The sequence below is a fragment of the Williamsia sp. MIQD14 genome (assembly GCF_051025635.1).
Classification (GTDB): domain Bacteria; phylum Actinomycetota; class Actinomycetes; order Mycobacteriales; family Mycobacteriaceae; genus Williamsia_A.
In genome coordinates this window covers 223,387-279,791 of sequence record NZ_JBPFDG010000004.1, presented here as the reverse complement: position 1 = coordinate 279,791, position 56,405 = coordinate 223,387, and the positions used below count along the sequence as shown (strand labels likewise).

Here is a 56,405-nt window from a genome sequence, read left to right as displayed (position 1 = left end):
CGATCGACAGGCGACCGGTGACCTTCGCGCGTGGGCCCCCGACACACCATCCGAAGATCTCGCCGTTGCCGAAGTGTGTCTCGCCCTGCCCCGGCATCCAGGGCGCGATCTCGTTGGCGAACTCGAGATCGATCACCACGTCGTCCTCCGCGAAATGCACGGTGTAGGTGGGTAACTCGTCATGGAAGGTCACATAGGCGAAGTTCTCGCCGACCGTGACGTCGCACTTCTCGACCGAGAAGCTGCATTCCCGCGCGGGGTAGCGTTGCGCGATCTGCCGACGGCTGCCTTCGGGCCCGTAGAGGATGATCTCCACCCAGGGACGGCTGCGGGGCAGGTCCTCGGGGCGACGCTTGGTGAGGAAGCCGACCACGGTGTAGCCGTTGTCGAGGGCGGCGTCGAAGTACCAGTGCTCGAAGGCGGTCAGCTTGGTCGACGCGTGCAGCGCATTGTGTTCCGGACGCACGTCGGTCAACGACCCGTCGGCGCGTCCGGGGCCGTTCCAGGCCTCGACCAGGTCGGTTCTGCTCACGATGGACTCCGTTCGTGGTGGTGTACATGGATGTCGGTCATATGACCCCCTCCCGGGCGAGGCCATCGAGGTCCTCGTCGGTCAGGTCGAGCAATGTGGTGTAGACCTCGGCGTTGTGCAGTCCCGGACATGCCGGGCCCGCCGTACGGACCGAGCCAGGGGTACCGGTCAGACGCGGGATCACCCCCGGCCCCAACACGGTTCGTCCGAGACGTTCGTCGTGGTGATTGACGAGCATGTCGCGTGATCGCAGTTGTGGATCGACGACGAGGTCGGCGACCGTGTTCACCCGGCCGGTCGGAACCCCTGCCGCGGAGAGCGTCTCGGTGAGCTCGTCGGCGTCGTGGTCGGCGACGATGTCGGCGATGGCCGCGTCGAGGACGTCCTGGTTGCGTCCACGGGCGAGGTGGTCGGCGAAGCGCGGGTCCGCCGCCCACTCGGGACGGCCCAGCGCGCCGGCGAGCCGCCCGAACACGGTGTCCTGGTTGGCCGCGATCACCAGCCAGACGTCGTCGCGGGAGCGGTAGAGGTTCGACGGGGCGATACCGTCGAGCCGGGTGCCCGACGGCTGCCGGACCACCCCGCCGACGTCGTAGTCGGGGATGGTGGACTCGAGAACCGCGAGGCAGGCCTCGGTGAGGGCGACGTCGACGACCTGACCGACGCCGGTGCGTGTGCGGGCGTGCAACGCCGCCAGGACCCCGTTCGCGGTGAAGACGCCGGCGAGGGTGTCCCCCAGCGACAGCGCGAGCCGTGGCGGCGGGCCGCCGGGGAACCCGTTGAGGTAGCGCAACCCGCTCACCGCCTCGGCCACCGAGGCGTATCCCGCGCGGTGGGCGTCGGGGCCGGTCTGCCCGTATCCGGAGACGCGGGCGACGACGATCCGCGGATTACGCTGTGCCAGCCTGTCGTATCCCAGGTCCCAGCGTTCGAGAGTCCCGGGGCGGAAGTTCTCGACAACGACGTCGGAGCGCTCGACCAGATCGAGGAACATCGACCGTCCCGTCTCGGTGCGCAGGTCGAGGGTGACCGCCCTCTTGTTGCGCGCGTGGACGGTCCAGAAGACATGCTCGCCGTCGACCTCCGCCTGTCCCCAGGTACGGAGCGGATCGGGTTGGCCCGGGGCCTCGATCTTGATGACGTCTGCGCCCATGTCGCCGAGGAGCCGGGCCGCGAACGGCCCTGCGATCAGCGAACCGAGCTCGAGTATGCGGACGCCGGCGAGTGCACCGGTGTCGTCTGTGGTGGTCGTCATCAGAAGGCGAGGTGGACGGTTTTCTCCTCGGTGTGTGCCGTGACCCCCGACAGACCGAGTTCGCGACCGAAACCGCTGGCTTCCCGTCCACCCCAGGGCAGATGCGGTTCGGGGACGCCCCAGCCGTTGACCCACACCGTCCCCACCCGTAGCCGTGGGATGACCGAGTGCGCGGTTGACAGGTCCGAGGTGTAGATCATCGCGTTGAGTCCGAAGCGGGTGTCGTTGGCGATCCGGATCGCCTCGTCGGTGTCGCGGAAGGTGATGACGGTGGCGACGGGCCCGAAGATCTCCTCACGCGCGATGGTGAGATCGTTGGTGCCACGGAAGACGGTGGGTTCGACGAAGAACCCCGGTCGGTCCACGCGCGCGCCGCCGGTGATGAGCTGCGCACCTTCGGATTTCCCGGTCTCGATGTAGCCGAGGATGCCGTCGAGCTGCTTGGCGTTGACGATGGTGCCCATCGTCGAGGCGGGGTCGCGCGGATCGCCGATCACCGAGCTCTCCGCGATGGCGGCCAGGCGCGCCACGACGTCGTCGGCGATGGACTCGTGCACGAGGACGCGGGTGCCGGCGGCACACACCTGCCCCTGGTGATAGAAGTTGCCCATCGCGATCCAGGGCATGGCGGCGTCGAGATCGGCGTCGGGGAAGACGATCTGGGGCGATTTGCCGCCGAGCTCCAGGGTCATCTTGCGGAACTTGTCGCCCGCGAGCGGGGTGATGCCGCGCCCGACGCGCGGGCTGCCGGTGAAGGTGATCTTGTCGAGGCCCGCGTGTCCGGCGAGCGCGGCGCCGGCGACCGGTCCGAGGCCGGTGACCACGTTCACGACGCCGTCGGGTAGACCCGCCTCGGTGAGCAGCTCGGCGAGTCGGATGGTCGACAGCGCCGCGTCCTCGGCCGGTTTCACCACCACGGTGCACCCCGCGGCGAGCGCCGGTGCCAGTTTCCATCCGGCGATGACCGCCGGGTTGTTCCACGGCGTGATCGCACCGACGACCCCGACCGGTTGGCGCATCGTGAACCCGAACCGATGCTGTCCGGCGAAGTCGGGCAGTGCGGTCGTCTGCCCGGTGATCTTGTCCGCCCACCCGGCGAAGTGTCGGAACGTCCCCGCCGTGACGGGCATGTCACCGGCGACGCTGTGCTGGTACAACTTTCCCATCTCGACGGCCTCGAGCGCGGCCAGGTTCTCGGCGTCGGCCTCGATGAGGTCGGCGGCGCGCGCGAGGATCCGGCCGCGCTCCGATCCCGGGAGGTCCGACCAGACACCGCTGTCGAACACCGCACGCGCCGCCGAGACGGCCCGGTCGACGTCGTCGGCCGTCGCTGCGGCGATCTCGACGACCGTCGACTCGTCGGCCGGGTTGATCGAGGTGTAGGTGCCTCCGTCGGAGGCCGCGACAGCGACACCGCCGATGCGCAGTGTCGGGTCCGGTAGTACCGGATCGACGACGGGGGCGAGAGCGGGTGCGGTCATCAGGTCCTCGGATCGGTGTCGGTGCGAGCGGTGGGATCGAAATGCGGTGTGAGACCCGACCAGACGGCGTCGTAGTCGGGTTGGCGGTGCGCGGCCGACATGGCCGTCGGGGTGGTGACGAGCGGGAAGCGTGTCTCGAACATGATCGCCATGGTGTTGGCGAGGTACTGCGGTTCGAGGTCGGCGTTCGTCCCCATCTCGAAGGTGGCGAGATCGGGGCCGTGCGCAGCGAACATGTTGTGCAGGCTCGCGCCGCCGGGCAGGAAGCCCTCCGCCTTGGAGTCGTGGACGCCGTAGATCAGCCCCATGAACTCGGTCATCACGTTGCGATGGAAGTGCGGCGGACGGAAGGTTCGTTCGGCCACCATCCAGCGGGGCGGGAAGGCGACGAAGTCGACGTTGGCCTGTCCGGGATGCCCCGACGGCGAGGTGAGGACGGTGAACACCGACGGATCGGGATGGTCGACGTTGCCGTTGGTGATGGAGCTGAACGCCTCGAGATCGTAGACGTGACAACCGTGGTTGCCGTGCCACGCCACCACGTCGAGTGGGGAGTGGTCGAGTTCGGTGGCCCACAGGTGCCCACCGAACTTCACGACGTGCTCGACGATGCGCGGTCGGTCCTCGAACGCCGCGACCGGGTGGCGGAAGTCGCGGGCGTGGGCGAGACCGTTGGCGCCGATGGGTCCGAGATCCGGCAGCACGAACGGTGCGCCGTAGTTCTCGCAGACATACCCGCGGATCGGTCCGTCGACGACGTCGACCGCGAACGTGATGGCGCGCGAGATCAGGACGATCTCGCCGGGCCGGGCCTCGATGACCCCGAGTTCGGTGCGGACCCGGATGCTGCCGCTCTCGGGGACGATGAGCAGTTCGCCGTCGTTGTCGGCGAGGTAGCGATCGGTCATCGACTCCGCCGCGGTGTACTGGTGCACACCGATACCGGTACGTCCCAGCACATCTCCGCTCGCGCCGATCGTGTAGAGACCGTCGAGGAAGTCCCCTGTGGAGGTCTCGTGGGGTAACGGGTTCCAGCGCAGTCGATTCGGGTCGGCGGGTCCGGCCACCGGTGCCGAGGCCAGGTTCCCGTCGTCGATCCGGTGATAGGCGCGACGTGCCGCGGTGGGCATGATCCGGTACATCCACGTGCGCCGGTTGATCCCGCGTGGCTCGGTGAACGCGGTCCCGGAGATCTGCTCGGCGTAGAGCCCCATCGGTGCGCGCTGCGGCGAGTTCTGTCCCCACACCAGTGCACCGGGCAGCGCCTCGGAGTGGTGTTCGTTGCCGAAGCCATGGAGGTAGTCGAGTGTCACGCGCGCCGGGGCCGAGGTGTCCGGCACCGGACGGTCGGTGATCTGGGTCATCGTGGTGGATCCCTTCGCAGGTGGATGGGGCGGCGGTGGGTGGGCCGGTCAGCGCCGCAGGGCACCCGAAGCATCGAATTGCGCTTCGCGGCCGTCCATCTGGGCGCGGTACCAGCTCTCGCGGTGCCACCGCATCCACTTCTCGTGCACGCGGCCGACCGGGGGGACGCGTCGGGCCAGTTCGACCGCGCTGACGAGGGGTACGCGTCCGAGGACCCACAACAGCCACGGGAACGCGGTCGGCATCTCGTAGCGGCGGTAGGTCTGCGGGAACATGAACAGCCGCGCGTAGGCGGCGTAGACGCCGCCGTTGTAGACCTCGCGGAGTCGTCGGATCCCGGTGTGACCGTCGCGGGCGGCGAAGGCCTTGGGGAACGAGGTGATGAGTTCGGCGCCGTGGTCCCCGGCGTCGTGGCTGCGTGCCACCGACACCAGCGCCAGCAGACGCAACGAGTCGGCGATGGTCTGCGGGTACCAGCGGCTGCGCACCCCCACGACGTGTCCGAGGTAGTGCTGGAAGGCGATGAGGTCGTAGATCTCCGAGCGCGTCGTCTGGATCCCGGTGGTCCACAGCGCCAGAGCGGGTGCGACGCTGCCGCCGAGCAGGGTCATCATCATGTAGGACTGGCTGATCGGGATGCCCCACCGGGAGGTGTCCCACTCGGGGTGTTCGGCGACCCGTCTGCGCACCGAGACGTGCATGACGCGGACCATCATGGCCGTCGCCCGACCGGTCGATCCCGGCGACAGCAACTCCCCCGGTTCGGAGACGTCGATCCAGAACCGTGCGGTCTCGAGGAATCGTCGCAATGCGTTGTCGCCGGCGTAGCCACCGGCCAACGACAGCGGGGTTGCCACGGCCGCCTCGGTGTACATCTCCAGGGTGATGCCCCCCGCGACGCTGAACAGCATGGTCCCCCACCGGCGCCAGATCCGGGCGCCGGCCTCGACCTGGGCGGGATCGACCCAGTCGGGCACCGATTCGAACTCCTCGAACAGGGCGATCATCGACGGCGGTGGGTCGTCGATCGACGAGAGGCCCTCGGCGAGAGCCTTCTTCAACATCGCGCGACCCTCGACCGGACCGATGTCGCCGTAGAACACCTCGTCGACGAATCGTTCGGCCACCGGGTCGGCGGTGAACATGTCGGCGCAGAAGTCGTCGATCTGCGACTGGGTCGGGAACAGGTCCTTGCCGGTGAGTCGGCGGGCGATGCTGCGCGCGCGCAGCATCCCCGGCGTGGACATCCCCTCGCGATACGGGAACGCCGTCGCGACGTCGGGGTGGACGAGGTCGTCGAAGCCCGACCGCTCGCCGGTGGCACCCGTGGGGGGCGCGGGGGGCACAGGCGGGTTGTCTGCGTGGGTGGTCATGCGATCTCCGCTGCGTGGTGGTCGGGACGGTGGACGGTGTACTCGCCGACGCCGAACCCCCGGGTGGGCAGCCAGTCGCCGATGGTCTGCGCGATCCGGCCGACACCGTCGGGTTGGTCGACGAGGTAGTGGTTGAGGTCGTCGAGCTCGACCGACGCGACGTCGGGATCGGCCGAGGCCGCCACCATGTCGCGAGACTCGCTGACGAAGGCCGCCTGATCGGCACGCAGGCACACGACCTGGGTCGGGGTGGTGACCGTGGTGAGGTTGCGCAGGGCATCGGCGTGGGTGTGGTCGAAACTCCAGGTGCTCAACCAACTCCGCGCCGTCGCGAAGCGGGCGAGCCCTCCGGCGGCGGAGTTGGCGGCCTGCGGGTCGCCGTACATGCTGCCGACCCGACGGTCACTGGGATCGAGGGTCACGTCGACGAAACGGGGATCGCCCACGGTGCGGTGGACCACGAACGCGCGATCGGACGCGCCCGTCCGTTCGAGGCGTTCGATCTGGTCGAGCGCCCAGGCGTCGATCCGACGGACACGGGCGAGCTGCGCGTCGCGGTAGGCCGCCACCCACTCACGGTCGAGCGGGACGGTGCGATCGGGTGCGTACAGATCGAGTCCGGGGTCGGTCGCATACGGATCGGCCTCGTCGGTCACGGCGGCGTCGATCCAGTGCCGGAGTACCCGCGCACGCCCGGGATGTGCACCGACCAGGACGAGTCCGTCGGCCGGTTCGCACTCCCCGAGATCCACCGGGTCGCCGGCCGGTGTCCGGGTGATCGTCGGTGAGAGTGCCTGCGACTGATAGAACGACGCGAGCGAGCCGCCTCCGGAGAACCCGAGCAGGATCACCTTCTCGAATCCCAGCTCCTCGCGCATCCACCGCACTCCCTGACCGAGGTCGTCGGCGGCCCGTTCCATGATCAGCGCCGGCTCGTTGGTGGTGTAGCGGGTGTTGACCGCCATCATCGGCAACCCGCGCTCGGCGAGCCCGCGAAGCAGGAAGTGGGTGATGAAGCTCGACGCCGGATGCGCCATGAGGATGCCGACCTCGCGCGAGTACGTCTCGCCGGCAACGAAGTTCGCCGCCAGGGTCGGATAGTGGCGGGTCAGGCCCGAATGACTCTCCACGCGACCGTCGTTCGCCGGGCGAAACGGTATGCGCTGGAACCGGTCGACGAGATCTGCGATCACCGGCGACGTACCTCCCTCTCGACGGGGTCGCGTTCTGCGACCTGAATCACACGCGGACTGTACCATACCGGATGGTACGTGATTCGACTTCGAGGAGACCTCCATGACCAGAGCCGGCGCCGCCGAGGCAACCAGCGACGAGACCACCGACGCCGAGGCGATCACCACCGTCGACGGCGGCGTCGACACAGTCGAGGAACCCACGCCCGGAAGGGCTTCGGTTCAGCGACTCCGTCGTGCGGTGGTGCCAGTGGTGGCCGCACTGCTCATGGCCGGTGCCGGTGTGACGACATGGTGGACGCACGCCGAGACCGTCGCCGACAACGAGCGGGTGGCACTCGACGGGCGCTACCTGTCGGCGGCACGTCAGATGGTGCTGAACCTGATCACGGTCGACCCCGCCGATGCCTCGGCGGTCACCGACCGCATCCTCGACGGGGGTACGGGTGACTTCCGGTCGGAGTTCGCGTCGCGCGCGGACAGTTTCGTGTCCGTGGTGCGTCAGGCCGCGGTGAGCACGAAGGGCTCGGTCACCGAAGCGGGAATCGAGCGTTCCGACTCCCGCACGGCGAGCGTGCTGATCGCAGCGACGTCGACGGTCACCAACGGCGCCGGCGCCGACAACGAGCCCCGCGTATGGCGTCTCCGACTCGCGCTCGCTCACGACGGCGGCCGCATCCTCACATCGAAGGTGGATTTCGCGGTATGACCACACACGACGACCTCGACACACCGGCCGTCGACACGGCCGACGAGCCCGACACGATCACGGACACCGACGGTGCGCCGGACAACCGGGACGAGCAGGTGGCGTCCGACGGCCCCGACCCGACCGACAGCCCCGAGCCGACCGACGGCCCTGAGCCGACCGGGAGAACCCGGCGGGGCCCGCGACGGCGTGCGGCCGTTCTCACCGGCGGGGTGGGCGCGGTGGTGCTCGCACTGGGTGCCACCTCGCTGTACTTCCATCTCGAGCACCGCGATTCGGCCGCGGTCGCGGCATCCCGCGCCGACGTGATGACCGCGGCGACCGACGGGACCCGTGCGGTACTGACCTACCGTGCGGGGAGTGTCGACGCCGATCTCGCCCGCGCGGCAACGTTTCTCACCGGCGACTTCCGCGACTACTACACCAAGCTGGGGACCGATGCCATCGCCCCGAACGCACGCACCCGCGGATTGTCGTCGGAGGCCGCCATCGCGGGGACCTCGACGATCCGCGTCGACAAGGGCTCGGCCGGGGCGCTGGTGTTCGTCAACCAGTCGGTGACGCCGGCGTCGGGGGCGGCGACGGTGACGTCGACCGCGATCCGGGTGCATCTCACCGAGGTCGACGGGCGGTGGCTGATCGACCGCTTCGAACCGATCTGACGCGGCCGCACCCGGACCTCAACCCGGCGGGACCAACAGGTCGCGGAGCGGGATCGGCCCGTGCGCCCGCACCCCGGTCACGCGGGTCACGCGGGCGTCGTCGCCGACGAACTCGCCGCGGCGCGGATCGTACTGGCGCGCCGCGACGACCGGCCGGGGCGCCGACACCGGCTCCGACGCCACGACGGGGGCCGCCGGGACTCGTAGCGCACGCCCGCCCGCGAGTTGACGACACAGTGTCACGGTCGCCGCACGATAGCCGGGATACTCGAGACAGGGGAGGTTGCGGGCACCGCGTACCGACCGCGGATCACTCGGGTCGACCTTGCAGTACAGGTTCTTCGGGGCCGGTGCCGGTGACAGGTCTGCCGGCGACCGACGTTGCGACGGGTCGAGGAAGCCTGTGATGCAGGGTGGCGGGTCGTTGAGGCCGGCGGCGGCGAAGAACGTGTTCTGGCCGGGATCGTCGGCGTTGACCAGTCCGGTTCCCTGGGTGGCGGCGATGAGCGGCGGATAGAGGACGAGTACCTGTTCCAGCGCCGGGTTGTACACGGCGAGAACCTGTTCGACGGTGGTCAGGTTGGCCAGGAGGATGCCCACGGTGGGGGCGACGTCGTCGAAGAGTGCGGTGGCCTCCGACGCCGCCCCCGGCGCCTTGGCCAGCACACCGCGCAGGGACGCGTCCGAACCGGCGAGTGATCCGGTCACCCGGGCCAGCGATGCCGCCCAGGCACCGATGGCGTCGGCGCTGTCGACCTGGCTGTCGAGGAGAGGACCCAATTCGTCGATCACCGTGGCTGTCGGCTCGATCGTGTCGGCGGCCTGCGCCATGATGTCGCTGACGGAGTCCACCAGCGACCGCAGCGCGGGCCCCTGTCCATCGAGGGCCGCGAAGCTCTCGTCGATGACCACACGGAGATTTGTCGCGTCGACCGATGCGAGCAGCGACTGCACCTGTGCCACGGCGTCGGAGACCGGTGTCGGCAGACGCACCCGGTCGACGCCGATCACCGCACCGTCGGTCAGGTCGCGGTGCGGGTCCGCCCCACTGCGCGGGTCGAGGGCCACGTACATCTCCCCCACCGCCGACATCGGCGCGATGGTCGCGTCGAGGTCGGCGGCGATGTGGGCATCGGACGAGATCGACAACCGGGCACGGGCACCGGTGTCGGTGGCGTCGACCGACGTGACCCGTCCGACGACGCTGCCGCGGTAGGTGACGTTGGCGTTGGGATAGAGGCCTCCCGCGGAGGTCATCTCGACGGTCACCGCATAGCGGCCGATCCCCGCCTGCTGCGGCAGTTGCGCGTACAGCACGGCGACGATCGCGACGGCGATCACCGAGATCGCAGCGAAGACGCCGAGTTTCCACCGGATCATCCGGGTCAGGTTCACGGTGCCCCCTCCCCGGACCGACCGACCGCCGGTCGGGGTGTCAGCAGGTCGGTCAGACCGGGCGCCGGGCGCGAGGAGGACGACGGGGCCGCGCGCCCGACGATGCCCTCGACGCCGGAGAGCATCCCCTGCAACGGGGTACCGAGGAGCAGCGCGTTGTCGAGGGTCTTGAGCCGGAGATCCAGGGTGACCTCGCCGTTGGCGTAGTCACCGCGGACGGCGTTGGCGTAGGTGTCGATGGGGAACGGGTAGGTCAGCAGGTACCGCGTCGACTCGGTCAACGACTTCCCCGAGTCGGCGAGAGAACCGAGAATCGGTGGCAGGGCGGCGAGGTCGGCACGCAACGCCGACCCCGACGCCGTGACGATCGACGTCGCCGTGCGGGAGAGATCACCGAGTGAGTCGAGGGCGCGGGTCAGATCGACGCGGCGCGTGGCCAACACCGACAGCGCCGGGCGCAGCGACTCGATCGCGTCGGCGAGCGTCTCCCGCTGGGCGGCGACCCGGGTCGTCAGGTCGTCGAGACCCTCGATGGCCCGGGTGATCTGGGCGCGTTGCCCGTCGAGATCACCGACGAGGGTGTCGAGGCGGGTGATCACCGACCGGGCCGCCGATTCGCGTCCGCCGAGTGCGGCGTTCACCTCGCGGGTGATGTCCTGGATCTGGTCGATCCCGCCTCCGCCGAGCACCATCGACACCGTCGCGAGGGTCTGCTCGGTGGTCGGGTACGCACCCGCGCGCGCCAAATCGATGGTGTCGCCGCTGCGCAGCGACCCGTGCGCCGTCTGTCCGGGTGGGACCCCGAGTTCGATGTGTGCCGATCCGAGCAGGGTGGTCTGTCCGATGGTGGCGGTCGCATTGGCCGGCACCCGGGTGTGTGCATCCAGCGACACCGTCACCAGCGCATGCGACCCCTGCACCCGCAGATCGGCGACGCGACCCACCTCGACGTCGTCGATGAGGACCTGCGAATTGCGTTGCAGAGTCACCACATCGGGCATCTGGATCTGCACCGTCCACGCACCGTCACCGCGGCCGTGTGTGCCCGGGAGCGCGATCGAATTGATCCCCTGCCAGCCGCACGCGGACACGGTGCACGCCAGGACCACCGCGAGGGCGGCGACGACGGGCGAGCGACGCCGGAGTCCGCGGGCCGCCATCATCGACCTCCCTGCGGAACCAGCATCGACGGCAGGTCGGGCGTGGACGGTGTGGCACCCTTTTTCGCCGAGGGCGTCGCCGGCCGCAGCGACGGTTCGCTGTAGACGAGTTGGTCGGGTAGCGCGCCGACGCCACGGGTGGGATTGAACGCGATCGGCGGGTACTCGGCGGTGAGCAGCGACAGCAGCGGACCGAGATACCGGACGCACAGCGACGCGCCGCGTTCGGCACTGCTCTGTTGGGCGGCCGCGATCGCCGAACACACGAACTGCACCGGGTTGGCGAAGTTGCTCAGCGCCAACGCCGAGGTGATCGAGTTGTGCGCGGGTTGGTAGATGTTGTTCAGATTCGCCAACGCGGTGGGCGTGACGTGCAGCACCTGGGCGAGATCGTCACGGTGTGAGGCCAGTTCGCCGGCCACCAGGTTCAGGTTCTTCAGCGCGTCGGAGAGGCCGGGCCGGTTGTCTTTCACGAAGGAACGCACCTCCCCCAGTGACACGTCGAGATCGCCCAGCGCCGAACCGATGTCGTCACGGTTGCGGTCGAGGATCGCGGCAACCGACGCCATCCGTCGGTTGAAGGAGACGATCTGCTGGTCGCTGTCGGACAGGGCCTCGACGAACACCGCGAGGTTCCGGACGACACCGAACAGGTCGGTGCGGCCGTCGGAGATCGTGCGCAGCGCGGCGGAGAGGGATCCGAGGGTCGAGTTCAGCGCGCCGCCCTGTCCGCGCAGGTTGGCGGCGGCGGAGTCGACGAGTGCACCGGCGGCACCCATGGTCTCGCCGTTGCGGGGTGCCAGCGCCTTCGACACGCGTTCGAGTTGCGCGGTGACCTCGTTCCACTCGACGGGGACCGCCGTGCGGGAGATGGGGACGACCGCGCCGTCGGTCATCCGCGCCCCACTCGTCCACGCCGGGGTGAACTGGACGAACCGACCGGACACCAGCGACTGGTTGAGCACTACGGCGGTCGCCTCGGCGGGGACGGGTCGTGCACGGTCGAGCCGCAGCACCACCTCGGCGTGATCGACCCGCGGGTGCACCTCGGACACCTCACCGATCCGAACACCCACCACGCGGACGTCGTCACCGACGTAGAGCCCGGTGGCCGAGGGGAGTTCGACCCGCACGGAGTAGGTCGTGAGTCGTGGGACCACGGCGTAGGACACCACGGCCGCCACGGCGACGATCGCCGCGAGAACGGCCCACGTACGACGTGCTCTCATCGTCCACCCTGTCGTTCGGGGGTCGGCAGACCCTGCCGTGCCATCGCGTCGCGGATGAACGGTTCGATGATCTGACCCGGGATGAGGTTGGTGATGTAGGAGCTGAAGAACGGCCCGCTCGCCACCGCCTCCCCGAGTTCGGTGACATACGGGCCGAGGTCGGCCAGCGCCCTGCCGATGTTGTCGCGGTTGTCCCGCAACACCCCCAGCACGGAATTGACCCGGGTCAGGGTCGGGGTGAGCTGGGCTCGGTTGTCCCGCACGAGATCGGTGAGGCTGCGCGCGAGCGCGGAGACGTTCGCGAACAGGGTCTCCACCGTCTGACGTCGGCGATCGAGTTCGCCGAGTATCTCGTCGGCGGCCAGGACGAGCTTGGTGATCTGCTCACTGCGCTGGGCCAGGACCCCGGTCACCCGCCGGGCCCGGTCGAGCAGGGACCGTAGATCGGCGTCACGGGCGGCGACGGTCTGCGACAGACGGCCGACACCGTCTATTGCGGAACGCAGTTCGTCCGGGGTCTGCGACAACGTGTCGTCGAGGGCGCGGAAGGAATCGGCGAGTTGATCGGTGTCGGTCGCGGCGGTGCTGCGCGCGAGGTCGCCGAGGATGGTCGACAGGTCATACGGCGACGTCGTCCGCGCCAGCGGGATCTCGCTCCCTGCCCGCAACGCGCCGCCACCCTCGCTGGTCAGTCGCAGGTTGCGGGTGCCCAGGACGGTCGCCGTCGCGATGGACGCGCGGGTGGCCGATCCCAGGCGCGGGTCGCCGGAGACGGTGAACGTGACCTCGACGTGGGTGCCGTCGAGATCGATCGACCGCACCGTTCCGCTGTCGACGCCCGCGACCTCCACGCCCGCCCCCACCTGCAACCCGCCGGCGTCGGCGAACTCTGCGGTGTACTCGCGTTCCGACGACAGGAACGGCAGTGTGCCGACGTTGCCTGCGGCGACGGCGACCAGAACGGTCACGATCAGCCCGACCGCACCGGTGCGCACGGTGTCGACGCGGTCGTATCGGTTCATCATCGCGGCGCGCACCTCCCATGGTCCTGGCCGATGAGCGGCGTCGTGAGGTCCTTCCCGTCAGGGCCGGTGAGCTTCAGTCGGATACCGCACAGGTAATAGTTGAAGAAGTTCCCGTAGGCGCCCAGCCGAGTGAGTGCGGTGTAGGTATCGGGCAGTCGTCCCAGCACGCTGTTCACCGTGTCGCGTCCGGCGTCGAGTTGGGTTGCGGTGCGTCGTAGTTCGCCGATGGTGTCCCGGACGGGGTCGCGGGTGTCGCCCAGGAGGTCGGCGAGTGAGCCCGCAGCCGTGTCGACGCGGGTCAGTGCCGTCCCGACGGTCGAGGAGTCCGCGGCGAGGCCGGCGGCGAGCTGCGAGGCCGACGACAAGGCCTGCGAGAAGTCGTCTCGATGATCGTCGAGGGTCCCCAGGACCGCGTTGAGATTGGTGATGAGACCACCGATCACCTCGTCGCGGTCGGCGAGGGACGAGGTGAGCGACGCGGTACGCGCGAGCAGTGAGGCGACGGTGCCGCCCTGGCCCTGCAGGACCGCCAACACCTCCGAGGACAGTTGGTTGACCTGGTCGGGGGCGACGGCACGCAGCAGCGGACGGAAACTGCCGAGGAGCAGGTCGAGATCGAGGGCGGGCGTCGTCTGCTGCAGCGGGATCGTGCCGCCCGCCGGCAGGGGTGTGGGAGCACCGGGACCGTCGAGCAGCTCGAGGTACCGGTCGCCGGTGAGATTGAGGTAGCGGACCATGGCGCGGGTTCCGCGGGTGGGTCGGTAGGAGTCGTCGACCCCGAGATCGACACGCACACGGTTCTTCCCGGTGATCCGCACACCCGAGACCGAGCCGACCTCGACCCCGGCGACGGTCACCCGGTCGCCCGATCGCAGCCCCGACACGTCGGAGAACTCGGCGTGGAATCCGCGGGTGCTGGTGAACCGGACGTCACCGAACACCACGAACAGACCGCCGAGGACGAGGGTGGCGACCGTCACGAAGACACCGAGCCGCAGCCACCGCCACCGCGTCATCACCGCTGCCCCGCCCAATCACTGCCCAGGAGCAGCTGCAGGATCGGACCGTTGACCAGGCGCGGGGACGTCGGCCGGTCGGCGTACGGGTTCGCGCCGGTGTCGGCCACGACGTACGGCGCGGGGATGTCGCCGGCACCGAGCCGCGGCAGGGCCCCACAGCGTGGTCCTCCCCCGGCCGACACCTTCGGCAGGTTGCCGGGATAGGTGTACGGCGCGGCACCCAGGACGATGGTGGAGTTGAGCAACATGGTCGAACCGTTTCCGCCACTGACCTTCTCGGCGTTCTCCGAGGCGAGGTCGGCGCCCTTCAGGAAGCAGCTGAACTCCGGCGAATACCGCGCCAGGAGTTCCGCGGTGGGTTGCAGCAACTGGATGGCCGAGACCAGCGCACCCGAGTTCGGTGAGAGCACGCGGTTGCCGCTGTCGCCGAGGCCGATCGCCGACATCAGCACCGCGTCGAGATCGCCGGATCGCTCGTCGAGGGTGCGGGCGGTCGGTGTGAGGTTGCGCAGCGACGCCATGAGGTCGTCGGCCGAGCCGGCGTAGATCTGCGCGGTCGTCGCCCCCGACCGCAGGTCCCGGTTCAGCGCGGGCAGTCGCGCGTTCACCGACCGGACCACCGCGTCGGTGTCGTCGATCGCGGCACCGATGCGTGCGCCGTTGCCCCGCAACGCCCCGGCCAGCGCGCCGAGCACGGAGTTCAGCTTGGCGGGCTCCACCGCGCCGAGAACCCGCGTGAGCGACTCGAAGACGGTGTCGACCTCGACGCTCACGGAATCGGCGTCGATCGTCTGGCCACGGGTCAGTCCCCGGGCCCGGGTGACGGGAGGATCGGTCAGCGCAACGGCTTTCGCGCCGAAGACCGTCGGCGAGGAGATGTCGACCCCGGTGTCGACGGGGACCGAGCGCGCGGCGTCGGCGGCCACCGCGATCCACACGACGGCGCCGTCACCGGTGTCGTCGACGGAGGTGACGCGACCGACGGTCACCCCGTGGCGCGTGACGAGCGAACCCGGACTCATCGCGAGGCCCGCTCGCGGGGTGTGGACCGACACGGTGACGGTGTCGGCGAGATCGCCGCGGAACGCGGCGACGGTGACGTAGCCGACGGCTGCGAGCAGACATGCCGCGGCGAGTGCGCAGGCCCTGGTGATCAGGGTGTCGGAGACCCTGGTTCTCGAGGTCGTGGCGGTGGTCATGGCGTCATCCGGCGAGACGCAGTTGACGTGCACTGCCGTACAGGGCGAGCGCGATGACGAGGGTGACCGTGACGACCGCCAGCAGCGACAGCCGCACCGCACGCCCGGTGGCCATGCCGACCCCCTCGGGTCCGCCGGTGGCGTGGAACCCGTAGTAGGTGTGGATGATCATGACGACCGCGGCCATCACCAGTGCCTGCAGGAACGACCACATCACGTCGGTCGGGATGAGGAACGTCGCGAAGTAGTGGTCGTAGACGCCGGGCGACTGGCCCATCACGACGACGGTCACGACCCGGCTGGCGAGAAACGACGTGATGAGGCCCAGTGCGTACAGCGGGATGATCGTCACCATCCCGGCGACGATGCGGGTGCCCACGAGGTAGGGCACCGACGAGATGGCCATCACCTCCAGGGCGTCGATCTCCTCGCTGATCCGCATCGCACCGAGTTGGGCGGTGGTGCCGGCGCCGATGGTCGCGGCGAGACCCACGCCCGCGGTGACCGGGACGACGACACGGACGTTGACGTAGGCGGCGAGGAACCCCGTGAGCGCGTCGACCCCGACGTCGCCGAGTGTGCTGAACCCCTGCACGGCGACCGTCGCGCCGGCGAAGAGGGTGAGGAACCCGATGATGACGACGGTGCCGCCGATCATCGCGAGAACCCCTGTCCCGAGGCTCAGTTCGGAGATGATGCGCAGGGTCTCGACGCGGTGGCGGCGGACGGCGCGCCCGGTCGAGGCGACCGACACCACGGTGAACCGCGCGAGCGCGCCGAACCGGTCGATCGAATCCCCGACGCGCCGTAGCTGTGTGGTGGTCATGCGTGCGGACGGCCGCTGTGCGAGCGTCACAGCACCGTCCCGCCGAGGGCGACGCCGATTGCGGTGAGGACGAGATTGAGGACGAACAGGGCGGCGAAGGCGAACACCACGGTCTCGTTGACCGCGTTGCCGACGCCCTTGGGGCCACCCGACACCGAGAGTCCGCGGTAGCAGGCGATGAGCGCCGCCACCAGACCGAACAGAGCGGCCTTCACCTCCGACAGCACCAGCTCGGGGAGCCCGACCAGCAGCGTGACCCCCGACGCATAGGCGCCGGCCCCCACGTGCTGGACGAAGACGGAGAAGACGAACCCGCCGACGATGCCGATCGCGCAGACGGTTCCGTTGAGCAGCACCGCGACCACCGTCGAGGCGAGCACGCGAGGCACCACGAGGCGGGCGACGGGATCGATGCCGAGCACCTCCATCGCGTCGATCTCCTCGCGGATAGTCCGTGACCCGAGGTCTGCGGTCATCGCGGTCGCCCCGGCACCGGCGACGACGAGAACGGTGACGAGCGGGCCGATCTGGGTGATCGCGCCGAACCCGGCTCCCGCACCGGCGAGGTCCTTCGCACCGATCTCGCCCAGCAGCGAGTTGAGGGTGAAGACCACGAGGACGGTGAACGGGATGGACATGAGGATGGTGGGGATCAGCGACACCCGCACGAGGAACAGCGCCTGCGCACCGAACTCGTCGACCTGCACCGGTCGCCGGAAGATCGCCCTCGCGGTGTCGGCGGACAGGGCGTAGAACTCCCCGATCGCACCGAAGGCGCCCCGTGTCGTCGCCACGACCGACGTCGAGGATGACGCCATCAGGCCCTCACGCGGTAGCGCAGCATCATGTCGTGGTCCTCGTGGTCGAGGATGTGGCAGTGCCACACGTAGCCCTGCAGGGTGGTCGGGTGCATGTGGGGTCCCGCGGCGTGGTGCATCCCGTCGTGCATGGAGTGGTCGGGTGCGGGGTGCGTCGCGGCGGGGTCGTCCCGGGTGGGAGCCGATGGCGCGCTCGGGGTCTCGGTGGTGGCCGGGGGCGCCGAGGGTGCACGTGATCCGGTGGTGTCGAGGGTGCCCGCGAGTGGGTCGGCCGGGAAGGTGGCGTCGGGGTCGAAGCCGAGTTCCTCGGCGGTCGGGAACCGGACGACGACCTGGGTGACGGTCCCACCGTCGGTGCGCACGGTGTCCTTCCACCCGGCCTCCCACGGGGCGGGGCCACGGCTGCGCCCACCGTAGAAGCGGTCGGGCGCCGGGGCCCAGCGCACGCCGATCGCCGGTTGGGGGTGTGCCGCCTGGTACTCCACGGTGCGCAGCGGTCGTCGACCGAGGATGCGGAAGGTGACGAGGTGGATGTGGATCGGATGCGGATCCGGGGTGATGTTGATGATGTTCCAGATCTCGGTGGTCCCCTGCCGGGGCATCTCGAGTTGCGGGTCGGAGTAGCGCAGGTTGTTGAGCGACATGATCGCCGGCGGTAACCGGAGTGCGTAGGGCTGACTGACGGTCACATTGCGCACGGAACCGGCTCGGGCGATGGGCGGCAACGCATCCGGGAGACCGGGGCGGCCGCGGAGCCTGCTCGGTACAGGGCCGCGGAATCCGCTGCGTGCCGATGCCACGAAGCGACCGAACACCGGCATCCGGACCTCGCCGAGCATCGCGGCCTGCAACGGCGGGTCCTCGCTGTTGCAGAGGTCGACGGTGTCGCCGGGACGCAGTCGCGAGAAGTCGACGAGGACGTCGTACCGCTCTCCGGGCGCGATGCGGAACGACCGGACCTCGACCGGCGCGTCGAGCAGTCCCCCCTCGTTCCCGATCACCCACATCGGGGTGGCATCGGACAGGTGCAGGGTCCACACGCTGTAGGAGCCGGCGTTGAGGATCCGGAACCGGTAGAGCCCGCGATCGACGGTGATCTTCGGCCACACGGTCCCGTTGATCATCCCCACGTCCCCGACGGCGCCTCCCTCCCACCGACCTTGCGGGACCACCGGTGTCGAGCGGATGCTCATGTGTCCGGCGGCGGTGAAGATCTTCTCCTGCAAAATGAGCGGGATCTCGTGGTCGCCGTACGGCAGTCCGACCCGGTTCGAGGCGTCGCCGGTGTCGTGGTCGTCGCGCAGGAGGAAGTTGCCCGCCAGTCCGGCGTAGACGTTGGAGCGCGTGATCCCCATCGCGTGGTCGTGGTACCAGAGGTGTCCTGCCTCCTGCCGGTTCGGATAGTGGTGCACCGCGGTGCCGACCCGCGGCAGGAGGAGTCGTTCGGGGTTGCCGTCGCTGTCCGGGGCGGTCACCGCGCCGTGCAGGTGCAGGCTGTTGGGCGGGCGGTCGCGATAGGACTCGCTCACGCCGTGCAGCGTGGTGTCGATGTCGGCGGCGAACGGGTGTCGGAGCAGCTCGTTGCGGTAGCGGAACGTGGTCGGCTCGCCCACGCGACCGTCGATGGTCGCTCCGAGGTAGGGCATGTCGGAGTAGCCGAAGGAGGGCACCGACGGCAGGTCACGATGCATCCGCGCACGCCCGGAGCGGGCCGTGATCGACAGTTCGCCGACGCCGGAACGCACCGGCGGACGGATCATCTCGTCGACGAACTTCGCCAGCGGTGGCGAATGGAAGATCGTGGGCACCGGGAACGGGTACGCGGGTGGGTAATCCGGGCGGGCGGCCGCTCGCGGCGCGAGACCACCGACCGCGGCGAGGCCGCCGATGGCCGCCGTCGTCCGCAACAGCTTCCGCCGATTGATCTCGTGTGACACCGAACCCTCGTCTCGTCGATCCGAACTCCGGCGACAGTACCATTCGGTATGGTGTGGTTTGTGACTTCCCGAGAACCGACCCACCGACTCCGACGGCTGCGCACGCGTCGGCACCTGCGAGGGCTCACGACAGCGGCGGCCGCGGCCACCGTCGTCGCATCGACGGTGCTGATGTCCGGTCCGGCCACCGCCCGACCGGTGTCGTGCGATCGACCCGTACTCCTCGTCGGCGAGGTCGCCTCCGACACCGCGAGCATGGCGGGCCTACGCCGGGACCTCGAGAGATCCGGGGCCTGCGTCACCACCGTCGACTACGGGATCACCCCGGCCGCAACGGCTCTCGCCCGCGCCGGAGGGCCGCGCCTGAACGGCCTCACGTCACTCGAGGACTCCGGGAGCGAAGTGGCGCGCTACCTGCGATCGACCGCGTCCCCCGCGGGACCGCTGACCGTCGTCGCCCACGGGGGCGGTGCACTCGCCGTGCAGTACGCGCTGCAGCACGGTGTCGCCGCCGCCCGGATCGCCCGGCTCGTCACGATCGGGCCACTCTGGAACGGGACCGATGTCGCCGGCATCGCCGACGTCGAACAGGTCAGCCGGCGGCTGGGGACCTACGACACCGTGCTGCGACTCGAGCGACCGATCGTCGACCCGATCTGCGCGAGTTGCCGACAACTCGTCACCGGATCGGATTTCCTCGTCGCGATGCGACGGGCCGTCTTCCCCACCCCCGGCGTCGCCTACGTCGACATCGCCTCCCGCACCGACGGTCTCGCCGGCGACCCCCGCACCTCCGCGGCACCCGGAGCACGGCTCATCGTTCTGCAGACGGTCGACCCGCGGGCGAACGTCGATCATTTCCGGCTTCCGGCCGATACGCTGGTCCGATCGCTCGTCGTCGCCACCACGCGCGGGTGATCCACCGACTCCGACCGCGATCGAAGGCGAGAGACGTGACCACCGTTCCGTCGACAGGGCGAAAGACCCCACGGCTGCGCGCCGACGACTGGATCGCCGCCGCGTTCGACCTGCTGACCGCCGAGGGTGTCGCCGCGGTCAAGGTCGTCACCCTCTGTCAACGGTTGAACGTGACCAAGGGCAGCTTCTACTGGCATTTCGCCGACATCAACGGGCTGTTCGAGGCGATGTCGGCGGCATGGACCGCCGAGTCCGACGCCTACCTCCGCGGTCTCACCGAACTCGGCGCGGCACCACCCGCCGAGCGCATCGAACAGATGACGCGACGCCTCGTCGACCACCAGACCTGGGCGCGGGAATCGGCCGTCCGCGAATGGGCTCGCACCCACCCCGTCGTCGCCGACGCTGTCGCGCAACTCGACAACCGGATCTTCGAGGTGGTGCAACAGACCCTCACCGAACTCGGACTGGCTCCCGAGGACGCCCGCATCCGTGCGGGACTCCTGGTCTACGCCGGTATCGGATTCGTCGAGAGCAGAGGCAGTCTTCCCACGCCCAACCCCGAACAGATCCACAAGATGATCGAGGTCATCTTCACCTGACCCGGACTCCGGAGACGACCACTACGCCAGTCGGGTGATCTCCACTGCGTCAACCTTTTCGGTGGAGATCACCGCCGTACCCGACCACTACGCCAGCCGGGTGATCTCCACCACGACATCGAGGTCGGTGGCACCGCCGCCGGTGTAGATCCCCTTGAGCGGCGGCACATCCGAGTAGTCGCGACCGATACCCACCGAGACGTGCTGCTCGTTGATCGGCACGTCGTTGGTCGGGTCGTACCCCCACCACGCACCGGTCCACGCCTCGATCCAGGCGTGGCTCTGACCCTCGACGACCTCGTCGATCGTCGCATCGCGATTCGGGTGCAGATACCCCGAGACGTAGCGGGCCGGGATCCCCAGACTGCGCAGCATCAACAGGGTCAGATGCGCGTAGTCCTGGCACACACCCTTGCGCTCGCTCCACGCGTCGACCGCGCTGGTGTGCACACCGGTGGTGCCGGGGACGTACTGCATCTCGGCGTTCACCCAACTGCAGATCGCCACCACCGCGGCCTCGGGATCGAGTCCCTTGGCGAGCTTGCGCGCCGTCGCGGCGAGGGGGCGGTTGCGCGGCACATAATCGGTCTTGCCCAACACCTCGTCGAAGCGGTCGATCACGTACTCCGACTTGAGGTCGTCCCAGTCGGTCTGCTCGGTCTCGTTCGGACGCTGCCCGGCCTCGGTCTCGACCACCGACGACCCCGACACCTCCAACTCCTCGTGCGGCGCATGGAGATCGAACGCCGTCACCGCGGTGCCCCAGTAGTCGGTGTAGCGATACGACCGGGTGGCCGGGACGGTCTCGACGCGGTTGACGATGACGTTCTGCCGATTGTCGCTGCGCGGGGTCAACCGCGCCTCGTTGTACGACGACGTCACCGGTGCGTTGTAGGCGAATCCGGTGGAATGCACGACCCGCAGGCGCCAGCTCACAGTTCACTCTCCTCGATGAAGTGCTCCTCGGCGGAGCTCGCGCGCACGTCGGCCCACGCCACATAGGGCGAGACGTGGAAATACTGCAGCGTGACAGCCTCGTTCAGGTCGCGGCACGCCTCCTGCAGGGCGAGCAGTCGGTCCTGCAGATCGTCGAGCAACAGGCCCGGCTGCATGAACTCCAGTGAGCTACGGGCGCGTCCGAGAACGCGCTGGGCCTCGGCCCGCGCACCGACGCGACTGTTGGGACGGTTGTCGAGCTCCATCAGCGACTGCTCGGCAAGGGTGATCGCGTGGAACACCGATCGCGGGAAGAGCCTGTCCAGCAACATGAACTCGACCACGCGGCTCGCGTCGAGCGCGCCGCGGTAGGTGCGCAGGTACGTGTCGTGCGCTCCGGCGGACCGCAGGACGGTGACCCACGCCGGCGAACCCGACCGGTCGCCGGCGCGCGACAGCAACATCCGCACGGTCATGTCGACCCGCTCCACCGATCGACCGAGGAGCAGGTAGCGGTAACCGTCGTCGCGACTCAGCGTCGCGTCGGCGAGTCCGGCGAACATGGCCGCACGGTTCTTCACGTACGAGAGGAACTCGTAGGGGCCGAGTTTGCGCGCCGACCGCTCGGCCTCCGACAGCCCGTTGTAGGTGGTGTTGAGGCACTCCCACATCTCGCTGGAGGTGACCTCGCGTGCGCCACGGGCGTTCTCGCGTCCGGCGGCGATGCAGTCGACGATCGAACCGTGGCCCTTCTTGTCGTAGGCGACACGCTCGGTCAGCGACCACACGTCGAGTTCGACGTCGTCGTCGGGTGCCTCCATGCCCAGCACCTGCAGCACGAGACGACAGGTGCGGTCGGGGTTGACGGTGGCGTCCTCGAGCAACTGGTGGACGGCGACGTCGAGGATGCGCGCCGTGTCATCGGCCCGCTCCACGTATCGACCGATCCAGTACAACGATTCGGCGTTGCGCGCCAACATCATCCGAGAACCCCCTGCGACTGGAACCGAGTGTCGACACGGCCCTGTTGCTGCTGCTGTTGCTGTTGTTGCTGCTGCTGCTGACTGCTCGCCATCGCTTCCGGACCCTGTTCGGTCTGGGTCGCCGGCGGCAGATCCTTGCCGCTCACCAGTTCCTCACCGCCGAGCTCGCGTTCGGATTCCGACGCCCGCGACGCGAGCACCCAGGTGTCCTTAGACCCACCACCCTGGCTCGAGTTGACCACGAGGGACCCCTCCGGCAGCGCCACACGGGTCAGACCGCCGGGCAGCACCCACACCGACTCGCCGTCGTTCACCGCGAACGGCCGCAGGTCCACGTGGCGCGGCTGCAACCGGTCCCCGATCTTGGTCGGCACCGTCGACAGCTGCACCACCGGCTGCGCGATCCAGCCGCGCGGATCGGCACGCACCTTGCGGGCCAGCACGTCGAGTTCGTCGCGGGTGGCGTCGGGCCCGAAGACGATGCCGTAACCACCCGAACCCTCAACGGGTTTCACGACGAGCTCGTCGATGCGGTCGAGAACCTCGTCGCGTTCGTCGTCGAGCCAGCATCGCAGGGTGTCGACGTTGCCCAGGCTCGGCTTCTCGCCCAGGTAGTACTCGATGATCTCCGGCACGTAGGTGTAGACGAGCTTGTCGTCACCGACACCGTTGCCCACCGCGCTCGAGATCACCACGTTGCCCGCGCGTGCGGCGTTGAGCAGGCCCGCCACCCCGAGCATCGAGTCGGGGCGGAACTGCATGGGGTCGAGGAAGTCGTCGTCGATACGGCGGTAGATGACGTCGACGCGCTGTTCGCCCTGGGTGGTGCGCATGTAGACGACGTTGTCGCGGCAGAACAGGTCGCGACCCTCGACGAGTTCGACACCCATCTGCCGGGCGAGCAGGGAGTGCTCGAAGTAGGCGGAGTTCGCGACACCCGGTGTCAGGACCACGACGTTCGGATCGGCCTCGTTGAACGCCGCCGAGGCGCGCAGGGCCTTGAGCAACTGACTCGAGTAGTCCGCGACGGCGCGCACCCTGTGACTCGAGAACAGGTCGGGGAACACCCGCGCCATGGTGCGGCGGTTCTCCATCACGTACGAGACGCCCGACGGCGACCGCAGATTGTCCTCCAGCACACGGAAATCGCCCTGCTCGTCGCGGATCAGGTCGATCCCGGCGACGTGGATCCGGACACCGTTGGGGGGCTTGATGCCGACGGCCTGTCGGTGGAAGTGCTCACACGAGGTGACCAGTCGCTTGGGGACGACGCCGTCGCGCAGGATCTCCTGCTCGCCGTAGATGTCGTCGAGGAACATCTCCAGCGCCTTCACGCGCTGGGTGATGCCCCGCTCCAACTTGGCCCACTCGGCGGCCGAGATGACCCGTGGCACAACGTCCAACGGGAACGGCCGCTCCTGGCCGGACAGGGAGAAGGTGATGCCCTGGTCGACGAACGCACGTCCGAGGGCGTCGACGCGGTTGTTCAGATCGGCGCGGTCCGACGGCGCGAGCGCCTTGTGGATCCCCCGGTAGGGCGTGCGCACCTCGCTGTTCGCGTCGAACATCTCGTCGAAGGCGTTCTCGTAGGGGCCCTTGGAGTAGCCCGAGAAGATACCGGTCGCACCACCGGCGGTCTTCGAACTCGACTTCTCGATCCGACCGTTCTTCGGACCCACCGACCGACGCGCCGCCGGGGCGCTGCTCGGCTTACGGTCGGGTGCGGCGATCTTGCCGGCCCTGGCGGTCGGCGACGCCTTCTTCGCGCCGCCGGACGCCGATGCCTTGGTGGGACGCTGTCGTCCGTCCGAGGACCGTGTGTCGGTGTTCTCGGAGGAGGTTCCGGGGCTCATAACCAACCATGTTGCCCCACATGGGCCGAGTCGGCAGGAGGTTGCCGCGAGCGCGGGGTCGCGTCGCAGGTGGACACGCTGTTCGCGGCTCGGTCACCGGGCGCGGCGGCGCAGCGCGAGCGCCGCGGCACGACGACGACCACCGCGGACGACGGCCCCCACGCGGGACCGCACTCCGCGATGCCGCGCGGGCATCGGCATCGTCGCGAGGATCCGCGCCAGCGCGGCGACCGCGACCTCGAGGGTCTCCTCCGGTGTCGGTTCACCCGTCGCGTCGACATCGTCGTCCGTCCCGGTGACCGAGTCGACCCGCAGATCGTCGGTGTCACCGACGATGTCGAACCCGGCGTCGACGACGGCGGCGATCATGGCGTCGGAACGCTCCGCGGCCCACCACGACTGGTCGACGGTCAGCGACCGACCGTGGCGGTCGACGGTGTCGAACAGGATGTCGCCGATGAGGTGTCGCTTGACCGCCCACTCGTAGCGGTCCCAGGCGACGGTGTCGGGTTGCAGGTGGGTGTTGAGAGCCCTCAGTAGTTCCACCTGCGGCGGGGTGAGTGCGGCGTTGCTCGGCGGCACCGGGACGTCGAGCTCCGCGCCGTCCACCCCGAGGACGGAGGTGAAGCGGTCCCACAACGACGCCGACGGGCCCGAACCGGATCGCGGCACGGTGACGAGATGGATCCGGTCGGACGGTAGGCCGTCGCCCCAGGTGCGCAGGATGCGCACGAAATCCTGGAACTCCCAGAACGGTTCCTGGCGCTCGATCGGATCGCGCCGCAGGGATTCGATGAACTCGTCGAGGGTGCTCGTGTGCTGGTTCTTGACGTTCTCCTGCCACACCGACGGCAGCTGGCGAGCGAGGTCACGGACCGTCGCGACGACGTGGACGTCGGCGAAGTCCAGGTCGGCGACCACCCGACGGGCCTGCTCGGCGGTGGCGGTGGAGAACAACTCGTGCGACACCAACGAGGTTCCCGGCCAGCCCCGCATCTGGGCGACCATCCGACCCCAGGCGTCGGCATGCGCCGGGTCGACCCAGTCGAGGTAGCGGTCCGGTTGCAGGTGCACCGCGGCGTGGAAGTGATCGCTCATCTCCACCCCGGGGTACAGCAGACCTCCGACCCGCAGCGCCGTGTCGCGGTTGCGCCACAACCGATCCTGCAGGTAGGTCGTCCCGGTCTTGGGCAGGCCCACGTGGATGACGACGGTGGGACGGCTCATCGATTCACGATCGGAGGGGTCCGCACGGCGACGGCGGGCGGCACGGCGAAAGCGGTCGAACCCGGGGAAAGGGACATCGTCGACGACTGTATCGGACACATCGGGCCCGGCCCGGGGGCTGTACGGGCACCTCGCGGATTTGGGTGGTCACCGCAGCGTGCGGTAAAGTCCATCGCTGGTGCTCACGACGTGTCCGACTCGTTCGGAGAGGTCGGCGAGAGCAGGTGAGGGATCACCACATTCTTCGCAGTACGACACAGTGAATTCCGCAACTGATGTGCGCCCCACGGGGGTGTCGCATCGAAGATCAAGAGGTAGTGACGCGTGGCAAACATCAAGTCGCAGGTGAAGCGCAACAAGACCAACGAGGTCGCCCGTCGGCGTAACCAGTCGGTCCGGTCGGCGCTGCGTACCGCGCTCCGCAACTTCCGCACGGCCGTCGACGCCGGTGAGAAGGAGAAGGCGACCGAGCTGCTCGCCGCCACCGGGCGCCAGCTCGACAAGGCCGCCAGCAAGGGCGTCATCCACGCCAACCAGGCCGCCAACAAGAAGTCTGCCATGGCGCTTTCTCTCAACAAGCTCTGATCCGTCCGCGACGCACCCCACCCGGGTGCGTCGACGGCGGGTACGACCCCGGATGGTGCTGCATCGACCATCCGGGGTTTTTCGTGTCCTGACGTCGGGCTGCCGAAAGATCGGCGCTACCTCGAGCGGGGGGCGACCGAGGGTTTGAGCTCGGCCACCTCGGCGACCGCACGCTGCAGTGCGTAATCGGCGTTGGCGGCCTGGCCCTTCACGTCACCGTTGAGCGTCGCGACGACGGACATGGCCCGCGCGATCGACGGCGCATCCCAAGCCTGGGCCTGCGACTGCACCTTCCGCACCCGCCACGGCGGCATGCCCAGTTCGGCGGCGGCGGAATTCGGGTCGCGACCGCCGACGCTCTTCACCCGGGCGATGCCGTGCACGGCCTCCGCCAGCGCGTCGGCGAGCAGCACGTGGGGCACGCCGTGATGGCCGGCCCACGCCAGCGCCTCGAGAGCGCCCGCACGATCGCCGGTGACAGCGCAGTCGGCGATCTCGAAACCCGTGACCTCCGGACGTCCCGAGTAGTAGGTGGCGACCGCGGCCGCGTCGACCTTGCCGCCGGTGTCGGACACCAGCTGACTGCACGCGGCGGCGAGCTCACGCAGGTCGGCGCGGACGGCCTCGACGACCTGCGTGACCACATCGTTGGTGACCCGCACCCCGTGGGACGCGAACTCCTTCTTCACGAAGTCGATGCGGTCACCGACGCGGGTCGAGCCCACACAGTCATGGGTGCGGGCACCGGCCTTGCGCAGCGCGGCGACCATCGACTTCGCCCGGCCGCCACCGGAATGGACCACGACCAGGGTGATGCCCTCGGGGAGTTCCTCGGCCGCCGAGGTGATCGCCGCGGCGGGTTCCTTGCCTGCCTCGCCGGCCGCCTCGACCACGACCATCCGTTCGTCGGCGAACAGCGACGGGCTCAGCAGCTCGGCGAGCTCGTGTTCGCTCACGTCACCGGCGCGTACGCGGGTCACCGGCAGATCGGCGCCCCCGGCCGCGGCGATCGCCTCGGCGCGGACGGCGGCCGTTGCGCGTTCCACCAGGAAGTCGTCGTCGCCCAGCAGCAGATGGAGTCGGTCGGTCACGCCGGTAATGCTGCCAGACCGGTGTGACGACAGAGGACCAGCGGACGACGTAGGACCAGCGGACACGTGCCCACCGGAGTCGCTCCCCCGCCGGCGAACCACGGGTCGCGTGCGACGTCGCCCGGGTGATGGCACGCACCGTCACCACGACACCCACGACGACCGCGGCCGCCACGACCGCACCGACGACGCCGTCGGGCACCGCGACCTTCGCCCCGGGGGCGCGTGCGGCCACGTCAGCGACGTGGATCATCCACCACAGCGACGGCTCGCACAGCCGGATCATCACCGCCGCGGCCACGGTCGACACACCGGCCACCGCGGCGGCGAGGGTGCCCAGGACGGTGATCACCGGGACGGCCGGGGCGACCGCGATGTTCGCGACAACCCCGACGGGCCCGACCGACCCCGAGATCATCACCACCAGAGGGATGGTGACGAGCTGCGCGGCCACCGCCACCGCCAGGAGCTCGGCGAGGACGCGCGGACACCCTCGCTCGCACAACCAGGTTCGGATCGGCGGCGAGAGGGCGATGAGACCCGCCGTGGCCGCCACCGACAACGCGAAGCCCGGGTCGACGGCCATCGCTGGCCAGATGATCAGGACGCCGAGGACCGCCACCGCGAGCGCAGGTATCGCGGCGGTCCGGCGGTCGGCGATGAGCGCGATCAGGCCGACGAGACCCATCAACGCGGCGCGCACGACACTCGGCGACGGTCGCACCACGAGGACGAAACAGCCGAGCACCACCATCGTGAGCAGTGCTGCGGGCGTGCGCGGGGTGCCGCACATCCGCAGCACGAGCAGCACCGCACCGGCGATGATCGCGAAATTCGCTCCCGACACCGCGACGAGATGGGTCAGACCGGCGGTGCGGAACTCGTCGACGACGTCGTCGGGAAGGCCCTCGGTGTCCCCCACCGCCAGTCCGGGCAGCAGCCCCGATTCGGCGGCGGGCAACTGTCGTCGGGCGAGGGTCGCCAGTCGCGTGCGGACCGCGGTGGCCCAGATCTGGTGTCGCGGCGGCGGGGCGACCGCCTGCGGCGGCATGGTGGTGCGCAGCGCGGCGGCCGTGAGGTCGGAGCGGTAGGGACGGTCGACCGCGACGACGGCCACCGCCCGCTGGCCCGGCACCAGGTCGGCCCACCCGTCCTGCGGCGCGGTCAAGGTCGCGGCGACAGGGGCGCGACCCGACCGCACCGGCGCCGCTCGCACCGCGATCCTCACGCGGGGTGGCCCCGGCCCGCGCAGGGTCCGGGCGTCGTCGACGACGGTCATCGCGGCGGTCACCTTGTGGCCGACGAGTTCGGTTGCGGCCATGGGACTGTCCGCGATGTATGCCGCGCGGATCGTGATGGCCGTGCCGAATCCCGCACTGATGCCGGCGGTGGCGACGAGGACCACCATCACCTCCACCGTCGCCGGGCGGTGACCACCACGCCGCACGACCATCGCGGCCAGGCCCGCGACGACTCCACACATCGCGGCGACAGATCCGGTGACGACGGGTGGAGCGATCACCCCGATCACGGTGACGGCCCAGCAGGCCGACGCCGGCGCGATCAATCGGAGGTCGGTGACCGACCCCGCCGGGGGTGCGGGGGCAGCATCCGGCAGCGGCGCGGGCCGGGATCCCCCGCTCACCCCGCCCCGACGGAGACACGGTCGCGGAGTTTGGCGAGCCGCCCCGGCCCGATCCCGTCGACCTCGGCGAGCTGATCGACCGACGTGAACCGGCCGTTGCGCGTGCGCCATTCGACGATCGCGGCCGCCGTGACCGGCCCGACGCCGGGCAGGGTGTCCAGTGCCGCCTCGTCGGCGGTGTTCAGGTCCACGGTCCCCGCCGACCCCGACGCCCCTCCCGACCCCGACGCGGCCGAAGACGGCGCCGACCCGCTCGGCCCACGATCGCCGGGTGTCGTGGCGACCGCCGCGCCACCCCCGGACACGACCGCACTGCGCAACCGCGGGCCGCCGGACGGATCGGCGAAGCCGACGAGGATCTGATCGCCGTCGCGCACCGGTTGCGCCATGTTCAGGCTCAGCAGATCGGCTCCCGGCCGACCGCCACCGGCGGCGGCGATGGCATCGGCGATCCGCGCGGTCGTCGACAGATGGACCAGTCCCGGCGTCTTCACGAGACCGACGACACTCACCACCATGGCCGACCCCTCGGCCGGTGCCCCGGAGGGCGAGGGCCGCGGCGCGGACGAGGAGTTCTCGGAGGTGGCCGCGACGGTGTCACGATCCGACGGCGCGGCCGCACCCGCACTCGAGGGGAACGCGACGACGGTCGGCGCCTCGTCCGACGAGCCGGACACGACGGTGTAGACGGTGACCACGCACGCGAGCAGGCCGATCACCACGAGCGCGATCGCCGCGGGCGGCGCCATCAGCAGTTCGCGCCGACGACGATCCCGGGTGCGCGGTCGCGAGGGCGCCTCGCCGGTGTCGGCGTCCTCGGCCGGGTCGAGCCACCGTGGCGCGGCGGGTCGGTCCCATCCCGGTGACTGCGGGAGGTCGGGACCGTCGTCCTCGTCGGGAAGCCAGGCCGGGTCCTCGAATCGCGGATGACGCCGGTCGGGGTCGGCCAGGTCGAGATCGGGTCCGGACACGACATCGTCGCCCAGTCGCGCCCACGGCGCGGTGCCCGACTGCAGACGCGCCGCGGGATCGGAGGGCTGCAGGCGCGCGAGACCATCGCCGCGACGCGGAGACCGAGAGCTGAGTGCCATGCCGCGACGCTAGGACCCCCGGGGCGGCCCGCAGAGGGCGCGACGCGGTGTGATCACCACAGATGTGGATGGCGGTGCAGCTGTGGAGCGATCGGTCAGGCCGGGGTCTCGTACCCCTCGACCGGCTCGAGTTCGGTACTGATCACGACACCCACGGCGCCGCTGCCGACGTGGCTGCTGAGCACCGGACCCATGTCGGAGGTGATGACCGACACTGTGCGCACCCGGTCACTGATCCGGGCCACGATGTCGGCGGCGGCCTCGGGTGCCTCGCAGTGCAGGACGCCGATCGTGGCGGGGCGACGGTGGGTCGCGGCGACGGCGGCGTCGACGAGTTTGGTGACCGCCTTGCTGAGGGTGCGTTGCCGTTCGGCGACCACGAGCGTGCCGTCGACCACCCGCAGCACCGGCTTGATCGACAGCGCTGACCCGAAGAGCTTTGTCGCCGCACCGATCCGACCGCTCGCGCGCAGGTTGTCGAGGTGCGCGACACACAGCAGGGTCTCGCTGGTCGACCCGGCGCGGATGGCTGCCTCGTACACGCGATCGAGGTCGGCACCCGCTGCGGCGGCCTGCGCGGCGGCGATGGCCGCGAACCCGACGGCGAGACCCACCGACCGCGAGTCGACCACACGCACCCGTCCGGGGAACTTCTCCGCGGCGACACGCGCCGAACCCCACGTCCCGCTCAGACGCCGGCTCATCAACACCGCCACGACACCGTCGTCACCGCTGTCGGCCACCGCCTGCTCGAACGCGGCGGCCAGATCGGCGGGTACGGCACCGGAGGTGGTCGTCGTGGGGTCGTTGTAGATCTCGGGACCGATGTCGTCGACGTCCTCGGACAGATTCAGGTCGCCGTTCATCACGTGCAGCGGGACCTGACGGATGTCGTAGTGCTGACGGATCGGCGCGGGTAACCGCGCCGAGGAATCGGTCACCACCACCACGGTCACGCCGCCCAGAGTAGGGGGCGCGCCTCAGCGCGGTGTCGGCGGTGCCGCGACCGTCCGATCGTCACCGGTCGCCGCCCGCACGGCGTCGGTCACCAGGGCACCGATGGCGGTGTGGCACGCGAAGCCCCAGTGGATCCCGTCGGGATTGTGGTCGGCGGCGATCATCGCCGGCGGGCCCGCCTCGCGGTCCTCGGCGGCGAAATGCGCCGCCGTCACCGGATAGAAGTCGACCGTCGGCACCGCGTGGTCGGCGGCCCACCGTCGCATCGCACTGGTGTGGCGGGCGCGGGCGGTGTGCACGAACCCGTAGTACGGACTGCTGTGCGTCGAGGGCAGACACAGGATGACCGGCAGGTCGGGCCGCACCATCGCCAACGCCGCACGGATCTTCTCGAGGTACTCCACGGTCACCGGCGCCGGCAACGCCACCGGCCACCCCACCGGCGACAACAGCGGTTGCAGCCGCCCGTAGGAGGTACGCGCCGCCTGCCGGAGCCACGACGGGCGCAGGTAGCGGATCTGCTCGCGCACCGCGGTCGGCAGCGGCGACGGCAGGGTGTCCATGCCGCCGATCGCGATCACCACCACCCGGGCCGTGGGGATCGCCGCCCAGATCCGCGGATCCTGGGTGATGGCCCACCACACGTCACGGGTCGTCCACCCGATCCGACCGAAGAGCTCCGACCGCATGCCCACACCGTCGGCTGCGATGGACGGCCAGATACGCGGGTCGTCGGCGGGCAACCCGCCCTCGGGCCCGTAGTAGGCGAGCGAATCCGACAACACCAGCACGCTGTCGGGCCGACGGTCCGATGCCGTCACTGAACTGCTGTCGTCCGATGCCGTCACTGCACGGCGGCGTCGGCGATCTCCGCCGAGGCGTTCCACACGTCCAGGCGCCACACCGGGGCGTCGCCGTGCCCGCTGAGCTGCACCCAACTGGTGTTGGCCAGGCCACCGAAGACCGGCCACGACCGCTGCGGGAGGCCCAGAAGTCCCGCGGTCATCGCCGCGATGACGCCACCGTGGGCGACGAGCACCACGGGGTTGTCCGCGTCGGGACCGCTGCCCCAGTCGGGGAGGCTCTCGACGAGTTCGGTGACGACGGGGATCGAGCGTTCGGCGACGTCGACCCGGCTCTCGCCCTGCGGCGGACGCCACGTCGAGTCGTCCCGCCAGTCGCGGCGCGCGCCCGGCATCTGGTCGTCGACCTCGTGATGGGTCAGGCCCTGCCAGTCGCCCAGATGGGTTTCGCGCAGCCGTCGGTCGGTGGTGATCGGTAGACCGACGACGTCGGCGAGGGCCTTCGCGGTGTCGAACGCACGCCGCAGATCCGAGGAGATGATCTGGCGCGGGGACCGTCGGGCGAGCACCCTGGCCGCCGCGCGCGCCTGGGCGACGCCGACCTCGGACAGATCGGTGTCGAGCTGACCCTGCATCCGGCTCGCCGCGTTGTAGTCGGTCTGCCCGTGCCGCAGCAGGATCAACCGACGGACCACCGGGGTCATCCGCTCGACAGAACTGTCCCCGGTGTCGGGTCCACTCACGCGAGGGTCTCGGGGTCGACCACGGGGCAGTCCTTCCACAGGCTGTCGAGGGCGTAGAACTCGCGCTCCTCGCTGTGCTGGATGTGGACGACGATCTCGGAGTAGTCGAGCAGCGTCCATCGGCCCTCGCGGGCGCCCTCGCGGCGCAGCGGCTTGTGCCCCACCTCGCGGAGCTTCTCCTCGACGGCGTCGACGATGGCGCCCACCTGACGTTCGTTGCCCGCAGAGGCGATCACGAACAGGTCGGTGATGACCAACTGCTCGGAGACGTCGATGATCGTGACGTTCTCGGCGAGCTTGTCGGAGGCGGCGTCGGCGGCGACCTTCGCCATCGCGAGCGCCTCGGGGGTGGCTGTCACAGGTGTCCTCTCGAAGACATGGTCTCGGCGTCTGCCGGGGTGGGTGTGGCCGGGGAGGTGTCCCCGGGCCGGGAGGAATCGGTGGCGTCTGCGGTCGCGGGGTGCACCGCGCCGTCGGGGTCGACCGACGGCCCCGACACCCCGCGCGACTCGGGTCGCGGCACACGGTAGAGCCGCCGCTTGGTGATGTACTGCACGACACCGTCGGGCACGAGGTACCAGACGGGTCGTCCCTGACCGGCACGGTCGCGACAGTCGGTCGAGGAGATCGCCAGCGCCGGCACCTCGATGAGGTGCAGCGCGTCGGACGGCAACGTCGCGAGGTGGGTTCCGAGGTGGGCGGCACCGAGTTCGTAACCGGGTCGGCTGACCCCGACGAAACGCGCGAGCGCGAACAGTTCCTCCCAGTCGTGCCAGGTCAGGATCGAGCTGAGCGCGTCGGCGCCGGTGATGAAGTAGAGGTCGGAGTCGGGGTGCATCCGACTCAGGTCGCGCAGCGTGTCGACGGTGTAGGTGTCGCCCTGACGCTCGATGTCGACGCGGCTCACCGAGAACCGCGGGTTCGCCGCGGTCGCGATCACGGTCATCAGGTAACGGTCCTCGGCCGGGCTGACCGCCGGGACCACCGTCGCCTCGCCGCGCGGAGATCCCTGCTCGTCGGACAACTTCTGCCAGGGACGACCGGTGGGCACGAAGATGACCTCGTCGAGATCGAACCGGTCGGCCACCTCGTTCGCGGCGACGAGGTGCCCGTTGTGGATGGGGTCGAAGGTGCCACCCATCACGCCGACCCGTCGGCGTCCGCGCGTGCCGACCGATGCGGTCGACTCGACCGGCGCGGTCGGACGGATCTCGGGCATGTCTGCGGAGTCTACGGGGCCGCCCACCGGGGGAACCGACACGCTCAGACCGGCAGCAGGTCGGCGATGACCTGCGCCAACTGGCGTGCGTTGCGGCATTCGTGCATCTCGATGATCGTCGAGTAGTCCTGCGCGACCGAATCACCGGTGTCCCACAGCGACTCGGATTCGGGGTTCAGCCAGTAGGCGTGGCGGGCACGGTCGACCAGTGCGCGCAGAGCCCCGAACCGGGGGGCGTGATAGTTGTTGCGGCCGTCGCCGAGGACGAGGAGCGCGCCGCGGTGGGTGAGCGACTCGATGTGGTCGTCGACGAAGCCCGCGAGGGCGTGACCGTAGTCGGAGTGACCGTCGCGGGTGATCAGCCGCGCGTTGTGCAGCATCTCGGTGACGGCGGTGGAGATGTCGATGTCGTCGGGACGCCTGCTGAAGTAGTCGGTCACCTCGTCGACGGTGTCGACGAACGCGAACACCCGCACCGCGGAGAAATGCTGTCGCAGCGCGTGGACGAGCTGCAGCGTGAACTGCGAGAACCCCGACACCGAGCCCGACACGTCGCACAGGATGACCAGTTCCGGTCGGCCCGGTCGCGGGCGGCGATAGGTGAGATCGATGGGGACACCGCCGGTCGACATCGAGGCCCGCAGGGTCTTGCGGATGTCGACGACACCCCGTCGGGCCCGTCGGCGCCGCACCTCCAGCTTCGCGGCGAGCAGACGCGCGAGCGGGTCGACGGTACGACGCAGTTCGATCATCTCGGCACGACCGGCCGAGAGGAACGCGATGTTCTCCGGCAGCGTGGGGACGGCGTACTCCCCCACGCGCTCGCGTCCCGACCGTTCGGTCATCCGGCGCCGCGTCTCCTCCGACACCAGGTCGCCGAAACGACTCACCCGGTCGGCGGCCGACCGTCGATAGCGCGGTCCCACACCGCCGTCCGCGTCGTCGTCCGACGCGGCCGCCATGGCCGCGGCGATCCGGGCGATGAGGGTCTGCGGACGGATGGTCGACATCGCCTGATACGTCGAGAATGCGTCGCCGCGGGTCGAGCGGTAGCCGCCGATCTGATCGACGATCAACGAGATCAACTGGGCCAGACGCCCGTCGTTCTCCGCGTCGCCGTCGGCGAGCATCTCGGCGACCATCTCGCGGACCGCGTCGATGTCGACCGCACCGGTGTCGTCGGTGGGCAGTTCGAGTTCGGTCGTGCGGGTACCGGTCCCGAGCGGGAACCACAGGTCGAACACCGCGTCGAACACCGGTCGCTGGGTGTGATCGGTGACGAGCGTGCACGCCAGACCCTCACGGAGCCCGGTGCGGTCGAGCAGATCGAGGACCTCGGTGGCGCAGGCGGCGTCGATCAACGACGCCGGACCCACCACGATCCCGCGGTCGCGCAGGTCGTCGACGAACCCGGTGAGGTGATCGACGAGATGGGCCCCCACATCGCCGCGGCGGGACCCCCGACGCGGGCGACCGACGAGGGGTGACGTCATCGGTCGAGCTTCAACTCCACCGCCGCGGCCTTGAGGTCGGGGCGATGCTTGAGGACGACGCCCAGGGTGCGCGTGAGGATCTCGTCGTCGAGCCGACCACGCGGCTTCTCCCCGATCCCCAACGCGAGCAGGGTGTTGCCCCAGTCGATGGTCTCGGCCACCGACGGCTTCTTGCGCAGATCCAACGACCGCAGCACCCCGATCACCCGGATCATCTCGCGAGCGATCGCGTCCGACAGCGCGGGCACCCGCGAGGCCAGGATCTCACGCTCGCGCGCCGGATCGGGGAAGTCGATGTAGAGGTACAGACACCGGCGCTTGAGCGCCTCGGACAGCTCGCGCGTCGCGTTCGAGGTGAGCAGCACGATCGGACGGCGCACCGCGGCGACGGTTCCCATCTCGGGGATCGTGACGGCGAAATCGCTGAGCACCTCGAGGAGCAGACCCTCGACGTCGACGTCGGCCTTGTCGACCTCGTCGATCAGCAGCACGGTCGGGTCGGTGCGCGAGATGGCCCGCAGCAACGGCCGGGGCAGCAGGAACTCCGCGGAGAAGATGTCGGCCTTCGTCTCGTCCCACCCGCGCTGCCCGGTCGACTGGATGTGCAGGATCTGCTTGGCGTGGTTCCACTCATACAGCGCACGGGCCTCGTCGATGCCCTCGTAACACTGCAGGCGGACGAGCTCGGCCGCCGACGTCTGCGAGATCGCCCGCGCCAGTTCGGTCTTGCCGACACCCGCGGGACCTTCCACGAGCAAGGGCTTACCGAGCCGGTCGGCAAGGAAGACCGCCGTCGCGGTCGCGGTGTCGGCGAGGTAGCCCGTCGCGGCGAGTCGGGTGCGGACGTCGTCGGTGTCGGTGAAGACCGGCGAGACGGCCGGACCGCCGAGCCCGGGCGGGGTCGTGGTGGCTGCGGTGTCGGTCACGGGCGCGTCTGTCCCTGGCCCCACACGATCCACTTGGTGGAGGTGAGTTCGGGCAGACCCATCGGGCCGCGCGCGTGCAGTTTCTGGGTGGAGATGCCGATCTCGGCACCGAATCCGAACTGCTCGCCGTCAGTAAACGCCGTCGACGCGTTGACCATGACCGCCGCGGCGTCGACCCGGTCGGTGAACTCGGTCGCCACCGCGAGATCGGTGGTGACGACGGCCTCGGTGTGGCCCGTGCCGTAACGGTCGATGTGGGCGATCGCCTCGTCGATCCCGGCCACCACCTTCACGGCGATGTCGAGGGAGAGGTACTCGTCGGACCAGTCGGCGTCGCCGGCGGGTTCCATGCCCGGTTCGTCGCCGTGGATCACCACACCGTGTGCCTGCAGCGCCGAGACGAGCCGCGGCAGGGCGACATCGGCGACGGCGGCGTCGATCAGGACGGTCTCGGCGGTGTTGCAGACACTGGGCCTGCGGGTCTTGGAGTTGACGACGATGCTCTCGGCGACATCGAGATCCGCCGACGCCGCGACGTAGACGTGACAGTTGCCGGTGCCGGTCTCGATCGTCGGCACGGTCGCATCGCGGACGACGGCGTCGATGAGACCTGCTCCGCCACGGGGGATCACGACGTCGACGAGCCCGCGCGCCCGGATCAGGGCGGTCACGCTCGCGCGGTCGTCGCTGGGCAGCAGCGACACGATGTCGGCGGGAAGGCCGGCGCGGGTGAGCACCTCGCGCAGGATGGTCACCAGCGCGGCATTGGACCGCGCGGCCGATGACGATCCGCGCAGCACCACCGCGTTCCCCGATTTCAGGGCGATGCCGAAGGCGTCGACGGTCACGTTCGGGCGCGCCTCGTAGACCATGCCGATCACGCCGAGCGGCACCCGGACCTGGCGGAGCATGAGCCCGTTCGGCAGGGTCTTGCCCGTCACGACGTCGCCGACGGGATCGGGCAGTGTCGCGACCTGACGCAGACCGTCGGCGATGGCCTCCACCCGCGCCTCGGTCAATCGGAGCCGGTCGAGCAGGCTGTCGGCGGTCCCGTTCGCACGGGCACGGTCGATGTCGGTGGCGTTCGCGTCGAGGATCTCGGCGGTCCGGGCGAGCAGTTCGTCGGCCGCGGCGAGCAGCACGCCGTTCTTGGTGGTCGTCGTCTGGCGCGCCAGCACTCGTGCGGCGGTCTTCGCGGCGCGGGCCGCGGTGTGGACCGCGTCGGTGATGGAGTCTCCGGCCTCGGCCCGCGACGGTGTTCCCGCGGACGGGCCGGCTGGGCGGGCGACCGCGGCGTCGGCGGTGGGTGCGCTCATCGACCCAGCCTAACGCGGGGGCATCACCGCCGGTCAGCAGCGGTCGAGTGACCGACGCAGCACCGGGACCGACCCCGCGTCGACCGAGAGCCGGTAGGTGACGAGGACGGTCACGAACTGCACCGCGTACTGACAGGCGAACGAGGTCCGTCGCGGCATCCACGCCGACGGCGGTGAGTCGCTCTTGTCCTGGTTCGAGTCCCCGTCGACCGCGACGAGGTTGGCGGGGTCGTTCGCGAAACGCAGGCGGGTGGCGGCCTCCCATCCGGCCGCACCCATGTCCCAGGCGTAGGACAGCGGGACGATGTGGTCGATCTGGACGTCGGCACCGCTGCCACGCCCGCGGCGGAAGTCGATCCACTCGCCGGTGTAGGGACTGCGCAGTTCGCCGCTGCCGACCGCCCGCGGACACGACGCGACCTCGACATAGGTCTTGTCGCGCAGGTCGCGATCGAGGATGTCGTTGCGGGTGTCGCAGCCGTTGCCGGCGTCCTGGGCGTCGGAGCCGTCGGCCCAGGCCGTCCCGAACGCCGCGCGGTCGTAGTGCTCGGGGCGGGCCCGTTGTGCCACGACAGGCACCGCGGACAGCGCGGTGCGCACCGCAGCGACATCGCGGTGCGGCATGTGCGGTTGCGACGGCCACACCGCGACGACGGCGACGGTCACCGTGATCGTGACCCACGCCAGCAACGACAGCCACGCCCGCGGCGACAGCGCCACCCGGCCGGTCATCGCATCACCGCCGACGGACGGGCGGCGGGGCGCCGGGGGGAGCGGTCAGGGTTTGGCGAGGAACGCCGCGCGGGACGGTCCGAGGACCGATTCGACGAGCAATGCCAGGGGACGGTGACGGGCCAGCGTGATGTCACCGGGCACGATCTCCGCGGCCAACACCCGGGCGTCGGCGATGACGTCGACGTCGTCGATGAGCGAGAGGAATCGCAGCGACGACGATTCTCCGGACTGCAGGGCACCGAGGACGTCTCCTTCCCTGCGGGCGATCAGATCGATCCGAGCGAGTTCGAATCCGTCATTGGACGCCTCGACGGCCCGTAACCGTTCCATCGCCGGCGAACCGTCTTTCGTGGCGGTCCGCAGGAAGCACCGACCGGGCAGCCCACCACGGCCCACGCGACCGCGGAGCTGGTGGAGTTGACTCACCCCGAATCGCTCGGCGTCGACGATGACCATGGTGGTCGCGTTCGCGACGTCGACGCCGACCTCGACGACCGTGGTCGAGACCATGATGTCGATCTCGCCGCGGGTGAACGCGTCCATCACCCCGGTCTTCTCCTCGGCCGGGAGTCGACCGTGCAGGAGCTCGACGCGGTGGCGGCCCAGGGGTCCGGAGGTGATCTCGGCGAACATCTCCACCGCCGACCGGGTGGGCAGCCCCTGCCCGCGCTGTTCGCGCTCCTCGGATTTCGCGCCCGCCGCGGTGCCGTCGTCGCCGATGCGCGAGCAGACGACGTAGACCTGTCGGCCCGCGGTGACCTCCTCGTCGACGACCTCCCACAGTCGGTTCTCGTACTTCGGCTTGTACTGGGGCACCACGTTGGTGGTGATGGCACGTCGCCCCGCGGGCAGCTCGCGCAGCGTGGACGTGTCGAGATCGCCGTAGACGGTCATCGCGACCGTGCGTGGGATCGGTGTCGCGGTCATCACGAGCATGTGCGGGACCAGGTCGTCGCGACGACGCGAGCGCAGGGTGTCGCGTTGTTCCACGCCGAAGCGATGCTGTTCGTCGACCACCACGAGTCCGAGGTTGACGAAGTCCACGCGGTCCTCGAGCAGTGCGTGGGTGCCGATGACGATGCCTGCGGTGCCGGTCACGGCCTCGAGCAGCGCCGCCCGCTTGCCCGCGGTCTTCATCGAGCCGGTCAGCAGGGTGACGCGGGTCGCGGGATCCTCGGCGTCGAGCTCGCCGGCGCGCGCGAGCCCCCCGAGCATCGTCGTCAGTGTCCGATGGTGTTGCGCGGCCAGTACTTCGGTCGGTGCCAGCAGCGCGCACTGATAGTCGTTGTCGATCATCCGGAGCATGCACAGCAGGGCGACGAGGGTCTTGCCCGACCCCACCTCGCCCTGCAGCAACCGGCTCATCGGTTCCCCCGACCCGAGCTGGTCGCAGATCTCGCCGATGACGGACTGCTGACCGTCGGTGAGCGTGAACGGCAACCGCGCCCGCAGCGCGTCCTCGAGCCCGCCGTCGACGTGTCCGCAGGTGGGGCCGGTGCGTCCGGAGTCGGCGAATCGCCGGCGCGCCAACGCCACCTGCAGCGCCAGCGCCTCGTCGAAGGTCAGACGCGTTCGCGCGGCGTCGATCTCGTCGGAGGTCTCGGGCAGGTGGATGGCGCGCAACGCCGCATCGGCGGCGATGAGGCCGCGGGCGTCGCGTTCGGCGTCGGAGAGCGGGTCCTCGACGGTCTCGACGGCGTCGAGTGCGGTACGGACCGCGCGCCAGATGTCCCACGTCTGCAGGGCTTTGGTGGCCGGGTAGACCGGTATGAACGGGCGGTCGAACTCGCCGAGATCGGCCGGGTCGGCGGACTCCGACGGCGTCGACCGCGCCGCGTCGCCCGCCATCGACAGCATCATCGCCGACCCCACCGAGTCGACACCGCCGCCCTCGTCGGGCAGCACCATCCAGTTCGGATGGGTGAGCTGCATGGTGTTGTTGAAGTAGCCGACCGTGCCGGCGACCATCATCCGTACCCCGGGGGTCAACGCACGGGCGATCGCGTAGGGGTTGAAGAACGTGACACTGAACGACTGCGATCCGTCGGTGGCCTTGACCACCAACATCTTTCCCTTGCGGGACTTCATCGACCGCATGTCGGCGCGTTCGACACGCGCCACCAACGTCACCCACTCGCCGGCCTCGGGCCGCGACTGCGCGGAGAGTTGGCCCTGTTTGACGTAGCGATGCGGGATGTAGCGGATCAGCTCTCCGACGGTGTGCACGCCGATCTCCTCGGCGAAGGTCGCCGCCGTCGCGTCGCCGAGCAGACCGCCCAGCGGATCGTCGGTGCGCACGCTCATTCGACCCCCACCTGCAGCACCTCACCGGCCTGTCCCGAGGCGTAGGAGACGAACTCGACACCCGGATGCGCCGTGGTGACGTGGCGCTCTAGACCGACGAGCACGTCGGTCCCGATGTCGGCGCCGGCCAACACGGTGACGAGTTCGCCACCCGTACCGAGCATGAGGTCGACCAGCGCGGTCGCCGCCGCGAGCTGATCGGGTCCGATCACCAACACATCGACCCCGATGAGCCCCAACAGATCTCCCGGCTCACACGTCCCCGCCAGCGTCAATGCTGACTCGGTGGCGGTGACCACCGAACCCCGTCGGGTCGAGGCCGCCGCCTCGGCCATCGCGTAGGCGTCGGCGTCGGCGTCGGCCGACAGGTCGTGGACGGCCAGCGCCGAGAGACACTGCACCATCGACAGGGTCGGCAGGAACACCACCGCCCGATGCGCCGACCGCGCATCGGCGGCGACGGTCACGAGGTCCTGGGCCGGGATGGCGCCGTTGGCCATCACCACCACATGCGCGGCGTCGAGGTCGACGATCGCCTGCGCGAGCATCGCCGCGTCGAGACCGTCGTCGGCACGCACCACACGAGCACCGGCGTCGGCGAACAACTCCGCGGCCCCGTCGCCGGTGACCACCGCGACGACGCCGCGATGGCGACTCGGCAGCCGGTCGTCGGGACCGGTGGCCGCGCGGTGGGCGTCGAGCACGAAACAGCTGATCCGGATGTCGGCGACGTCGCCGGCGGCGAGACCGGCCTCGACGGCGCCGCCGGGATCGTCGGTGTGGACGTGCACGGAGAACCGCTCGCCCGTCGACTGCGAGCTGTCCCCGACGATGACGACCGCGTCGCCGAGCGACTCCAGCGTCGACCGGAGTACGGGTATCCGGTCGGTGACGGCGCCGCCGAGGACGTACATGACCTCGTAGTCCATGTCGGATCCGACGGCGTCGCATCCGTCGCCCGACGGGGCGTGGCCGATCGGATCGCCGCCCCCGGCGAGAACGCCCTGGTAGCGCCGACGTTGGGCCGACACCCCGGTCAGCACCTTCACCATCGAGTCGAACAGGACGAGCAGGCCGCGGCCGCCGGCGTCGACGACCCCGGCGCGCGCGAGTTCGGGCAGTTGCTCGGTGGTCCGTTCCAGATCGTCGGCGCAGGTGTCGGCGACGGCGCGCGCGAGGTCGGCGGGGGTCGCGTCGGCCACCGCGACGGCGGCCGCGGCGGCCGTGCGCAGCAGCGTGAGGACCGTGCCCTCGCGGGGTTCGCTCACCGCACGCGTCGCCGCCAACGCGGCGAGCCCGAGCCCCGAGGTCCACAGCCGGTTGAAGGACACGTGACCGTCCACGGCATCGATGCCGGCGGCGTCGGCAAGGCCCAGCAGCACCTGCGACAGGATGATCCCGGAGTTGCCGCGGGCCTGACCGACCGCGCCGTCGGCCGCCCGACGCAGGATCGCGGGTGCGTCGGCGTCGTTCGGGGCGTCCGCGCAGGCCGCCGCGGCCGCGGTCATGGTGTGCAGCATGTTGCTGCCGGTGTCGGAGTCGGGGATCGGGAACACGTTGAGGTCGTTGATCTCGCCGCGGACCGCGGTCAGTCCGCGGACGCATTCGGCGGTCCAGTCGCGCAGCAGCCTGGGGTCCATCGGGGTCGACCGCGCACCCGTCGGCGCCGGACCACGCGATTCGCGCGCCTCGGCGTCATTTGGCCCCATCGGGTTCATGCCGCTATCCTTGCAGGGTTGTCGTGAGGCCGTTTCGACGCATGTCGCCGCGCACCGACACCACGCTTTGTTCCCACACCTGAGGAGTTCGACGATGGCTGCCGTCTGTGACGTCTGCGCCAAGGGCCCCGGCTTCGGCAAGTCGGTCTCCCACTCGCACCGCCGTACCAACCGACGCTGGAATCCCAACATCCAGACCGTCCGCGCACAGGTCGCCCCGGGTAACCGGAAGCGTCTGAACGTGTGCACCTCGTGCCTGAAGGCCGGCAAGGTCGTGCGCGGCTGACCGAGGTCATCGCGATGACCTCCCCGGACACAGACCCCGTCGACCGCGACCTCGTGCGCGTCGTCGACGGGGTTCTGCATGTCCGGATCTCCACCGAACGCGGCGGCAACGCCCTCGATCCCGACGGGCTCGACCAGGGCACCACCGCACTGCGGCAAGTCGCCGCCGGATCCCTCGACGTCGGCGCCGTCCTGCTCTACGGGCCGGGCGCCAACTTCTGCGCAGGCGGTGACGTGCGGTCGTTCGCCGCGGCGCCCGACCGCTCCGCGTTCATCGCGGCGCTCGCCGACCGTTTCCACGGTTTCCTCCTCGCACTCGCCGATGCCGACACCCCGGTGGTCGCCGCCGTCCGCGGCTGGGCGGCCGGTGCGGGTATGAGCATCGTCTGCCACTCCGACATCGCGATCGGCGGTCCGGGGACCTCGCTCCGCGCGGCCTACCCCGGCATCGGCCTCTCGCCCGACGGCGGGATGACGTGGGCCCTGCCGCGCATCGTCGGTGCCGCTCGCGCCCGGCGACTGATTCTCACCGACGCCGTCGTCACCGCACCCGACGCCCTCGAGATGGGCCTGCTGTCGCAGATCGTCGACTCCGACGACAACGTCATGCCGACCGCGGTCGAGGTGGCGACCCGTCTCGCCGCCGGTCCCCGATCGGCGTTGCGTGCAGCGCGTCGACTCCTCGCCGACGGTGCCACCGCGCAGCTCGCCGATCAGCTCGCGGCCGAGGCGACCTCGATCGCCGCCCTCGCCGGCGGCCGCGAGGGAGTCGAAGGCGTCGACGCGTTCGTCGAGAAGCGTCGTCCGGACTTCACCGCTCGCTGACCCGTCGCGGGCGTCGCCTCAGGGCAGTCGCCAGTCCACGGGTTCCGCCCCGAGGTCGGTCAGTGCCGCATTCGCCCGGGAGAACGGTTTCGACCCGAAGAACCCCCGGCTCGCCGACATCGGCGACGGGTGTGCCGAGGTGATCGCGGGCACGCCGGGCATCCACTGTTGCAGCGAGGCCGCGTCCTTGCCCCAGAGGATGGCGACGAGTGGTGCGTCCCGTTCGACCAGCGCACTGATCGCGCGTTCGGTCACCGTCTCCCAGCCCTTCCCCCGGTGCGAGGCCGGAGATCCGGGCGCCACGGTCAGCACGCGGTTGAGAAGCAGCACCCCCGAACGACTCCACGGCGACAGGTCGCCGGACGTGGGTCGTGGCAGACCCAGGTCGTCGCAGTACTCGGTGAAGATGTTGTTCAGCGACCGTGGCACGGGTTTGGTCTCCGGTGACACCGAGAAGCTCAGTCCCACAGCGTGTCCGGGGGTCGGGTAGGGGTCCTGCCCGACGATCAACACCCGGATGTCGTCCATCGGTGCGGTGAAGGCGCGCAACACCTGATCACCGGGCGGCAGGTAACGGCGACCGGCGGCGAGCTCGTCGCGCAGGAACCGACCCATGTCGGTGATGGTGTCGGCCACCGGCGCGAGGGCCTGCGCCCATCCGGGGTCGATGAGCTCGGCCAGCGGCCGACCCGCAGACGATTCCGGCGCCATCAGTCGATCCGCCGCAGGTGCTCGCGGAAGTGCTGTGCGTTGTGGTGGTACATCTCCACGTTGAGGTCGACATGGCCTTCGGCGACCTCGACACCCGCACGGATCCTGGCCGGGACGCCGAGCGCCATCGCCCGCGACGGCACCGCGAAGTCGAACGGCACCACCGCGCCGGCCCCGACGATCGCACCGTCACCGACGGTGGCACCGTTGAGGACGACCGATCCCGAGGCGATCAGGCAGTTGTCGCCGACCGTCGCCCCCTCGACGTGCGCGTTGTGTCCGACGACGCACCGCTCGCCGATCACCGTGGGGTGGATCGGGGTGCAGTGCAGGACACTGCCGTCCTGGATGTTCGTCATCGCGCCGATGGTGATGGTGCCGTAATCGCCGCGCAGGACCGCTCCGGGCCACACCGACACCCCCGGACCGAGAGTCACCGCCCCGATCACGGTCGCGTCGGGATGGACGTAGGCGTCGTCGGCGAGTTCGGGGACACGGTCGTCGAGTGCGTAGATGGCCACCGGGCCAATCTATCCCGCTCGTGGGTGGGCGCGGTCAGAAGCTCCGCCATCCGCGGATGGGCGACGCCGCCCCGTCGACACGAACGCGGGGTCCCTCGCCGGGGGCGACCACCGCACCGATCACCGTCCAGCCGGCCGGGGGTGCACCGTCGAAGGTGGCGAGCAGCTGGTGGTCCTCTCCCCCGCCGAGCTGCCACTGCGCCATGTCGGCACCGATCGCATCGGCGGCGCCCCGCAGTCGCGGATGCGCGGGGATGGCTGCCGTGTCGACCTCGACGGCCACCCCGGACGCGGCCGCCATCGTCTCCAGCTCGTCGATCAGACCATCGGACACGTCGGTCATCGCGCGCGCCCCGGCGTCGGCCGCCACCGGCCCCTGCCGCAGATCGACGACCGGGACACGATGTGCGGCAACCAGTTCGGGGAAATCACCGTTCTCGGCGCCGAGGAGCGCCAACCCGGCCGCCGACGATCCCACGGGGCCGCTCACCGCGACCGTCTGGCCCACCGCGGCACCGGCGAGTCGCACGGGCGGCCGGCCGTCGGTCGTGCCGAAGACGGTGACGGTCACCACCATCTCCCCGGCCGCCACGAGATCACCCCCGACCACCCGTGCGCCGAACTCCGCGGCGGCGTCGTTCATCCCCTGATCGATGCCGAGGACCACCTCGGCAGGCGTCGAGGGCGGGCAGGCGATGGACACGACGATGCCGACGCTCCGCGCCCCCATGGCGGCGATGTCGGCGCAACTCTGGACCGCCGCGCGGGCCCCGATCTGCTCGGGCGTCGACCACTCGAGACGAAAGTGCCTGTCCTGCACCAGACTGTCGGTGCTGACGACCAGCGAGCCCGCGAGATCCAGCACTGCTGCGTCGTCGCCCGGTCCCACGACGATCACGTCGCCGCGACCCGGATCGGTGGGCACGGACCGCTGCGCGACCGCGGTCAACCGGTCGATCAAGGCGCGTTCGCCGACGTCGGCGACGGTCGGCCCGGCACCGCCGCCGGCGCCGTCGACAGCGCGTTGCGCAGCGGTTTCGCCGGATCCCACCACCGTGTGTCCTCCGGTCTGCGATTCGCGCACCGGCCGGGTTGTCGGTGACAATGGGCCAGTCTATTCAGCGCCCGCGAGGGTGGGTTCCCCGCGAGTGCGGTCCGGCCCATCACCCGTGGGGTGGTCGACCGGCCGCCGGGCGGCATCGACACCGACGAAGGGAAGGCCATGGTCGCGGCGTTCATCCTGATCCAGACCGAGGTGGGCCGGGCCGCACAGGCCGCGAAGGCCATCGCCGAGATCGACGGTGTCGCATCCTCGGAGGAGGTCTCCGGACCCTACGACGTGATCGTCCGTGTCGACACCGACGACGCCGCCCACCTCGCCTCCACGGTGGTACCGCAGATCCAGAAGGTCGACGGCATCACCCGCACGCTGACCTGCCCGGTGGTCACCGACGCGCGGCCCTCGTGAGCGACGCCACCGGTCGCCGTAGCCCGGCCCTCATCGCGACCCTCGTCACCATCCCGGTGATGGTGATCGTGCTCTTCATCGCCATCGCGGCGTTCCGCACCGACTCCTCGGGCGATGCGTTGCCGTTGGCGTCGGCCGCCGCGCCGCAGTCCGCCGACGCGAACTGCACGAAACTCCTCGCCGCCCTGCCGGCGGGCTTCGCCGGGTTCGACGATCGCTCCGAGTCCGGCGGACTCGTGCAGTGGCAGCCGACCGGGGACGCCGCCGGTCCCGTGCAGTTGCGGTGCGGGGTCGACCGGCCGTCGGATCTGGCGCCGACCTCGGCCCTGCAGGTCGTCGACCCGGTCCAGTGGTTCGCCACCGGCAGCGGCGACCCCGACGCGACGGGGACGCTGTGGGTGGCCGTCGACCACCGCCCCTATGTGGCGCTGTGGCTTCCCAGCAACTCCGGCAACGGACCGATCGCCGACACCTCGCGCATCCTCGACCGGATCCTGCCCCGCGCATCGATCGACCTCGGGTCCTGACGACCTCGCATCGGCCGGAATCGAGGGCCGCGCGCTATTCGGGTTTGGTCGAGCGGCTGAGCAATGCGACGATCGCGTCGCGCACGCCGAGACCGTCGTGGCACACGCGGTGCACCGCGTCGGTGAGCGGCATCTCGACGTCGTGGGCCGCCGCGAGAGCGCGCACCGACGAGCACGATTTCACGCCCTCGGCGACCTGACCGTTCGTCGCCTCCTGCGCCTCGACGAGGCTGCGTCCCTCGCCCAGTCGAGAACCGAACGACCGGTTGCGCGACAGCGGCGAGGAGCACGTGGCGACGAGATCGCCGACGCCGGCGAGGCCCGCGAAGGTCTCGGCACGCGCGCCGAGTGCCTCGCCGAGCCGGATCGTCTCGGCCAGCCCGCGCGTGATGATCGAGGCCAGGGTGTTCTCACCCAGGCCGGCCCCCGAGGCCATCCCGCACGCGAGGGCGATGACGTTCTTGACCGCACCCCCGATCTCGCAACCGATGACGTCGACGTTGGTGTACGGCCGGAAGTAGGCGGTGCTGCACGCGTCCTGGACCCGTTGGGCGCGTTCCTCGTCGGTGCACGCGATCACCGTCGCGGCGGGTTGACGCTGCGCCACCTCACGCGCCAGATTCGGACCGCTCAACACCGCGACGCGATCCTCGGCGGCGCCGGTCACCTCCGCGATGACCTCGGTCATCCGCTTGAGGGTGTCGCTCTCCACGCCCTTGGCCAGCGACAGCAATGTGGCGTCGGGACCGATCTGGTCGCGCCACCCGGCCAGGTTGGTACGCAACGACTGTGACGGGACAGCGCACACCACCAGGTCGGCGCGGTCGAGCGCCTCGCGCGCCGAGCTGACCGCCGACAGCGATGCGGGCAGCTCGATCCCGGGCAGATAGTCGGGGTTGACGTGGTCGTCGGTGATCGAGGCGGCCAGCTCGGGCCTCCGCGCCCACAGCACGGTCGGCGTGCCCGCGTCGCACAGCACCGCGGCCATCGCGGTGCCCCACGACCCCGAACCCATCACCGCTGCGCGCACAACGCGACCTCCTCATCCGGCGACCCCGCGGCGCGGTCTCGCGCCACTCGCGCACCACCCTAGTGCTCGCCGTGCGCCGTCGACGTCGCATCATGGGCGGATGCAGGATCAGCGGTCGACCACGCGGCCCGACCCGCTCGGCGCGACGGCCGACGCGGGTGGGGACGGTCGTGGGCTCGCCGCGGTGCTGGCGGTGAAGGACCTGACCGATGCGAAGTCGCGCTTGTCGCCGGTGCTGTCGGCGACGGCACGCCGCGATCTCGTCCTCGCGATGCTGGCCGACACCGTGGCCGCGGCGCGTGCCGCCGGCGTGGGCGATGTCGTCGTGGTGACGCCGGATGCGACGGTGGCCGAGGCCGCCACCGCCCTCGGGGCCCGCACCGTCGACGACGGTGTCGGTTCCCCCGCGGCGGACGACGGGGGCCCGTTGAACCGCGCGTTCGCCCGCGGTATCGCCGCCGCATCGGATCGGTCGCCCGGTACGCGGGTCATCGTGTTGCAGGCGGACCTGCCGACGGTGCGCGTCGACCATCTCCGCGAGGCACTGGCGATGTCGGTGCACCACCACCGCTCGTTCGTCCCCGACCGATCGGGCTCGGGTACCGCGATGCTGATCCTGTCCGACACCGCCGATGTGACCACGCGTTTCGGTCTCGACTCCGCGGCCTCCCACCGTGCGGCGGGCGCGGTCGACCTGACCGACGGCGCCCCGGATCGGTGGCCGGACCTCCGCGCCGACGTCGACACCGTCGACGATCTCCACGTGGCGCGCGCCCTGGGCGTCGGCGCGGCCACCGCACGGGTACTCGACGGCGGATCGCTGTCGTCCCTGGGCGCGACACCGACCCCCCATGCGTCATGATGGTCGCGTGAGTTCCCCGGAAAGCATGCACACCGCCAGCACGCACACCGATGGGGCGTCGGACACCGACGTCACGCCTCCGCCCCCCGCACCGATCGATGAGGGCATCGAGGAGTCGATGGAGGCGTCGACACTGCCCGCGGCACCGCCGGCGGCGACGCTGCTGCCCGACGAGGCGGCCGACCTCCCCGACGACCGTTACCTCAACCGCGAACTGAGTTGGCTCGACTTCAACTCCCGTGTCCTGGCCCTGGCCGAGGACACCTCGCTGCCCCTGCTCGACCGGGCGAAGTTCCTCGCGATCTTCGCCTCGAACCTCGACGAGTTCTTCATGGTGCGCGTCGCCGGGCTCAAACGACGCGACGAGACGGGACTGTCGGTCCGGTCGGCCGACGGCCTGTCGCCCCGCGAGCAGCTGTCGAAGATCGCCCGTCGCACCCAGACCATCGCCGAGCGCCACGCGCGGGTGTTCCTCGACTCGGTGCGTCCGGCGTTGGCGGACAACAACATCCATGTGATGTCGTGGGACGAGCTGACCGCCGACGAGCGCGCGCGGATGTCGGAGTACTTCCACGAGGAGGTGTTCCCGGTCCTGACCCCGCTCGCCGTCGACCCCGCACACCCCTTCCCCTACATCAGCGGCCTGAGCCTGAACCTCGCGGTGACGGTCAAAGACGTCACCGAGGGCGGCGAGCACTTCGCCCGTGTGAAGGTGCCCGACAACGTGAGTCGCTTCGTCGAGGTCGGAAAACTGATGCCGCCGCAGGACGACAGCGGGACCCCGCGCACCATCCTGCTGCCGATGGAGACGCTCATCGCGGCGAACCTCGAGCACCTGTTCCCGGGTATGGAGATCGTGGAGCACCACGTCTTCCGCATCACACGCAACGCCGATTTCGAGGTGGAGGAGGACCGCGACGAGGACCTGCTGCAGGCCCTCGAGCGCGAGTTGGCCCGTCGCCGCTTCGGTTCGCCGGTGCGACTCGAGGTCGCCGACGACATGAGCGAGCACATGCTCGACCTGTTGCTGCGCGAACTCGACGTCGACCCCGCCGACGTCATCGAGGTGCCCGGCCTGCTGGATCTGTCGTGCCTGTTCCAGGTGTTCGGCCTCGACCGTCCCGCGCTCAAGGACCGCCCGTTCGTCCCCGCGACGCACCCGGCCTTCGGCGAGCGCGAGACCCCCAAGAGCGTGTTCGCGACACTGCGCGAGGGCGACGTCCTCGTGCACCACCCGTACGACTCGTTCTCGACGAGCGTGCAGAGGTTCATCGAACAGGCGGCATCGGATCCGCAGGTGCTGGCCATCAAACAGACCCTGTACCGCACCTCCGGTGACTCCCCGATCGTCAACGCGCTCATCGACGCCGCCGAGGCCGGCAAACAGGTCGTGGCACTCGTGGAGATCAAGGCGCGCTTCGACGAACAGGCCAACATCAAGTGGGCCCGTCAGCTCGAGCAGGCCGGCGTGCACGTCGTGTACGGACTCGTGGGTCTCAAGACCCACTGCAAGACATGCCTGGTGGTCCGTCGGGAGGGGTCGACGATCCGCCGCTACTGCCACATCGGCACGGGCAACTACAACCCGAAGACCGCGCGACTCTACGAGGACGTGGGCCTGTTCACCGCCGCTCCCGACATCGGTGCCGACCTCACCGATCTGTTCAACACGTTGACCGGCTACTCACGCAAACACGAGTACCGCAACCTGTTGGTGGCGCCGCACGGTGTGCGTCGCGGCATCATCGCGCGCATCAACCTCGAGATCGAGCGTCACCTCGCGGGCGACGACCGGGCGCGGATCCAGTTGAAGGCCAACGCCCTGGTCGACGAACAGGTCATCGACGCGCTCTACCGGGCGTCGCAGGCCGGTGTGCCCGTCGACGTGGTGGTGCGCGGGATCTGTGCCCTGCGACCGGGAATGCCCGGCGTCAGCGAGACGATCACGGTGCGGTCGATCCTCGGCCAGTTCCTCGAGCACTCCCGGATACTGCATTTCGGGGCCCTCGAGGAGTACTGGATCGGCAGCGCGGACATGATGCACCGCAACCTCGACCGTCGCATCGAGGTGATGGCGCAGGTCCGCGATCAGCGCCTGACCCGCGAGCTCGGCGAGATCTTCTCCTCCGCACTGGATCCGACCACCCGCTGCTGGGTGCTCGAGTCCAGCGGACGGTGGACGGCCTCGCCGGCGGCCGGGGAGGACGTCCGCGATCATCAGCAGCAGCTGACGCGTCGTCACCACAACCGGGCCGACACAGCGTCCTGACGCCAGTTCCCACGCGAGCCACGAGCGGACGACTCCAGACGATGACATCGCAGAAGAAATTGGTCTACGCCGCCGGAGGGGTGGTGTGGCGACACACCGGATCCGGACTCGAGGTGGCGATCATCCATCGCCCCCGGTACGACGACTGGACCCTGCCCAAGGGCAAGTTGGAACCGGGCGAGACGTTCGTGGCCGCGGCGGTCCGCGAGATCGCCGAGGAGACCGGGTACACCGTCACCCTCGGGCGGCGGCTCGCCAAGGTCGACTACGACCTCGCGTCGTCCTCGGGACGCAAGCACGTCCACTACTGGTCGGCGAGATGCGTCGCAGGCGAATTCGCCGTCAACGACGAGGTCGACGCCGTCGAGTGGTTGTCGGTGTCCCGCGCACGCGATCGGTGCAGTTTTCGCGCCGACCGAAAGGTGCTGTCGGAGTTCAGCCGTCTGCCCGCGGATCTGCACACCGTGCTCGTGGTGCGCCACGCGAAGGCCGGACGGTCGGCCCGTTACCGGGGCGACGACCGCCTGCGACCGCTCGAGCCCGTGGGGCGGACGCAGGCGCAGCGACTCGTCGACCAGTTCCTCATGTTCGGGGCCGATGACCTCCACGCCGCCGATCGCACCCGGTGCCTGCAGACCGTCGAGCCGTTGGCCCGGCGTCTCGACGCCCCGATACGGATCGAGCCGACCCTGTCGGAGGAGGCCTACCGCGACGACCCCGTCGCCGCGCTGACGCGGCTGCGTGAGATCGCCGCGGACCGTTCGGTCGTACCGGTGATCTGTAGCCAGGGCAAGGTGATTCCCCCGTTGCTCGCGGCGTGGACCGACAGCCACGACGTGTCACTGCCCCGCACCCGCAACCGCAAGGCGAGCATGTGGGCCATCTCGATGTCCGGCGACGCCATCGTCGCGGTCGATCACGTCGACAACCCCCTGCGCTGACCCCCGCGTACTGAACTCCCGGCACCGGCACGACCCCGCAGACGAAACGACCCCCGACGGTGGGAAGTCCGTCGAGGGTCGTGTGCGTCGTGCGGGCGCGCGAGAGAGATCAGCGTGCGCGGGCCTTGCGGGCCGGGGCCTTCTTCGCGGCGGCCTTCTTGACCGGGGCGGTCTTCTTCGCGACTGCCTTCTTCACCGGAGCGGTCTTCTTGGCGACCGTCTTCTTGACCGGAGCGGCCTTCTTGGCCACGGCCTTCTTCACCGGAGCGGTCTTCTTCGCGACGGCCTTCTTCACCGGAGCGGTCTTCTTCGCGACCGTCTTCTTCGCGGGGGCAGCCTTCTTCGCGGGCGTGGCCTTCTTGGCCGGAGCCTTCTTGGCGGCGGTCTTGGTGGCGGTGGTGGTGGTCGCGCCACTGCCGCGCTTCACCGCGGGGCCGGTCGCGCTGAGCTTCTGCTTGCCGGCGACGACGGCCTTGAACTGGGCTCCGGGACGGAACGCCGGCACCGAGGTCGGTCGCACCTTCACGGTCTCACCGGTGCGCGGGTTGCGGGCGACGCGAGCGGCGCGCTTGCGCTTCTCGAAGACACCGAAACCGGTGATCGTCACGCTCTCACCCTTGTTCACCGCGCGAACGATCGTGTCGACCACGTGCTCGACGGCGTCGGTCGCCGTCTTCCGATCGGTGCCCAACTTGTCCGTCAGCACCTCGATGAGTTCTGCCTTGTTCATTGAATCAACCTCCGCAAGCTGGATGGCTCACGTTGAGCCAGCTACAGCACACGGTAAACGTCGAGAACGAAAAGTTCCACGTCCTCGCGACAATGAATTTCGGCGTGGCGAGGCGCAATGTCGTTAGACGACATACGATGCGCGCTCCGGCGGCCCCTCTAGAGCGTCACCGGTTTCCAATGGGGCCTTACCTTTTCGTACTCAGAAATGGCCTCTACCTGGCGTAATGTCAATCCGATGTCGTCGAGACCCTCCATCAGACGCCACCGCGTGTAGTCGTCAATCCCGAAGCGCACCACCAAGTCACCAACGGCCACAGTTCGATCCTCAAGGCTGACCGTGATTTCCGTCCCGGGCGTTTCCTCGAGCCTTTTCCAGATCAATTCGACATCGGATTGCTCCACCTGGGCGGCGAGAAGACCCGCTTTTCCGGCGTTCCCCCGGAAGATGTCGGCGAACCGGGACGAGATGACGACACGGAATCCGAAGTCCGAGAGCGCCCACACCGCGTGCTCACGCGACGAGCCGGTACCGAAATCCGGACCCGCCACGAGGACCGAGCCACGCGACCAGGGCTCGTTGTTCAGGATGAAGTCGGGGTCGTTGCGCCAGGCGGCGAACAGACCGTCCTCGAAACCCGTTCGGGTGACGCGCTTGAGGTAGACCGCCGGGATGATCTGGTCGGTGTCGACATTGCTGCGTCGCAGCGGCACACCGATCCCGGTGTGGGTGGTGAAGGCTTCCATCGTTTCCTCTGTTCCGTGGCGGGGGTGAGGGGCGGGGGGTGAGGGGCGGGCGCGGGGACCGCGCGGGTCCGAGTTGGTCAGGCGTTCAGATCGGCAGGGGCCGAGAGGCGTCCGCGGATCGCGGTCGCGGCGGCGACGGCCGGCGACACCAGATGGGTGCGGCCCCCCTTGCCCTGCCTGCCCTCGAAGTTGCGGTTGGAGGTCGAGGCGCACCGCTCGCCGGGGGCCAGCTGATCGGGATTCATGCCCAGGCACATCGAGCACCCGGCCTGCCGCCACTCGGCACCGGCCGCGGTGAAGATGTCACCGAGGCCCTCGGATTCGGCCTGTGCGCGGACCTGCATCGAGCCCGGCACCACCAGCATCCGCATACCCTCGGCGATGGTGTGGCCCTCTAGGATCCCGGCGACCTCGCGGAGGTCCTCGATGCGGCCGTTCGTGCACGACCCCACGAAGACGGTGTCGATGGCGATGTCGCGCAACGGCGTCCCCGGCGTCAGATCCATGTAGGCCAACGCCTTCTCCGCGGACGACGCGGCGGACTCGTCGGCGATCTCGGCCGGGTCGGGCACCGAGGCGCCCAGGGGCAGACCCTGGCCGGGGTTGGTCCCCCAGGTGACGAAGGGGGTCAGGGTGGAGGCGTCGATGTGGACCTCGGTGTCGAACGTCGCCTCGGGATCGGTCCGCAGCGAATCCCAGTGCGCGACTGCGGCGTCCCAGTCGTCGCCCTGCGGGGCGTGCGGACGGCCCTTCAGGTACTCGTAGGTGGTCTGGTCGGGCGCGATCATGCCCGCGCGCGCACCGGCCTCGATCGACATGTTGCAGATGGTCATCCGCGCCTCCATCGACAGCTTCTCGATGGCGGGGCCGCGGTACTCCAGGACGTGGCCCTGGCCTCCGCCGGTGCCGATGGTCGCGATGATGGCGAGGATGAGGTCCTTGCTCGTCACGCCCACCGGGAGCTCGCCGTCGACGGTGATGGCCATCGTCTTGAAGGGCCGCAACGACAACGTCTGCGTGGCGAGCACGTGCTCGACCTCGGAGGTGCCGATGCCCATGGCCAGTGCGCCGAACGCACCGTGGGTGGAGGTGTGGCTGTCGCCGCACACCACGGTCATGCCCGGCTGGGTCAACCCGAGCTGCGGACCGATGATGTGCACGATCCCCTGGGAGGCATCACCCATGGGGTGCAGCCGGATACCGAACTCGGCGCAGTTGCTGCGCAGCGTGTCGACCTGCGTGCGCGAGACGAGATCGGCGATGGGCTTGTCGATGTCGAGGGTCGGGACGTTGTGGTCCTCGGTGGCGATGGTGAGGTCGGGACGCCGCACCGGCCGACCAGCGAGACGCAGCCCCTCGAACGCCTGGGGGCTGGTGACCTCGTGGACGAGATGGAGGTCGATGTAGATGAGGTCGGGGTCGCGCTGGCCGCTCTGGTCGGCCTCGCCGGCCCGCACGACGTGTTCGGCCCATACCTTCTCGGCCAGGGTGCGGGGTCGGTTCGTCTGCGTCTGGGTGCTCATCAGGTGATCTCCACGTTCTGCGTGCGTACCAATATTCGGGAGTCTAGTATCGACCTGTGAGACATCCTAGCCCATCCGACGAGACCGTAGAAGCGGGTCCCGCCATGGTCGTCAGCGGGGTCGGCGTCCTCGACAAATCCGTCGCCGTGCTGCGCACCTGCGCCGAGAGTCCCTGCAACCTCAACGAGCTCTGTGCGCGCACCGCCCTCCCCCGCGCCACCGCGCACCGGTTGGCGATGGGCCTCGAGACCCATCGACTCCTGGTCCGCGATCCCTCCGGTCGGTGGTGTCCGGGACCGGCACTCGCCGAACTCGCCGCCGACGCCGGCGACACGGTGCGGGAGGCCGCACTGATGGTGCTGCCGCGACTGCGCGAGATCACCGGCGAATCGGTACAGCTCTACCGCCGCGAGGGCACGCAGCGGGTGTGCGTCGCCGCGATGGAGCCGCCCACCGGACTGCGCGACACGGTCCCGGTCGGCGCGCACCTGCCCATGAACGCGGGCTCGGGGGCGAAGGTGTTGCTCGCATGGGCAGATCCCGCGACCCAGCGCGCGCTCGTGCCCGACAGCGCCTTCAGCGAGCGTGGCCTGCTCGAGATCCGCCGACGCGGGTGGGCGCAGAGCGCCGGGGAACGCGAGGCCGGTGTGGCCAGCGTCTCCGCGCCGGTACGCGACGCGAGCGGCGAGGTGGTCGCGGCGATCTCGGTGTCGGGCCCGATCGACCGGATGGGACGCCGACCGGGATCGCGCTGGGCCGCCGATCTGCTCGCCGCCGCCGAGGCCATCCACAAGCGCCTCACCCACGCCTGACCGAACGGTCGCTCGGCTCGCCGTTTATGGTCGATGTGCACCGCGACGGGCCACCGGGCGCGCCGACCGACGAGCAGGAGTGTCTTCACAGTGGGAAGCAATCAGCGCGGACAGATCGTGATGGGCGACGACGAGATCGCCGACTTCCTGACCCGCAGTCGTACCGCCACACTGGCGACCCGCTCGGCGTCGGGATCGATCCACCTCGTCGCCATGTGGTACGCGCTGCTCGACGGCGAGATCTGGTTCGAGACCAAGGCGAAGTCACAGAAGGCGGTCAACATCCGCCGCGACCCCACCGTCTCGGTGATGGTCGAGGCCGGCGACACCTACGACACCCTGCGGGGCGTGGCCGTCGAGGGTCACGCCGAGATCGTCGACGACCCCGACACCCTGCTGCGCGTCGGGATCAGCGTGTGGGAGCGCTACACCGGTGAGTACACCGACGAGATGCGGCCGTTCGTCGATCAGATGATGAACAAGCGTGTCGCGGTGCGCGTCGTCGGGAACCGCACCCGCAGCTGGGATCACCGCAAGCTGGGCATCCCCGAGATGCCGGTCGGCGGCAGCACCGCCCCGTTCCTCTGAGCGCCATCGCCAGGGGCGTCACGCCGCGTGCGCCACGACCGTGAAGTTGTCGGCCGAACACTCCTGGGCGGCCATGTCCACGGGCTGTCCGCGTTCGTCGAACACCATCTCGGGCACCAACCCGGCCTCGGTGAGGGTTTCGCGCAGATCGGGCACCGACGTGAAATGCACCACCGGGGCGAAGTCGTGCGCGGCCAGCGGCCCCACCGCCCATCGTCCGTGATCGACGGTGAGCCCGCGGTGG

The 56,405-nt window shown here is 69.9% G+C and carries 55 protein-coding genes (2 of these 55 only partly in view); 14 read left to right on the top strand and 41 right to left on the bottom strand.

The genetic code is table 11. From position 1 onward, the window contains the following. The 6 genes from ACQ7HM_RS15930 to ACQ7HM_RS15905 all read right to left on the bottom strand — a co-directional run. Positions 1-532 carry the 5' portion of a lipocalin-like domain-containing protein gene (locus ACQ7HM_RS15930; protein WP_434217215.1) on the bottom strand. Its footprint begins 533 nt before the window's first position, so the window shows 532 of its 1,065 coding nt (coding positions 1-532); the start codon lies at positions 530-532; its stop codon lies beyond the left edge, outside the window. Positions 533-569: 37 nt separating this feature from the next. Beyond that, on the bottom strand, positions 570-1,787 hold the full coding sequence (locus tag ACQ7HM_RS15925; RefSeq protein WP_434217214.1) for a CaiB/BaiF CoA transferase family protein: 1,218 nt from the start codon (positions 1,785-1,787) through the stop codon (positions 570-572). Then, positions 1,787-3,268 carry an aldehyde dehydrogenase family protein gene (locus ACQ7HM_RS15920; protein ID WP_434217213.1) on the bottom strand — a complete coding sequence of 494 codons (1,482 nt, stop codon included), beginning with the start codon at positions 3,266-3,268 and terminating at the stop codon, positions 1,787-1,789. The genes ACQ7HM_RS15925 and ACQ7HM_RS15920 overlap by 1 nt, the downstream gene beginning before the upstream one ends. Further along, positions 3,268-4,632 (bottom strand): homogentisate 1,2-dioxygenase, encoded by a 1,365-nt coding sequence (gene hmgA / locus ACQ7HM_RS15915; protein ID WP_434217212.1) that lies wholly within the window; start codon positions 4,630-4,632, stop codon positions 3,268-3,270. Before hmgA ends, ACQ7HM_RS15920 begins: the two co-directional genes overlap by 1 nt. A gap of 48 nt (positions 4,633-4,680) precedes the next feature. Beyond that, complete coding sequence (locus tag ACQ7HM_RS15910; RefSeq protein WP_434217494.1) at positions 4,681-5,880, bottom strand: oxygenase MpaB family protein; 1,200 nt, start codon at positions 5,878-5,880, stop codon at positions 4,681-4,683. Positions 5,881-6,002: 122 nt separating this feature from the next. Next, entirely contained in the window at positions 6,003-7,199 is a 1,197-nt protein-coding gene (locus ACQ7HM_RS15905; protein WP_434217211.1) for an alpha/beta hydrolase, read from the bottom strand. Between the two features lie 103 nt (positions 7,200-7,302). Here ACQ7HM_RS15905 and ACQ7HM_RS15900 point away from each other — a divergent pair, with 103 nt between their 5' ends. Continuing rightward, complete coding sequence (locus tag ACQ7HM_RS15900) at positions 7,303-7,908, top strand: hypothetical protein (RefSeq protein ID WP_434217210.1); 606 nt, start codon at positions 7,303-7,305, stop codon at positions 7,906-7,908. Then, positions 7,905-8,570 (top strand): hypothetical protein, encoded by a 666-nt coding sequence (locus ACQ7HM_RS15895; RefSeq protein ID WP_434217209.1) that lies wholly within the window; start codon positions 7,905-7,907, stop codon positions 8,568-8,570. Before ACQ7HM_RS15900 ends, ACQ7HM_RS15895 begins: the two co-directional genes overlap by 4 nt. Positions 8,571-8,588: 18 nt before the next feature. Here the strand turns inward: ACQ7HM_RS15895 and ACQ7HM_RS15890 are convergent, their stop codons facing one another. The 9 genes from ACQ7HM_RS15890 to ACQ7HM_RS15850 are packed head-to-tail and all read right to left on the bottom strand — an operon-like array spanning position 8,589 to position 19,178. Further along, complete coding sequence (locus ACQ7HM_RS15890) at positions 8,589-9,965, bottom strand: MCE family protein (RefSeq protein WP_434217208.1); 1,377 nt, start codon at positions 9,963-9,965, stop codon at positions 8,589-8,591. Further along, positions 9,962-11,128, bottom strand: coding sequence for an MCE family protein (locus ACQ7HM_RS15885; protein WP_434217207.1), 1,167 nt, complete (start codon positions 11,126-11,128; stop codon positions 9,962-9,964). The genes ACQ7HM_RS15890 and ACQ7HM_RS15885 overlap by 4 nt, the downstream gene beginning before the upstream one ends. Next, complete coding sequence (locus tag ACQ7HM_RS15880) at positions 11,125-12,354, bottom strand: MCE family protein (protein ID WP_434217206.1); 1,230 nt, start codon at positions 12,352-12,354, stop codon at positions 11,125-11,127. The genes ACQ7HM_RS15885 and ACQ7HM_RS15880 overlap by 4 nt, the downstream gene beginning before the upstream one ends. Continuing rightward, complete coding sequence (locus ACQ7HM_RS15875; RefSeq protein ID WP_434217205.1) at positions 12,351-13,379, bottom strand: MCE family protein; 1,029 nt, start codon at positions 13,377-13,379, stop codon at positions 12,351-12,353. Before ACQ7HM_RS15875 ends, ACQ7HM_RS15880 begins: the two co-directional genes overlap by 4 nt. After that, complete coding sequence (locus tag ACQ7HM_RS15870) at positions 13,376-14,395, bottom strand: MCE family protein (RefSeq protein WP_434217204.1); 1,020 nt, start codon at positions 14,393-14,395, stop codon at positions 13,376-13,378. Before ACQ7HM_RS15870 ends, ACQ7HM_RS15875 begins: the two co-directional genes overlap by 4 nt. Then, entirely contained in the window at positions 14,395-15,597 is a 1,203-nt protein-coding gene (locus ACQ7HM_RS15865) for an MCE family protein (RefSeq protein ID WP_434217203.1), read from the bottom strand. The genes ACQ7HM_RS15870 and ACQ7HM_RS15865 overlap by 1 nt, the downstream gene beginning before the upstream one ends. Positions 15,598-15,601: 4 nt before the next feature. Then, a complete protein-coding gene (locus ACQ7HM_RS15860) occupies positions 15,602-16,423 on the bottom strand; it encodes an MlaE family ABC transporter permease (protein WP_434217202.1) in 822 nt (273 codons plus the stop codon). Positions 16,424-16,449: 26 nt separating this feature from the next. Next, on the bottom strand, positions 16,450-17,241 hold the full coding sequence (locus ACQ7HM_RS15855; protein ID WP_434217201.1) for an MlaE family ABC transporter permease: 792 nt from the start codon (positions 17,239-17,241) through the stop codon (positions 16,450-16,452). After that, positions 17,241-19,178: a multicopper oxidase family protein gene (locus ACQ7HM_RS15850; RefSeq protein ID WP_434217200.1), complete on the bottom strand. Its 1,938-nt coding sequence runs from the start codon at positions 19,176-19,178 to the stop codon at positions 17,241-17,243. Before ACQ7HM_RS15850 ends, ACQ7HM_RS15855 begins: the two co-directional genes overlap by 1 nt. A gap of 60 nt (positions 19,179-19,238) precedes the next feature. On the opposite strand from ACQ7HM_RS15850, the gene ACQ7HM_RS15845 reads away from it, so the two are divergent. Both ACQ7HM_RS15845 and ACQ7HM_RS15840 read left to right on the top strand, forming a co-directional pair. After that, entirely contained in the window at positions 19,239-20,096 is an 858-nt protein-coding gene (locus ACQ7HM_RS15845; protein WP_434217199.1) for an esterase/lipase family protein, read from the top strand. Positions 20,097-20,131: 35 nt separating this feature from the next. Further along, on the top strand, positions 20,132-20,698 hold the full coding sequence (locus ACQ7HM_RS15840) for a TetR/AcrR family transcriptional regulator (RefSeq protein ID WP_434217198.1): 567 nt from the start codon (positions 20,132-20,134) through the stop codon (positions 20,696-20,698). An 87-nt stretch (positions 20,699-20,785) separates the two neighbouring features. Here ACQ7HM_RS15840 and ACQ7HM_RS15835 read toward each other — a convergent pair whose 3' ends face one another. The 4 genes from ACQ7HM_RS15835 to ACQ7HM_RS15820 form a co-directional block, all read right to left on the bottom strand. Then, positions 20,786-21,634 (bottom strand): transglutaminase family protein, encoded by an 849-nt coding sequence (locus ACQ7HM_RS15835; protein WP_434217197.1) that lies wholly within the window; start codon positions 21,632-21,634, stop codon positions 20,786-20,788. Beyond that, positions 21,631-22,617 carry an alpha-E domain-containing protein gene (locus ACQ7HM_RS15830; protein WP_045823200.1) on the bottom strand — a complete coding sequence of 329 codons (987 nt, stop codon included), beginning with the start codon at positions 22,615-22,617 and terminating at the stop codon, positions 21,631-21,633. Before ACQ7HM_RS15830 ends, ACQ7HM_RS15835 begins: the two co-directional genes overlap by 4 nt. Continuing rightward, positions 22,614-24,470, bottom strand: coding sequence for a circularly permuted type 2 ATP-grasp protein (locus tag ACQ7HM_RS15825; protein ID WP_434217196.1), 1,857 nt, complete (start codon positions 24,468-24,470; stop codon positions 22,614-22,616). Before ACQ7HM_RS15825 ends, ACQ7HM_RS15830 begins: the two co-directional genes overlap by 4 nt. A gap of 93 nt (positions 24,471-24,563) precedes the next feature. After that, a complete protein-coding gene (locus tag ACQ7HM_RS15820; RefSeq protein WP_434217195.1) occupies positions 24,564-25,697 on the bottom strand; it encodes a sulfotransferase family protein in 1,134 nt (377 codons plus the stop codon). Between the two features lie 324 nt (positions 25,698-26,021). Here ACQ7HM_RS15820 and rpsT point away from each other — a divergent pair, with 324 nt between their 5' ends. Then, entirely contained in the window at positions 26,022-26,282 is a 261-nt protein-coding gene (rpsT, locus tag ACQ7HM_RS15815; RefSeq protein ID WP_434217194.1) for a 30S ribosomal protein S20, read from the top strand. A gap of 116 nt (positions 26,283-26,398) precedes the next feature. Here the strand turns inward: rpsT and holA are convergent, their stop codons facing one another. The 14 genes from holA to ACQ7HM_RS15745 all read right to left on the bottom strand — a co-directional run bounded on the left by holA (position 26,399) and on the right by ACQ7HM_RS15745 (position 42,245). After that, positions 26,399-27,355 carry a DNA polymerase III subunit delta gene (gene holA / locus ACQ7HM_RS15810; RefSeq protein WP_434217493.1) on the bottom strand — a complete coding sequence of 319 codons (957 nt, stop codon included), beginning with the start codon at positions 27,353-27,355 and terminating at the stop codon, positions 26,399-26,401. Then, a complete protein-coding gene (locus ACQ7HM_RS15805) occupies positions 27,240-28,895 on the bottom strand; it encodes a ComEC/Rec2 family competence protein (protein WP_434217193.1) in 1,656 nt (551 codons plus the stop codon). Before ACQ7HM_RS15805 ends, holA begins: the two co-directional genes overlap by 116 nt. Positions 28,896-29,014: 119 nt before the next feature. Beyond that, positions 29,015-30,109, bottom strand: a complete 1,095-nt coding sequence (locus ACQ7HM_RS15800; protein ID WP_434217192.1) for a ComEA family DNA-binding protein — start codon at positions 30,107-30,109, stop codon at positions 29,015-29,017. Positions 30,110-30,204: 95 nt separating this feature from the next. Beyond that, complete coding sequence (locus ACQ7HM_RS15795) at positions 30,205-31,065, bottom strand: DegV family protein (RefSeq protein WP_434217191.1); 861 nt, start codon at positions 31,063-31,065, stop codon at positions 30,205-30,207. A gap of 24 nt (positions 31,066-31,089) precedes the next feature. Further along, on the bottom strand, positions 31,090-31,887 hold the full coding sequence (gene octT / locus ACQ7HM_RS15790; protein ID WP_434217190.1) for a diglucosylglycerate octanoyltransferase: 798 nt from the start codon (positions 31,885-31,887) through the stop codon (positions 31,090-31,092). A gap of 23 nt (positions 31,888-31,910) precedes the next feature. Beyond that, positions 31,911-32,573 (bottom strand): histidine phosphatase family protein, encoded by a 663-nt coding sequence (locus tag ACQ7HM_RS15785; RefSeq protein ID WP_434217189.1) that lies wholly within the window; start codon positions 32,571-32,573, stop codon positions 31,911-31,913. Between the two features lie 35 nt (positions 32,574-32,608). Continuing rightward, positions 32,609-32,971 carry a ribosome silencing factor gene (gene rsfS, locus ACQ7HM_RS15780; protein ID WP_045823206.1) on the bottom strand — a complete coding sequence of 121 codons (363 nt, stop codon included), beginning with the start codon at positions 32,969-32,971 and terminating at the stop codon, positions 32,609-32,611. After that, positions 32,968-33,831 (bottom strand): nicotinate-nucleotide adenylyltransferase, encoded by an 864-nt coding sequence (nadD, locus tag ACQ7HM_RS15775; protein WP_434217188.1) that lies wholly within the window; start codon positions 33,829-33,831, stop codon positions 32,968-32,970. Before nadD ends, rsfS begins: the two co-directional genes overlap by 4 nt. Positions 33,832-33,875: 44 nt before the next feature. After that, complete coding sequence (locus tag ACQ7HM_RS15770; protein WP_434217492.1) at positions 33,876-35,273, bottom strand: vWA domain-containing protein; 1,398 nt, start codon at positions 35,271-35,273, stop codon at positions 33,876-33,878. Positions 35,274-35,320: 47 nt separating this feature from the next. Continuing rightward, positions 35,321-36,250: an AAA family ATPase gene (locus ACQ7HM_RS15765; RefSeq protein ID WP_434217187.1), complete on the bottom strand. Its 930-nt coding sequence runs from the start codon at positions 36,248-36,250 to the stop codon at positions 35,321-35,323. Next, complete coding sequence (locus tag ACQ7HM_RS15760) at positions 36,247-37,566, bottom strand: glutamate-5-semialdehyde dehydrogenase (RefSeq protein WP_434217186.1); 1,320 nt, start codon at positions 37,564-37,566, stop codon at positions 36,247-36,249. Before ACQ7HM_RS15760 ends, ACQ7HM_RS15765 begins: the two co-directional genes overlap by 4 nt. 33 nt (positions 37,567-37,599) lie before the next feature. Then, positions 37,600-38,298, bottom strand: a complete 699-nt coding sequence (locus ACQ7HM_RS15755) for an HNH endonuclease family protein (protein ID WP_434217185.1) — start codon at positions 38,296-38,298, stop codon at positions 37,600-37,602. A gap of 45 nt (positions 38,299-38,343) precedes the next feature. After that, positions 38,344-40,605, bottom strand: coding sequence for an ATP-dependent DNA helicase RecG (gene recG, locus ACQ7HM_RS15750; protein WP_434217184.1), 2,262 nt, complete (start codon positions 40,603-40,605; stop codon positions 38,344-38,346). Next, positions 40,602-42,245: a DAK2 domain-containing protein gene (locus tag ACQ7HM_RS15745; protein ID WP_434217491.1), complete on the bottom strand. Its 1,644-nt coding sequence runs from the start codon at positions 42,243-42,245 to the stop codon at positions 40,602-40,604. The genes recG and ACQ7HM_RS15745 overlap by 4 nt, the downstream gene beginning before the upstream one ends. A gap of 172 nt (positions 42,246-42,417) precedes the next feature. Here ACQ7HM_RS15745 and rpmB point away from each other — a divergent pair, with 172 nt between their 5' ends. Further along, positions 42,418-42,609, top strand: coding sequence for a 50S ribosomal protein L28 (rpmB, locus tag ACQ7HM_RS15740; protein WP_045823212.1), 192 nt, complete (start codon positions 42,418-42,420; stop codon positions 42,607-42,609). A 14-nt stretch (positions 42,610-42,623) separates the two neighbouring features. After that, positions 42,624-43,433 (top strand): enoyl-CoA hydratase/isomerase family protein, encoded by an 810-nt coding sequence (locus ACQ7HM_RS15735; protein WP_434217183.1) that lies wholly within the window; start codon positions 42,624-42,626, stop codon positions 43,431-43,433. An 18-nt stretch (positions 43,434-43,451) separates the two neighbouring features. Here the strand turns inward: ACQ7HM_RS15735 and ACQ7HM_RS15730 are convergent, their stop codons facing one another. From ACQ7HM_RS15730 to ACQ7HM_RS15720, 3 genes are read right to left on the bottom strand one after another with little or no spacing between them, the layout of a single operon-like run. After that, positions 43,452-44,144 carry a uracil-DNA glycosylase gene (locus tag ACQ7HM_RS15730; protein WP_434217182.1) on the bottom strand — a complete coding sequence of 231 codons (693 nt, stop codon included), beginning with the start codon at positions 44,142-44,144 and terminating at the stop codon, positions 43,452-43,454. Then, positions 44,144-44,665 carry a gamma carbonic anhydrase family protein gene (locus ACQ7HM_RS15725; RefSeq protein WP_434217181.1) on the bottom strand — a complete coding sequence of 174 codons (522 nt, stop codon included), beginning with the start codon at positions 44,663-44,665 and terminating at the stop codon, positions 44,144-44,146. Before ACQ7HM_RS15725 ends, ACQ7HM_RS15730 begins: the two co-directional genes overlap by 1 nt. A gap of 34 nt (positions 44,666-44,699) precedes the next feature. Next, positions 44,700-45,716, bottom strand: a complete 1,017-nt coding sequence (locus ACQ7HM_RS15720; protein WP_434217180.1) for a thiamine-phosphate kinase — start codon at positions 45,714-45,716, stop codon at positions 44,700-44,702. 171 nt (positions 45,717-45,887) lie between these two features. On the opposite strand from ACQ7HM_RS15720, the gene ACQ7HM_RS15715 reads away from it, so the two are divergent. Both ACQ7HM_RS15715 and ACQ7HM_RS15710 read left to right on the top strand, forming a co-directional pair. Continuing rightward, a complete protein-coding gene (locus tag ACQ7HM_RS15715; protein ID WP_434217490.1) occupies positions 45,888-46,133 on the top strand; it encodes an Lrp/AsnC ligand binding domain-containing protein in 246 nt (81 codons plus the stop codon). Next, positions 46,130-46,660: a DUF3515 domain-containing protein gene (locus ACQ7HM_RS15710; protein WP_434217179.1), complete on the top strand. Its 531-nt coding sequence runs from the start codon at positions 46,130-46,132 to the stop codon at positions 46,658-46,660. The genes ACQ7HM_RS15715 and ACQ7HM_RS15710 overlap by 4 nt, the downstream gene beginning before the upstream one ends. Positions 46,661-46,694: 34 nt before the next feature. Here the strand turns inward: ACQ7HM_RS15710 and ACQ7HM_RS15705 are convergent, their stop codons facing one another. Continuing rightward, entirely contained in the window at positions 46,695-47,690 is a 996-nt protein-coding gene (locus ACQ7HM_RS15705) for an NAD(P)H-dependent glycerol-3-phosphate dehydrogenase (RefSeq protein ID WP_434217178.1), read from the bottom strand. 100 nt (positions 47,691-47,790) lie between these two features. Here ACQ7HM_RS15705 and cofC point away from each other — a divergent pair, with 100 nt between their 5' ends. From cofC to ACQ7HM_RS15690, 3 genes are all read left to right on the top strand, one after another. Beyond that, positions 47,791-48,552: a 2-phospho-L-lactate guanylyltransferase gene (gene cofC, locus ACQ7HM_RS15700; protein ID WP_434217177.1), complete on the top strand. Its 762-nt coding sequence runs from the start codon at positions 47,791-47,793 to the stop codon at positions 48,550-48,552. Positions 48,553-48,670: 118 nt separating this feature from the next. Beyond that, a complete protein-coding gene (locus tag ACQ7HM_RS15695) occupies positions 48,671-50,821 on the top strand; it encodes an RNA degradosome polyphosphate kinase (RefSeq protein ID WP_434217489.1) in 2,151 nt (716 codons plus the stop codon). A gap of 41 nt (positions 50,822-50,862) precedes the next feature. Beyond that, the gene (locus ACQ7HM_RS15690) at positions 50,863-51,762 is read left to right on the top strand and encodes an NUDIX hydrolase (protein WP_434217176.1); all 900 of its coding nucleotides are present in this window, start codon (positions 50,863-50,865) and stop codon (positions 51,760-51,762) included. A 109-nt stretch (positions 51,763-51,871) separates the two neighbouring features. Here the strand turns inward: ACQ7HM_RS15690 and ACQ7HM_RS15685 are convergent, their stop codons facing one another. The 3 genes from ACQ7HM_RS15685 to leuC all read right to left on the bottom strand — a co-directional run bounded on the left by ACQ7HM_RS15685 (position 51,872) and on the right by leuC (position 54,761). Beyond that, positions 51,872-52,492, bottom strand: coding sequence for an HU family DNA-binding protein (locus ACQ7HM_RS15685; protein WP_434217175.1), 621 nt, complete (start codon positions 52,490-52,492; stop codon positions 51,872-51,874). Between the two features lie 158 nt (positions 52,493-52,650). Beyond that, a complete protein-coding gene (gene leuD / locus ACQ7HM_RS15680; RefSeq protein ID WP_434217174.1) occupies positions 52,651-53,238 on the bottom strand; it encodes a 3-isopropylmalate dehydratase small subunit in 588 nt (195 codons plus the stop codon). 77 nt (positions 53,239-53,315) lie between these two features. After that, a complete protein-coding gene (leuC, locus tag ACQ7HM_RS15675) occupies positions 53,316-54,761 on the bottom strand; it encodes a 3-isopropylmalate dehydratase large subunit (protein WP_434217173.1) in 1,446 nt (481 codons plus the stop codon). A 104-nt stretch (positions 54,762-54,865) separates the two neighbouring features. Between leuC and ACQ7HM_RS15670 the strand changes: the two genes are divergently transcribed. Together ACQ7HM_RS15670 and ACQ7HM_RS15665 are read left to right on the top strand one after the other, a co-directional pair. Beyond that, the gene (locus tag ACQ7HM_RS15670; protein ID WP_434217172.1) at positions 54,866-55,573 is read left to right on the top strand and encodes an IclR family transcriptional regulator; all 708 of its coding nucleotides are present in this window, start codon (positions 54,866-54,868) and stop codon (positions 55,571-55,573) included. 90 nt (positions 55,574-55,663) lie between these two features. Beyond that, positions 55,664-56,161: a pyridoxamine 5'-phosphate oxidase family protein gene (locus tag ACQ7HM_RS15665; protein ID WP_434217171.1), complete on the top strand. Its 498-nt coding sequence runs from the start codon at positions 55,664-55,666 to the stop codon at positions 56,159-56,161. An 18-nt stretch (positions 56,162-56,179) separates the two neighbouring features. Here ACQ7HM_RS15665 and ACQ7HM_RS15660 read toward each other — a convergent pair whose 3' ends face one another. Then, on the bottom strand, positions 56,180-56,405 hold the final stretch of the coding sequence (locus ACQ7HM_RS15660; RefSeq protein WP_434217170.1) for a class I SAM-dependent methyltransferase. It continues 650 nt past the right edge of the window; the window shows 226 of its 876 coding nt (coding positions 651-876); its start codon lies beyond the right edge, outside the window — the gene reads right to left on this strand; the stop codon is at positions 56,180-56,182.

What these genes read in the sequence shown, in the direction of transcription:
- ACQ7HM_RS15735 (WP_434217183.1), top strand. Translation starts at nt 42,624, where the DNA reads ATGACCTCCCCGGACACAGACCCCGTCGACCGCGACCTCGTGCGCGTC.
- ACQ7HM_RS15670 (WP_434217172.1), top strand. Translation starts at nt 54,866, where the DNA reads ATGGTCGTCAGCGGGGTCGGCGTCCTCGACAAATCCGTCGCCGTGCTG.
- leuC (WP_434217173.1), bottom strand. Translation starts at nt 54,761, where the DNA reads ATGAGCACCCAGACGCAGACGAACCGACCCCGCACCCTGGCCGAGAAG.
- ACQ7HM_RS15785 (WP_434217189.1), bottom strand. Translation starts at nt 32,573, where the DNA reads ATGACCCCGGTGGTCCGTCGGTTGATCCTGCTGCGGCACGGGCAGACC.
- ACQ7HM_RS15865 (WP_434217203.1), bottom strand. Translation starts at nt 15,597, where the DNA reads ATGACCACCGCCACGACCTCGAGAACCAGGGTCTCCGACACCCTGATC.
- nadD (WP_434217188.1), bottom strand. Translation starts at nt 33,831, where the DNA reads ATGCCCGAGATCCGTCCGACCGCGCCGGTCGAGTCGACCGCATCGGTC.
- ACQ7HM_RS15730 (WP_434217182.1), bottom strand. Translation starts at nt 44,144, where the DNA reads ATGGCGCCGGAATCGTCTGCGGGTCGGCCGCTGGCCGAGCTCATCGAC.
- ACQ7HM_RS15910 (WP_434217494.1), bottom strand. Translation starts at nt 5,880, where the DNA reads ATGTCCACGCCGGGGATGCTGCGCGCGCGCAGCATCGCCCGCCGACTC.
- ACQ7HM_RS15925 (WP_434217214.1), bottom strand. Translation starts at nt 1,787, where the DNA reads ATGACGACCACCACAGACGACACCGGTGCACTCGCCGGCGTCCGCATA.
- ACQ7HM_RS15875 (WP_434217205.1), bottom strand. Translation starts at nt 13,379, where the DNA reads ATGATGAACCGATACGACCGCGTCGACACCGTGCGCACCGGTGCGGTC.
- cofC (WP_434217177.1), top strand. Translation starts at nt 47,791, where the DNA reads ATGCAGGATCAGCGGTCGACCACGCGGCCCGACCCGCTCGGCGCGACG.
- ACQ7HM_RS15760 (WP_434217186.1), bottom strand. Translation starts at nt 37,566, where the DNA reads ATGAGCGCACCCACCGCCGACGCCGCGGTCGCCCGCCCAGCCGGCCCG.
- ACQ7HM_RS15695 (WP_434217489.1), top strand. Translation starts at nt 48,671, where the DNA reads ATGGAGGCGTCGACACTGCCCGCGGCACCGCCGGCGGCGACGCTGCTG.
- ACQ7HM_RS15880 (WP_434217206.1), bottom strand. Translation starts at nt 12,354, where the DNA reads ATGAGAGCACGTCGTACGTGGGCCGTTCTCGCGGCGATCGTCGCCGTG.
- ACQ7HM_RS15895 (WP_434217209.1), top strand. Translation starts at nt 7,905, where the DNA reads ATGACCACACACGACGACCTCGACACACCGGCCGTCGACACGGCCGAC.
- ACQ7HM_RS15685 (WP_434217175.1), bottom strand. Translation starts at nt 52,492, where the DNA reads ATGAACAAGGCAGAACTCATCGAGGTGCTGACGGACAAGTTGGGCACC.
- ACQ7HM_RS15755 (WP_434217185.1), bottom strand. Translation starts at nt 38,298, where the DNA reads ATGACCGGCCGGGTGGCGCTGTCGCCGCGGGCGTGGCTGTCGTTGCTG.
- ACQ7HM_RS15900 (WP_434217210.1), top strand. Translation starts at nt 7,303, where the DNA reads ATGACCAGAGCCGGCGCCGCCGAGGCAACCAGCGACGAGACCACCGAC.
- ACQ7HM_RS15920 (WP_434217213.1), bottom strand. Translation starts at nt 3,268, where the DNA reads ATGACCGCACCCGCTCTCGCCCCCGTCGTCGATCCGGTACTACCGGAC.
- leuD (WP_434217174.1), bottom strand. Translation starts at nt 53,238, where the DNA reads ATGGAAGCCTTCACCACCCACACCGGGATCGGTGTGCCGCTGCGACGC.
- ACQ7HM_RS15870 (WP_434217204.1), bottom strand. Translation starts at nt 14,395, where the DNA reads ATGACGCGGTGGCGGTGGCTGCGGCTCGGTGTCTTCGTGACGGTCGCC.
- recG (WP_434217184.1), bottom strand. Translation starts at nt 40,605, where the DNA reads ATGAGCGTGCGCACCGACGATCCGCTGGGCGGTCTGCTCGGCGACGCG.
- hmgA (WP_434217212.1), bottom strand. Translation starts at nt 4,632, where the DNA reads ATGACCCAGATCACCGACCGTCCGGTGCCGGACACCTCGGCCCCGGCG.
- ACQ7HM_RS15820 (WP_434217195.1), bottom strand. Translation starts at nt 25,697, where the DNA reads ATGAGCCGTCCCACCGTCGTCATCCACGTGGGCCTGCCCAAGACCGGG.
- ACQ7HM_RS15825 (WP_434217196.1), bottom strand. Translation starts at nt 24,470, where the DNA reads ATGAGCCCCGGAACCTCCTCCGAGAACACCGACACACGGTCCTCGGAC.
- ACQ7HM_RS15885 (WP_434217207.1), bottom strand. Translation starts at nt 11,128, where the DNA reads ATGATGGCGGCCCGCGGACTCCGGCGTCGCTCGCCCGTCGTCGCCGCC.
- ACQ7HM_RS15860 (WP_434217202.1), bottom strand. Translation starts at nt 16,423, where the DNA reads ATGACCACCACACAGCTACGGCGCGTCGGGGATTCGATCGACCGGTTC.
- ACQ7HM_RS15830 (WP_045823200.1), bottom strand. Translation starts at nt 22,617, where the DNA reads ATGATGTTGGCGCGCAACGCCGAATCGTTGTACTGGATCGGTCGATAC.
- rpmB (WP_045823212.1), top strand. Translation starts at nt 42,418, where the DNA reads ATGGCTGCCGTCTGTGACGTCTGCGCCAAGGGCCCCGGCTTCGGCAAG.
- ACQ7HM_RS15800 (WP_434217192.1), bottom strand. Translation starts at nt 30,109, where the DNA reads ATGGCACTCAGCTCTCGGTCTCCGCGTCGCGGCGATGGTCTCGCGCGC.
- ACQ7HM_RS15745 (WP_434217491.1), bottom strand. Translation starts at nt 42,245, where the DNA reads ATGGACCCCAGGCTGCTGCGCGACTGGACCGCCGAATGCGTCCGCGGA.
- ACQ7HM_RS15855 (WP_434217201.1), bottom strand. Translation starts at nt 17,241, where the DNA reads ATGGCGTCATCCTCGACGTCGGTCGTGGCGACGACACGGGGCGCCTTC.
- ACQ7HM_RS15715 (WP_434217490.1), top strand. Translation starts at nt 45,888, where the DNA reads ATGGTCGCGGCGTTCATCCTGATCCAGACCGAGGTGGGCCGGGCCGCA.
- ACQ7HM_RS15690 (WP_434217176.1), top strand. Translation starts at nt 50,863, where the DNA reads ATGACATCGCAGAAGAAATTGGTCTACGCCGCCGGAGGGGTGGTGTGG.